The organism is Actinomadura hibisca NBRC 15177, assembly GCF_001552635.1.
GTDB lineage: Bacteria > Actinomycetota > Actinomycetes > Streptosporangiales > Streptosporangiaceae > Spirillospora > Spirillospora hibisca.
The window spans coordinates 1-54,234 of record NZ_BCRO01000011.1 but is presented as its reverse complement, the minus strand read 5'-3'; the positions used below and the strand labels follow the sequence as shown (position 1 = coordinate 54,234).

Sequence of the window (54,234 nt, the reverse complement as noted above, 5' to 3'; positions counted from 1 at the left end):
GGGTTCCTCCTGCTGGCCGGTGCGCTCCTGCTGGCGGTGGTCTGGGTGTTCCTGCTGCGCTACGTGCCCGAGGGATACCAGCTGCTCATCCCGGGCGGCCCCAGCAACAAGAATTCCGCGTTCCCGCCCAACCGCTCCGCCCTCCTGCGCGCCTTCGCTCCGGCCGCGGCCGCGACACTGGCCTTCCTCCTGGTGTTCGGCCTGGCGGGAGGTTGGATTCTCGCCGGTCGGATGCTCGCCCCGCTGACCCGCATCACCCACGCCACCCGCCTGGCTTCGGCCGGAGCGCTCTCCCAGCGCATCCGGCTGCCCGGCCGCACCGACGAGTTCCGCGAACTCGCCGACGCCTTCGACATGATGCTCGCGCGGCTCGAAGCACACGTCGCCGAGCAGCAGAGGTTCGCGGCCAACGCCTCGCACGAGTTGCGCACCCCGCTGGCGACCTCCAAGGCGCTGCTCGACGTGGCCCGCACCGATCCGGGCCACGACACCGGCGAGCTGATCGACCGCCTCCGCGCCGTCAACACCCGGGCGATCGGTCTCACCGAGGCGTTGCTCCTGCTCAGCCGCGCCAACCGGCGATCCTTCCCCCGGGAGGACGTCGACCTGTCCCTCATCGCGGAAGAAGCCACCGAGACGCTCCTCCCCCTGGCGGAAAAGCATGGCGTCACCATCGAGACCTCCGGCGACGTCGCCCCCACGGTCGGATCTCACGCGCTCCTGCTCCAGCTCACCACGAACCTCGTGCACAACGCGATCGTCCACAACCTGCCCGAGGACGGGACCGTTCACGTCAGCACCGGCGTCCACTCCACGGCCGTGGTGCTCACGGTCGAGAACACCGGCGAGAAGCTCACCCCGGAGCTGGCCTCGACACTGACCGAGCCGTTCCAGCGCGGCACCGAACGTGTGCACGCCGACCATGCGGGCGTCGGCCTCGGGCTGGCGATCGTCAAGACCATCGCCCACGCGCACGACGGAACGCTCACCCTCACCCCGCGCTCCACCGGCGGGTTGCGCATCACCGTGGAACTACCTGGGGCAGCCCCGCACACCGGCAGGTAACGAACGAGGGAACTGAGGCTTCCCGGCCGAGACTCCCGACTGCGCGGACGGCCCTCAGGAAGGGGTCCCGCCGCGATGCCCCGGTCGACCGGCGAGATCACAAGCCTGCTCGTGCCCGGCGGCGACCGCCGAGCCGCGTTCCCTGGTCCTTCTCGGTGGCGACGGCGGAGGCGGACAGGAGCGTCGCGGCGGCGAGGCCGCCCCAGAGGGCGACCGGGCCGCGCGCGGCGAGAGTGGTGATGACCACCGGGGAGACCGCCAGGCCGAAGCCCGTGGAGAGCTGGAAGCGGGCGAGGGCGCGTCCCAGGACATGGACCGGCGCGAGGGCGGTGACGAGCGCGGTGGCGCTGCCGGCGTAGATGATCTCGCCGATGGTGCAGACCACGGACACCGCGGCGACGGCCGGAGGACCCCAGCCGGACCCCAGCGAGGTGGCCGCGAGAAAGCCCAGGTAGGACGCGGCCAGCACCACGCCGGAGAGGGCCAGCACGGCCCGCCGGGAGAAGCGGGACAGCAGGACGGTGACCGGCACCTGCAAGGTGACCACCAGCACCGTGTTGGCCACGAAGACGGCCGCGGGCCACATCGGCGACGCGTGGAACTGCGTCACCAGGATCAGCGGGATCGCGATCTCGGGGACGTTGAGGCAGAAGACGTAGACCACGTTGGCGGTGAGCAGCGCGAGCATCCGGGGCGCGGGCTCGTCGTCCTGGTCCTTCTCCGAGGCGGCCTCCGCTGGCCGTGCCTGCACGTGGACCGACCACGCCAAGGCGGCTGCGGCAAGGTAGGAGAGCGCGGTGACGGCCGCCAGCGCCCGCAGCGCGGTGGGGCCGCCCGCCAGGCAGACGGTGGCGAGCAGTGCTCCGACGCCCAGACCGGCGTTGCGCAGGGCGCGGCCTCCCGCGAGCGCGGCGTCGCGTTCGCGGCCGTGGGCGACCGTGGCCACGAGCGCGGCGTGGGCGGCAGGCCATGCCTGGTTGCCGATGCCGAGGAAGAGCGCCGACGCCGCGAAAAGCCAGACGTGCCCCGCCGGGGCCGCCAGCAGCAGTACCACGCCCAGCACCCGCACCAGCATCGACGCCGCCACGACCGTGCTGCGCGCGCCCCGGTCCAGCCATCGGCCCACGGCGGGCATGCACACCAGTCCCACCACGATGCCGACCGTCATGGCGATGCCGGTGACCGGCGCGGACAACTTCAGCACCGTCACCCCGTAGAGCAGCAGGAAGGGCCGCAGCAGGCCGGTGCCGAGCGCGTCCACGAGCAGGGCGACGGCGTAGCGGGGGCCTCCGGAGGCGCGGACGAGGGCGCGGGGCCGGATTCCGGTGATGGTTGCCATGGCGTCAGACGGTGCGTCCGGCCGCCGGGGCACCGCACGTCGGTTGACGGATTCCGTCAACCGACGCCGTCACCAGGGCGTTCGGGCAGTGATGATGGGGGGATGACGTTGAGGATCGACATCAGCGGTCCGCCGTCCGAGCGGGTGCGGTTCGCCGCCTCCCCGCTGGCCGAGCTGACCGCGATGCTGCACGTGCTGGCCGAGCCCGGCCACCACCCGCGGTTCGCGGGCTGGGCCGCGGACGTCTGGGCCGGGCTGCGGCCGGAGCTGGCCGAGCGGCTCCGGGAGGCGGAGTTCCTCTGGCGTTCCTCGCAGGCCGACTTCCTGATCCCCGCGCGGCCCCGGCCCACCCTCGCCGAGGAACTGGACGACGTGGACCGGATCGACGACGAGACGTACGTGACCGCCGCGCTCGTCACCACGTGCGGCAGCAACCGGGTCCATTTCCCCGGGACGTCGCCGCTCACCGACCCGACCGCGCGCGAACGGGCCCTGGACGTGGCCCAGGCCCGCGGCGCGCTCCAGGAGGCCTTCGCGGAACGGCTGCTCGCGGACCCGGCCGCCGTGCGGGCGCGGGTGCGCGGCACCCTCGAAGAATGCGCCGGAGCCTTCTTCGACGCGGCCTGGGCGGACGTCGCGGCGCAGCTCGCCGCCGATCTGCGCCTGAAGAACGACCTGCTCAGGCGCCAGGGCGTCGGGGCGGCGCTCGCCTCGGTCTCCGGCGCGGTCAGCCTGGCGCCGGACGGCGACCGCATCATCGTGGACAAGGTGCAGGACAAGGCGACCACCGCCCATGACGCCGGGGTCACCTTCATCCCCAGCGTCTTCGGCCGCCCGCACCTGGTGGCGGTCCACGCGCCCGGGTGGCGTCCGGTGGTGCAGTACCCCGTCGCCGAGCCGGGTCCGGCGGAACCGGTCTCGCTGGAGACGGTCACCCTCCGGCTGGAGGCGCTCGCGCATCCGGTACGGCTGCGGCTGCTGCGCACCCTGGCCCGCGGCCCGCACACCACCGGCGAGCTGGCCCACTTCTGGGAACTCTCGCCCCCGGAGGTGTCCCGCCACCTCGCCGTCCTGCGCCGCGCGGGCCTGCTCACGGCCCGGCGGCACGGTCGTTACGTCCGGTACACCCTCAACCTGCCCGATCTGACGGCGTTGGGCAGCGACCTGCTGGCGGCCGTCCTGCGCTGAGCGGCGTCCAGCCGGGTGCGGAACCCGGCGCAGCTGGCCGCTACTGGCCGTTGCGCCCCTCCTCGCGGGCGAGCCGACCGTTTCCGGCCCATGGCCGACCCGCCATCGAAACGATCGGACGGATCCGATGAGTTCGTGGCCCGCGGCAGGTCCAAGCCTGTGACAGCCGAGGAAAGGACACCGCCATGTCAGAGCTTCTCGTCGACTTCATCACCTCCCTCGACGGCAACGCGTCGGGAGAGGGCTGGCCCGGGTTCTGGGGCCTGGAGGGCCCGGAGTACCTCGCCTGGCTCGGTGAGCAGCCCGAGGTCACCTACCTCATGGGAGCCAACACCTACCGCCTGATGTCGGGCTTCGCCGCCGGCGAGGTCCCGGGCGGCCAGGACGAGTTCAGGGCCGAAGAACAGGAGTCGGTCGACGAGCTCACCCAAGCGTCCAAGGTGGTGTTCTCCTCCTCGCTCAAGGAACCGCTGACCTGGGCCAACTCCACGCTCGTCCGCGACGACGCCGTCGAGACGGTCCGCGCCATGAAGGAGAACGGCTCGGGGCTCCTCAGCACGATCGGCAGCCTCAGCCTGTGCCGGTCCCTGCTCCGGGCCGGGCTCGTCGACCGCTTCCGGGTCGGGATCTTCCCGGTGATCACCGGGGCCACGGGCGCGGAGCGCGTCTACGACGGCTACCCCGACGTCGCCCTCGACATGATCGAGCACCGGACCTTCGACGGCCGCATCCAGCTGGTCGAGTACAAGCCGCGCGTGCTCGAACACCCGCCGCTCGGCGCCCCTGCGTGACCTCGCCTGCCGCGCCAGGGGCCTTGCTGGCCGGATCGAGCCGGACGCCGGGGCTCGAAGTTACTGCGGCCCGGCCCGTCGGGGGCGAGGATGGTCTCATGAGACGGTGGCGCAGCGGAGATCCGGCGACCGACGCCGAGATCAAGTCCGCTTTCGAGCAAGCCGACCGGCTGCGCGGGCAACTGGCCGACGCGCGGGCGGTCGACGACGCGGAGACGATCCTGTCCGACGCCAGGGAGCTGGCGTTGCAGGTGCTGATGGCCGCTGCCTCCCAGGAGCGCCAGGACGCCCAGGCCGGGCTCGGCCCGGCTCTGGAGCAGGAGGACGAGGACACGCTCCGCCGGGCGCGGGACCGGCTGACCAGCGCGCTGGAGACCGAGATCATGGCGGCCGACGATCTGGCCGACCACCTGGAGGCGGTGCGGGTCGTCGCCCGGGAGCGGGTGGACGCGGCGGTGGAGCTGCTGGCCAGGCTGCACCGCGCCGACCGTCGCGCCATCGGCCTGGTCCATGCCGCCCAGGAGGCCCGCCCCATCGGCAGCGACGATGACGAGGGCCGATCGCGGTAGCGGCGGAGGCGTGCACCGGGAACCGCGAAGAGAACGGGTCGCCTTTTCCTGGGGCGAGCGAGTCGCGGAGCCTCTGCACGGATGTGATGACCTGCTGAGAGCCGTCATTGGCCTCTCTTCCGCTCGCGCGGGCGATGGCGTCCGGCTTCCCGGAAGGGGCCCGGTCATCGCGGCGAAGCGGCAAAAAGAAAGGCAAGGAGACCGTCTGCTCCCTGCCACTTCCAACATATAGCGCACCGGGGGCCTTGCCACAAGGCCCCGGTCATGCCGCACAATCACCCCTCGACGCCGGAAGGCACGGAAAGCGGGGGCAGCGGAATGCGCGTTGTACTGGTGACTTATGGATCACGCGGGGACGTCGAGCCGATGACGGGGCTGGCACTCCGGCTCCAGGCTCTCGGCGCCGAAGTACGGCTGTGCGCGCCGCCGGACTTCGCGGAGCTGCTGGACGGTATCGGGGTGCCGCTGACTCCCCTCGCCTGGCCGATCCGCGCGCTGGCGACGGGCGCGGTCCCCGGCAGGACGAGCCTGTCCGACATCGCCGCCGACCTCACCGCGATGGCCTTCGAGACGGTCACCTCGCTGGCCGAGGGCTGCGCCATGGTCGTGGCCACCGGCTCGTTCCCCGCCGTGGCCGGGGCGCGGGCGGCGGCCGAGAAGCTGGACGTGCCCTACATGTTCACGTGCCTCTCCCCCAGCTACCTGCCGTCGCCGCACCACCCGCCCCGCCCCTGGCCGGGCCAGGTGGTCCCCGCGGGGGTGACCGGAAACCGGGAGTTGTGGGACCTCAACGCCGAGCACATGAACGCGCTGTTCGGCGAGACGATCAACGCCCATCGGACCTCGGTCGGCCTGCCGCCGGTGGACCGCGTCCGCGCCCACGCCTTCACCGACCACCCGTTCCTGGCGACCGACCCCGTCCTGGGCCCGTGGCGGGAGACACCGGAACTCCACGTGATGCAGACCGGCGCGTGGATCCGGCCCGACGAGCGCCCGCTCCCGGCCGATCTGGAGGCGTTCCTGACGGCCGGCGCAGCGCCGGTCTACGTGGGTTTCGGCAGCATGCCGATGCGGGGCGCGACCGCGCCCGACCTCTCCCGGGCCGTCGTCGAGGCGGTCCGGTCGCAGGGACGCCGCGCCGTGCTCGGGAGCGGCTGGGCCGACCTGACCCGGATCGACGATCAGGGCGACTGCTTCGTCGTCGGCGAGGTCAACCAGCAGGCGTTGTTCCGCCGGGTGGCCGCCGTCGTGCACCACGGCGGCGCGGGCACCACGATGACGGCGGCCCGCGCCGGGGCGCCGCAGGTGCTGGTGCCCCAGGTCGCGGACCAGCCGTACTGGGCGGGCCGGGTGACCGAGCTGGGCATCGGCACGGGACACGACGGCCCGACGCCGACCGCCGGGTCCCTGTCGGCCGCGCTGGAGACCGTCCTGACCCCCGAGACGGCCGCCCGCGCGGCCGTCGTGGCCGGGGAGGTCCGCACCGACGGGGCGGAACTGGCCGCGAAGGTGCTGCTCGACATGATCGACCGGCGCGAATCCGCGGACTGATCCGGAGCGCTTCAGGACGTCCTGGCGAGGCTCTCGGGCCAGCCGTGTTCGAGCAGGTCGGTGATGACGTCCAGCGCTTGGCGGGCGTCGGTGGTGGCGCGGGACAGATCGGGGATCTGCAACATGGAGTGGCTGAGCAGGCGGGCGGTGATGTCGTCGGCGGGGAGGCCCGCTTCTTCGGTGATGGCCTGCGTGAGCGCCGGTTGGGCGACGGTCCAGGCGCGCAGGGCGTAGTCGCTGAGCTCGGGCGTGGTGCGGATGAGGTCCAGGACGCGCTGCTCGGCGGCGGTGGTGCGGGGCCTGAACGGGCCACGGCCCGCCATGTAGTCGTGGAGGGCCCGGGGAATGCTCTGCTCCGGGGCGCGGTGGCGGACGGCGGCGACGAGGGCCTCGGCGTTGTCGGTCTGGTCGCCGGGGAAGACCAGGCTGGCCTTGCCGTCAGGGAAGTAGGTGAACAGGGTCCCGGGTGAGACACCGGCGGTGTCGGCGATCTCGCGGACGCCGACGTCGTCGTAGCCGCGCTGCGTGAACAACTCCTGCGCGGCCCGGGTGATCGACTCACGGGTCTGGGCCTTCTTGCGTTCCCGCAGGCCCGGCGGACGGGCGGGGGCTGGCGGTTCCTCGGCGGGCGGGCCGCTCGGAGGCCGGTGGAGTTCGGGGGCGGGCCAACCTCGGCTGAGCAGGGCGAAGGCCGCGTCGAGTTCAGCACGCGGGTCCCCGTGGGAAAGCTCGGCGCGGTCCAAAGCGAACCGGGACACCGCCCGAGCGGCGATGGCGGCACCGGGGGCGTCGGGCCCCGCCTGGCGGATCGCTTCGGCCAGATCCTCTTCGTACCGCTGCCACATGCGGCGGGAGTAGTCGCCCAGCGCAGGGGTGGCGGCGATGAGGCCGACGAACGCCTCGATGCGCGGGTCGCCGGCCCGGTTGCGCGCGCGGTTCAGCAGCCATTCGTGCAACGCCTCCAGGACGGGCGTGCCCTCGGGGCGGTCGCGGACGGCCGAGACCAGGCCGTCGCGCACGTCGTCGTCCTCGTCGAAGACCAGCGACTCCTTGGTCGGGAAGTGCTTGAACAGGCCGCTCATCGACACGTCGGCCGCTTCGGCGACGTCCTTGACGGTCACCTGCTCGAACCCGCGCTCCAGGAACAACTCCAGCGCCGCGTCGGCGATCGCCTGCCTGGTGCGGGCCTTCTTGCGCTCCCGGCGCCCCACGGTGACCTCGGTCATGTCCCCAGTCTACCGAGCTGAGGCGGAACAACTACTTCAGTGGAGCTGTTATGGTTTTTGAACAGCTACACAAGTGGCTCTGTATCTGCTCTGTGAGGAGGTGGTCGCCATGGCCGCCGAAGGTCGGACCGCCCCGGCCGTCCCCGCCGCCGCGCCGCAGGCGACGCCGCGCTCGGTCCGGGTGATCCTGCTGGGCGTCATGCTGGCGATGTTGCTGGCGATGCTCGACAACGCGATCGTCGGGACCGCGATGCCGACGATCGTCGGCGACCTCGGCGGGCTGGAGCACATGGCGTGGGTGGTGACCGCCTACACGCTGCTGACGGCGATCTCCACGCCGGTGTGGGGCAAGCTCGGCGACCTGTTCAGCCGCAAGGGCGTGTTCCTGACCGCGATCGGGGTGTTCCTGACCGGGTCGCTGCTGTCGGGGGCGGCCTGGTCGATGCCCGCCCTGATCGCCTTCCGGGCCCTGCAAGGTCTGGGCGCGGGCGGCCTGATGGTGGGCGCGTTCTCGATCATCGGCGCGCTGGTGCCGCCGCGCGAGCGGGGCCGCTACCAGGGGATGACCGCGATGGTCATGGCCGTCGGCACCATCGGCGGCCCGCTGCTCGGCGGGTTCATCGCCGACTCGCTGAGCTGGCGGTGGGCGTTCTACGTCAACCTGCCGCTCGGCCTGGTGGCCCTCGTCTGGTGCGCGGCGCTGCTGCACCTGCCCGCCACCCGCCGGAAGGTCACGATCGACTACGCGGGGATCGTGTCCCTGGCCGTCGCCATCGGCGCTCTGGTGCTCGCGGCGACGTGGGGCGGCGTCCAGTACGCGTGGGCCTCGGCTCCCATCGTGGGGCTGGCCGCGCTCGCGGCCGTCGCGCTGGCGGTGTTCGTCGCGGCGGAGCGGCGGGCCGCCGACCCGGTCATCCCGCTGCACATGTTCCGCGACGGCAACTTCACGCTCGCCTCGGTGTTGTCGCTGGTCACCGGCGTGGTGATGTTCGCCGGGGTGCTGTATCTACCGCTGTTCCAGCAGACGGTCCAGGACGCCTCGGCGTCGTCGTCGGGCCTGCTCCTGCTGCCGATGATGCTCCCGATCCTGCTGCTGGCGCAGGTCGTCGGCAAGGTCATGAGCGGCACCGGCCGCTACAAGGTCTTCCCCGTGCTCGGCGGCGTCGCGCTGACGGCGGGCGCGGCGTGGCTGGCGACCGTGGACGCCTCGACCGGACGGCTCGCCACCGGCGCAGCGATGGCGCTGCTGGGCGCCGGGCTGGGCCTGACGATGCAGCTCACCGCGACCATCGCCCAGAACAGCGTGGAGATGAAGGACATCGGCGCCGCGTCCGGCACCGTCACCCTGTTCCGCACCATCGGCGGCTCGCTGGGGGTCGCGCTGTTCGGTGCCCTGTTCACCCGCGCCCTGGACGGCGGCACGCCCGCGGACGGCCCCGCCTACCTGGACGCGGTCGCCCGCGGCACCGGCCAGATCTTCCTGGCGGTCGCCGCCGTCACCGCCGCCTGGTTCGCGCTGTCCTGGCTGATCAAGGAGATCCCGCTCCGCGGCGGCCCGCCCAAGCCGGAACCGGCACACTCTCAGTGAGGAGAAGCTCGTCATGAACACCACCGCGCACCACTCCATCGCGATCATCGGCGCCGGGCTCGGCGGCCTGATCCTGGCACGGGTCCTGCACGCCCGCGGCGTCCCGGCGACCGTGTTCGACCTGGAGGCCGGACGGCACGTCCGCACCCAGGGCGGCATGCTCGACATCCACGACGACTCCGGCCAGGTCGCGCTGCGCGTCGCCGACCTGTACGGCGACTTCGAGAAGATCATCCACGAGGGTGGGCAGGCCATGCGCCTGCTGCGCCGCGACGCGACCGCCGTCCTTGAGGAAGAGGACGACGGCACCGGCGGCCGACCCGAGGTCGACCGGGGCGAGCTGCGGGACCTCCTGCTGGACTCCCTGCCCGACGGCACGATCCGCTGGGACGCCAAGGCCACCGCCGTCCGCCCGCTGGAGGACGGCCGCCACGAGGTGGCCTTCGCCGACGGCACCACCATCACCACCGACCTGCTCATCGGTGCCGACGGTGCCTGGTCGAAGATCCGGCCGCTCGTCTCTTCCGCGCGACCGGCCTACACCGGCGTCTCCTTCGTCGAACTCGACCTGCTCGACGCCGACGCCCGCCACCCCGCCTCGGCCCAACTGATCGGCGGCGGTTTCTTCCTCGCCCTGGACGGCGAGCACGGCTTCCTCGCCCACCGCGAGACCGACGGCAGCCTGCACGTCTACACCGCGCTGCGCGCCGCCGAGGGCTGGCTGGACGGCATCGACTTCACCGACGACGCCACCGCCAGGACCGCGCTCCTGTCCGAGTTCGCCGACTGGGACGCCGCCTTCCAACGCCTGATCACCGACGCCGACGGGCCGCTGGTACCGCGCCGCATCAACGCCCTGCCGGTCGGCCACTCCTGGGACCGCACCCCCGGCGTGACCCTGCTCGGCGACGCCGCCCACCTGATGTCGCCGTTCGCCGGGGAGGGCGCGAACCTCGCGATGCTGGACGGCGCCGAACTCGGCCAGGCCATCGCCGACCACCCCGGCGACACCGACGCCGCCCTCGCGGCCTACGAGAAGGCCCTGTTCCCCCGCAGCGCGACTTCCGCCGGAGAGTCGGCCGCCTCGCTGGAGCTGATGTTCGGGCCCAGCGCCGTCGACCGTCTGGCCGCCATGTTCACCGGCCACGAGCAGCCCTGATCCCCTCGCCCCCACGCACATGATCAAGATCGCTGTCGTGCTCGCGAGCACCCGCCCCGGACGACGCGGCGCGGCCGTCGCCGACGTTTCCGCCCCAGTCGCCCTCGGCCGTGCTCCCCAGCGCCGCGATCTCGGCGGCGGAGGCGTTGCCGCCGGTGCAGACGACGGCCAGGCGTTGGCCGGCGAAGCGGTCGGGCCGGGCGAGGACCGCGGCGAGCCCCGCAGCACCGGCGCTTTCGGCGAGGGTATGGGCATGCGTGGCCAGCAGCCGCTGCGCCTGCGCGATCTGGGCGTCGGAGACCAGCAGGAAGTCGGCCAGGCCGGAGCGCATGATCTGCTGCGGGAGGGCGAACCCGCGCCCGGTGGCCAGCCCCTCGGCGGCCGTGCGGTTGGAGCGCTCGACGCAGGAGCCCAGCCGCCACGAGTCGTGCGCCGCCGGTGCGGCCTGCGACTGGACGGCGATCACCTGGCAGCGCGGGGCGAGTTCGGCGGCGACCAGGACGGCCGCGGCCGCGCCGGTGCCGCTGCCGACCGGCACCAGCAACGCGTCGAGATCGGGCCGGGCCTCGAAGAGTTCGAGATAGGCGGTGCCGACCCCGGCGATCAGGGCCGGGGTGTCGCCCGGACTGACCAGCAGCCCGCCGGTCCGCCCGGCCAGCTGCTCGGCGTGCCGCTGCGCCGCCGCCATGTCGGGCCCGTGCGGGACGACCTCGCCGCCCAGGGCGCGCACGGCCCGCACCTTCTCCGCGCTGACCGCGCTCGGCATCACCACCGTGCACGTCGCGTCGAAGGCGGCGCAGGCGTAGGCGATCGACTGGGCGTGGTTGCCGGTCGAATAGGTCACCAGCCCACGCGCCCGCTGATCCGGCGACAACCCGGCCAGCAGGGCCAGGCCGCCGCGCACCTTGAAGGCCCCGACCGGCTGGACGTTCTCGTGCTTGATGTGGACGGTGGCTCCCAGCTCGGCGTCCAGGGCGGGATAGGACCACATCGGGGTCGGCGGCAGGTGCCGGGCCAGGACGTCCCGGGCAACCAGCACGTCGGAGAAGCGGGGTGCGATCACGTCGGCGAGCAGCGCTTGTTCCATGCCCTCAGCATCGCGACCGGACGTCTCATCGGTCCAATGCCAGTCATCTCGGTAATTCATCGATGGTATTGATGAGTGCATGCTCGACGTCACGCGCCTGCGCGTGCTGGCCGCCGTCGCCCGGCACGGTTCGGTGACGGCGGCGGCGCGCGCCCTGAACTACGCCCAGCCGTCGGTCAGCCACCATCTGGCCAGGCTGGAGGCCGAAACCGGCAGCCTGCTGGTCCAGCGGGTCGGCCGCGGCATCCGCCTGACCGACGCCGGCAGGATGCTGGCCGAACGGGCGGAAGAGATCCTGGGCCGCCTGGACGCGGTGGAGGCCGAACTCGCCGCCCACGTCGGCCTGCGCACCGGCCGGGTCCGGCTGGCCGCGTTCCCGTCCGCCCTGGGGACCTTCGTCCCGCGCGCGGCGGCTGCCTTCACGGCCGACCATCCCGGCGTCGAGCTGCGTTTCACCGAGGCCGAACCTCCCGAGGCGATCCGGCTGCTGAGGGCAGGCGAGGTCGACGTCGCGGTCCTGTTCGGCTACCCGTCGCCCGACCGCGCGGCACCGCCGCCCGACGACGGCCTGCGCCGGACCCGTCTCCGCACCGAGCAGATCTCCCTGGTCACCCCGGCCGAACTGCCCGGCGACACCCTCGCCGACCATGCCGACCGGCGATGGATCACCGGTTGCGAACGCTGCCGCGAACACCTCGTCCGCGCCTGCGCCGCCGCCGGATTCACCCCCGACATCGCCTTCACGACCGACGACTACGTGGCCGTCCAGGCGCTGGTGGCCGCCGGACTCGGCGTCACCACCCTCCCTGACCTGGCCCTACAAGCGCAGCGCAACCCCGCCGTCAGGGCGGTGCCCCTCCCCGGCCACACACGCGAACTCAGCACGGCGGTCATCGGGGACCCGCCCGACCCTCCCGCGACCGCCGCGCTTCTACACCATCTCGCCCAGGCGGCCACCGCGACCGGTTCCTCCTGACCTTCGCGCCGCCGACCTGGCGCGATGCCTTCCCGTCGCGGCTTCGTTCGGACGAGGTTGTGGCCAGGGGCGCAGTCCGGCCGCGTTTGTTGTCGCGGACGGAGTGGCGCGGCCGATTTCCAAAAAGATAGCTTTGTTTTTATGAGCGGCGTCCTTCCGGCCCGCCCCCGCCCGGCTCGACCTCGACGCGTCCGGCTACGGCCGACGGAAGCACCACGGAGTTCATGGAGACCAAGGAGCCAGCCTTGAGGAGACACCAGATCCGGCGCAGGCTCGCCGCCGCCGCTTCGGCGGTATGCGCCGCGACCGCCCTGACCACCGCCGTCCCGGCCCCCGCCGCAGCGGAGACCACCTATCCCGTAGGCGACCTGAGCACCTCGATCAGGAACTTCTTCCTCAGCCCGGACGCGGTCCCCGGCGCCAACATCTGGTCCTGCGAACCGTCCGCCGAGCACCCCCGCCCCGTGGTGATCGTGCACGGCACGACGTCCAACTTCGGCGCGGCCGGAGCCATGATCGCCCCCACCCTGGCCAACGCCGGGTACTGCGTCTACGGCTTCAACTACGGCGAGACGTACTCCAGCCTCGGCCACATCTACGGGCTCGGCGACATCGCGCGGTCGGCCCGCACCATGCGCGCGTTCGTGGACAGGGTGCTGGCCGCCACCGGAGCCGCCGAGGTCGACGTGATCGGCGGCTCCCAGGGCGGGATGATGCCGAACTACTACATCAAGCGGCTCGGCGGCGCGGCCAAGGTGCGCACGCTGATCGCGCTCGGCCCGACCAACCACGGCACGACCCTGGGCGGGCTGGTCGACCTCGGCCGGTCGCTGGGCGTGCTGGGGCTGGTCAACGGCTTCTACCACCTCATCGGGTCGCCCGCGCACGTGCAGCAGCAGGAGGGGTCGGACTTCCAGAAGGCGCTGTTCGCCGACGGGGACACCGTTCCCGGCGTGCGCTACCTGACCATCGCGACCACGCACGACACCACGGTCACCCCGCTGACGAACTCGTTCCTCCACGGCGGCGACTCCACCAACATCCTGCTCCAGGACCTGTGCCCTAACGATCCCGTGAGCCACTCCGGCATGTCGTTCGACGGCCCGATCATGCAGATCATCAGCAACGAGCTCGGGCCCGACGAACCGGGGTTCAAGCCGGAGTGCACCGGCTACGGCCCAAACGTCTGATCCGGCCTCGCGTCGCGCAGCTTCAGAAGGTAGCTAGCGGTGAGCGCGATGGCACGGTCTGCATCATGCGACAGATCTTCGAGGGCACGTGCCGTCAGAGCCCCCGGAATGTCCGCGAGCGCCTGCGTCAGCCGTCGGCGTGCGGGCGTGCCGACGGCGTCGCCGGACAGGCGGTCGACGAGCCCGGCCGCGATCCGGTCCGCCAGCGCGGGATCGCTCGCCAGCGTGCCCAGCGCGTCGGCCGCGTCGACGTCGTTCCGCTCCTCGACGATCATGTCGATGAGCGTCGGGACCGCGTCCGCCACGCCGCGCCCCCCGAGCGCCAGAGCCGCGTACCCGCGGACCACGGCGTCGGGATTCGTGAGGGCCTTCCGCAACAGGGCGGTCGCCGCACCGCCCGGCATCTCGGCGATGGACTGGACGGCACGTTTCCGCACCTCGGCCACAGGTGAGCCGAGCCCCTCCGCCAGCAGCGCCAGCCCGTCCTCCCCCGTCCGCGCCAGCGCCCAGCGAAGGGCCCCGGCCACGTTCGGGTCCGGCTCGCTCAGCACGGCCTCGACCAGCGCCTCCACCGGCACGGGAACGTCCTCGACCGCGGCCAGGGCCGCGCGCTGCCGTGCCCCCGCGTTCTTCGACCCCAGCGCCTGGAGGAGCGCGACGACCTGGAGCACGTCCTCCCATCCGGCGGGTTCCGCGGCATCGATCCGCTGGAGCCGCGTGAGCAGCTCCGTCTCCGCCGCGATGCGGTCCCGCGTCTGGCGGATGAGGTCGTCGACGAGCTCGGCGGGCGCGAAGCCGGGGTCGTCGAGCGCGCGCCCGACGTCGCGCAGGGACAGGCCCAGCGACCGCAGGCTCTCGATGTGGAAGATCCGCCGGATGTTCTCGCTGGAGTACTCCCGGTAGCCGGAGCCGGTACGGCCCGTCGGCCGGACCAGCCCGAGCGACTCGTAGTGCCGGAGCATGCGGGCGCTGACGCCGGACCGTCGCGCGACATCACCGATCAACACTGCCTACCGTCCCTCCTGACCGCCCCCGCCGAGGGCCACGACGCGCTTCGCCTCCTCGATCGCGAGCTCGAACCTGGTATCCGGGTTGCGCCACAGCTGTTCCGTGGCGATCGCGTGCGCGCGCACGCGAGGGTCGGGATTCGTCGTCGCGGCGCTCAGTGTCGGCAACATCGCCTCCCCGAGCGCGATCAGTGCCCGGCTGAGGCTCAACTGCGTCTCGCATTCGCCGCGCCCGAGCTGCGTCGCCAACACTAGGACCAACTCGCGTTCCTCACCTTCAGGCACGAGCACGACCGCCGCGCGCCAGGCGGTCCGGGCCACCTCGTCGTCGGCGTCGGACAGCAGCGCCGGTGTGATCACCGGCCACGCCCGCCGATCCCCGATCTTGGACAGCGTGTGCAGCGCCTGGCTCCGCGCCTGCGCACGCTCCGAGCGGACCTCGCCGATGAGCGGCGGGACCGTCGCCGACGCCGGGTGGCGGGTGAGCGCCCACGTCAGCATCTCGCGCACGTAGAACTCGGGCTCGATCGCGCAGCGCTCGATGAGCCTGCCGACGAAGTCCGGATCCGGGGCCGTGCCGACCGCCATCGCCGCCTGCATCCGGACCGACGGGTCGTTGCTCTCCAGCGCCCGGAGGGCACGCGTCATATTCGTGGTCATGAGGAACAGTAAAGACGTTGTCACCGTGTCAAGGTCAAACGGAGCTGCTCGGCTTAGCCCACCGGAAGTCGTGCTGGAGCGCTGCCGTGGCTCCAGATGAGGCAGTCATGCCAGACGTCCTGCTCGGCATCGTGGCAGTGCCGTGGAACGCGCTGCTCGAACCGGTAACCGACACGTTCCGCCAGCCGTAATGAAGGCTCGTTGTCCGGGTAGATCTCCAGCCAGACCCGAGGGACGGCGAGTTCGTCGTGAGCCCACAACGTCGCGGCGAGCACGGCGCGGGAGGCGATGCCCTTGCCCCGCTCCTCCGGCCGCAGCCAGTACGCCAACTCGATGCTCCCCGGACGCTCCGGTATCAACCCGACCGCGCCGAGCAACCTCCCGTCCCGTATGACGCCCAGGCTGAACTGGCCTCCCGCAGCGGGATTCCAATCAGCCAGTGCCGCTTCCGCATCGCGCAACGAGTAGGGCCCGAGTGGTGGAGAGCCCCACAGTGCCCGTCCCGGTTCCGCGCTCGTGGCCTCGACCAGCAGCGCGGCGTCGGCGGCGTCCAGGGTACGGAGCCGCAGGTCACCGTCGTCCAGCGTGAAATCCGTGTAGCGCATCGCAGCCTCCTCCGGCACGTCAGGCGCCCTCACAGGCTCTTGATCAGCCAGGTGAGCCCGAGTTCACGGGCGGTTTGCGCGGCGAGCCTGGTCAACTGCCCGGCCTCAGTGCCCGGAGGCAGTGCGGCGGCATAGGTGGCCGCCGCGGCCGCCGTCTGCGGGCGGGCGCCGAGGGCGGCGCGGAGCTGGTACGACCTGCGCAGATCGTCGAGTCCCGACGCGTCGCCGTTCTCCAGGGCCAGCGCGCCCAGGTGCCGGATCGCGTAGGACTCCAGCAGGAGGTCCTCGTCCTGCACGGCTGAATCGAGGGCCTGGGCGTAGTGCTCCTTCGCCGCCTCCGGGGCGTCATCGAACTTCTCGGTGATGATGCCCGTCCAGAAGGTCGCCCAGCTCGCGACCCGTGGGTCCCCGGTCGCGGCGGAGAAGCCGGCGCGGACCCGTGCGGTGTCGTCGGGACGCGGGTCGAGGCCGAAGAGCAGGCGGGTGTAGGCGAGCTGAGCGTCATAGAACCCGCCGAGCGTCGGCTCCTCCTGGGACAGCGCGGCGACGGCGGCTTCGGCGTCGGCCGGGTCGTCAAGCCGCCAGAAGAACCTGTCGGTCAAAAGCTCCGCTCGCAGCGCCGTCGCCCCGCCTTCCGGCAGCTCCAGCGCGAGGTCCCAGAGCCCGGCGCGCTTCAACGACGCTGCGGCGGTCCCCGCGGTTCTGGCAATGTAGTTGGTGTTCATGCTCATGCCGCCTACTATGCGGACAGGGAGGTAGGTGGTCAAGTGCGTCATGTCGCCTACATAGGCAATCTGACCAGGCTGGCCGTCGAGCTGGTCAACGGTGACGGCCCCAGTGACCTGCGGCGGGAGTTCTTCGTCCAGCACCGCGTCACCGAACCGGACGCCGACTCGCTCGCGAAACTCCTCCCTCCCCTGCACGACGCGGTCGCGGCCGTGGCGGACGGAGGCCCGATCACGCCCGTCAACCAGCTCCTGGAGCAGTTCCCGCCCGTGCTGTACGTGAGCACGCACGACGAGAGCGGCGGAGCGCACCTGCACTTCGCCCACGACGGAGAAAGCCCCATCGCCTGGCTCGGCCGCAGCTGCGCCGCCGCGCTCGCCCACGTGATCTGCGGGGATCCCGACGTCACCGTGGGCCGATGCCAGGCGGACGGCTGCGCCCGCTTCCACGTCGACGACTCCCGCAACCGCAGCCGCCGCTTCTGCTCCAACACCTGCGCCAGCCGGACCACCGTCGCCGCCTACCGCGCCCGCCGCAAAACCACGCCCAACGACTGAACCGGACACCACCGGGAGGAACACCATCGATCAACAGGACGCCGCCCGACCGAGGGACATGGGCTGGGAGCTGGTGTGGTTCGGTCCCGACGATGAACTCGCCGGAACCTTCCTGGTGTCCCACCGCCAACTGCTACAGATCCGCGATCTGTTCGACTACGGCGACGATGAGTGGCTCACCTTCGAATATCCGATTCGGGAACGGCACTGGCCCACGCTGTTCCGGGTCCTGTCGTGCCCGCCTCCCGTACCGGGCAACGCCTACTTCCTGCACGGCTACGCGACGCCCCCATCCGGGCCGTGAACTTCCTGTCGTTTTCTCGCCAGCGCCCGCCGCCTGGCGGCCGGGATCGTTGGTCCCATGACATCGAAGACGCATTCCGCCGCAACCGACGCCTGGTCGGTCATGGAGAGGTTCTACGCGGCCGAGGCCGCCTACGTGGCCGCGGGCGGGTACGGCAAGGCCGACTACCAAGAGGTCGCCGTCCACCTCGACCCGGACGTGGTGCTGCACCAGGCACCCGGCCTGCCGTTCACCGGCACCGGGACCTGGCGCGGCCACGACGGCATGGAACGCTTCCTGGCCGCTTTCGCCGAGACCTGGGAGTCGATGGAGTTCCTCGACCAGCAGCACTGGGGCGACGGCGACACCGTCGTGGTCGGCAACCGCGTCCGGTTCCGGTCCCGGGCCACCGGACGCGACGTCGAGACCCACATCGTCCAGCTCATCAAGGTGCGCGACGGGCGGATGCTCGAATGCCGCCCGTTCTACTGGGACCCCGCAGCCATCACCGACGCCTGCACCTGAGCCCGCCGCCGAGCGGGGTCCCCTCGTCCTGCCGGTCGCCGCTCGTCACCGCGAACCCGCGGCCACCAGCTTCGCGGTGATGGGTTCGAGCTCGGCGGCCAGTTCGTTGAGCTCGGCGGGTGACGGGGCCTCGTACGGCGGGGCGGCCAGCTCGTCGGTCAGGGTCTCGATGCGTTGCTTGAGCTCGCGGCCGGCGTCGGTGAACCGGCCGTCGGCGTCGACGAGGCCGCGCTCGCGCAGGCCGTCCATGACGGCGGCCAGCCGCTCCTTCGGCAGGTGATGGACGCGCCCGAACGACTCCGGCGGGTGGATGCCCCTGACGGCGCTGGTCGCAGTGGTGAACCTGGCCTCGGTGAGGCTGGCCGGGCGGTTCGGCCCGCGGGTGCCGATCGTGGCAGGACTACTGCTCGGGACGGCCGGGCTGATGGCGTTGACCAGGATCGGCGCGCACACCGAGGTGTGGGCGGTGGCGGCGCTGATGGTGCCGGTCGGCCTCGGCGGGGCGCTCGCGGTGCCCGCGCTGACCGCACTGCTGCTCGACGCGGTGCCCGCCGACCGGGCGGGCATCGCGTCCGCCATGCTCAACACCGCCCGCCAGGTCGGCGGGGCGCTCGCGGTGGCGGTCTTCGGGGCGCTGCTGGCGGGGGCGAGCACGTTCCTGGCCGGAATGCGGTGGAGCATGCTGCTCGCGGCGACCGGGCTCGTGCTGGCCGCGGGCGCGGCGTTGACACTGCCGCGAGGCGGGCACCAGCACGAGCCGGCGTGCGGCTCGCCGGTGGTCGTCGGCTACGAGGGAGCGGAGTGCTGATCCGCCGAGCGACCAGCCGTATGCGGGGCGAATTCGACGACGGTCTGCACGAACTTCCGGAACCCGACGGTGTCGCCCGCGCCGCACCACATCAACGCATAGTCAACGAGCGGCGCGCCATCGAACGGGACATAGACGACATCGGGTCGACCGTGATAGCGACCCGCGCAGACGGTAGCCACCGTGGCCCCCTGGCCCGCCCCGACCAGTGAGAGTATCTCCTGCCATCCGGCAGCGGTCGCCTCATGCCTGATCGGGTGGCCCTGAGGCGTGCGGCGCGGGAAATGGGCTTCGCGCCAGGCACGGGGAATCCCGGCAGCCGTGATCAGCGGCAGGACCGCAAGATCCTCCAACGACACCGTCTCCCGTGCCGCCAGGGGGTGGTGGGCGGGCACGGCAAGGGCCCGGGTGTCGGAGAACACCAGGGGGCCCACGGTGATCGTCGGATCGTCGATGGGAAGCGCGGCGACCACCAGATCGACGTCCTCACCCTGCAACGTCGCGATGGCCGCGTTATAGGTCACCGCGTGCAGTTCGACGGTGCATCGGGGATGACGCGAGTTGAACGCCTTGGCCGCCTGCATGATGAGGGCACCCGACCATGGGGTGGTGAATCCCACGCGCAGTGCCCCGCTGATCCCCGCGAAGGCCGCCGCCGCGTTGTCGATCGCACGCTGCATCTGCTGACGCGCAGGCTGCAGTTCCGCGTACCACTGCCGGCCGACCGGGGTGAGGGCCACGTGGTGACTGCTGCGCTCGAACAGCGCGCCGCCGAGACGACGCTCCAGCTTCTTGATCATCTGGCTGACCCGGCCCGGCGAGACGAGCAGGCGTTCAGCGGTGCGCGTGAAGTTGAGTTCCTTGGCCAAGGTCAAGAACGTTTCGATCTCATACCGCTCCACCGGACCCCACACCCCCAGCCTCTCCCTCTCCGACCGTACCGCTGGAACCCCGGCGGCAGGGCACCGTCCCTGCTGAACCGCTTGCGGATCCTTTCACCAGGATCTTGTCGATGACGCCGACCGAGACCTTGGCTCCGGCCACGATGGCGCGGACGCTGGGCTGCTATTCGGCCGACGCCCTGGAGGACGGCACGGTGGCGGTCAGGTGAGCGTGGGCGGCCAGCAGCGCACGGGCGGTTTGCAGCGCACCCTCTGCGCTGTAGACCTCGGGCAGCCGCTTGGCGACGATCCGCCCGTCCCCCTCCAGCAGGACGCCGACGGAACCGTCGATCGCCACGCCGGGCGTGCCGTCCAGGTCGGTGATCTCCGGCAGCCGCAGGGCGGCGCGCAGCCCGTCCAGCGCGGCGGCACCGGAGGCGGACTGCTGGTCCGCGCGGGCCTCGGCCCGGTCAGCTCGTTGTTCGGCCCGGTCGGCGCGCGCGGTCAGCTCGGCGCGCAACTCCTCGATCGACGCGGCCTGCTGGTCGGCGCGGGCCTCGGCCCGTTCAGCGCGTGCGGTCAGCTCCGTACGCACCTGATCCAGCTGGGCGCGGTGACGCTGCTCGGTCTCGGCGACTGCGACGGCCGCGCGCTCGCGTTCTTCGTGCTGCGCCCGCTCGGCGGCCTGGGCCTGCCGCTCGGCGCGCTCGGCGCGGTCGGTGGCGGCGCGCAGCTCGCCGCGCTGGGTGGCGATCTCGGTATGGGCGGCGGCCAGCGCCGCCGCCGTTTCCGCCTGCTGACCGCGCAACTGCTCAAGATCCTGTTCGGCCTGACGCAGCCGTCCCACCATCTCCAGCAACTGGTCCTCAGCGGCTCGGCGCGCGCCCTCGGCGGCACCACGAGCGTGTTCGTGCTCGGCGATCTGCTTGGCCGCGATGGTCACCGCCTGGTCGGCGCGTTGGCGCTCGGCTTCGGCGTCGGCCTCGGCCGCGCGCTGCGCTTCCAGGGCCTTGGCGGTGCGACGGTCGGCGCGCGCGGCGGCCTGCTCGGCGTCGGCGGCCTGCCGCTTGGCGTCGGCCTCGCGCTGCTCGGCGGCGAGCCGGTCGGCCTGGGCGGTACGGGCGCGCTCGACGGTGGTGTCCATCGCCTGGCTCATCAGCGCCTTGGCCCCGGCCACCAGCTCGCCGAGCTGTTCGGCGGCGGGGACGAACCGGTCGACGCTGTCGCGGAAGTCGGCCAGCGGGACGTGATCGGCGGCTGCGGCGGCGCGGGTCCTGGCGCGATGGGCCTGGACCCGGTGGTAGTCGCTGCAGAACTTGGTGTCGGCGCGGCGGTGCTCGGAGATGGGGCCGCCGCCGAAGTCGCAGGGACGCCTGCCCTCCGCACGGGTCTGCTGGGCGCGGGCGGCGACGGCCGCCGCCGACAGGTCGGCGTCGGGCGACACGCACAGCGGTTCGGCGGGAGAACGTTCGGTCATCGCGGCATCCTCGGTGACGGCAGGGCGGCGCGGGGCCGTGCCCCGGCGGGGTCGGTCGATGGCGGCGGACGGCACGCCGCTGGTGCACCGGCCGCGGCTCTGGTCGCAGCAGGCGGTGCGGCAGCCCCTCAGTATCGCAGCACCGCCGTTCCAGCACGTCGATCTTCCGGCGCGCGGAGGTCTCGCCGATCGGGATATGCCCGTGCGGGAGCGGTCAGGTCCAGCACCTGCCGCACCCGCGCGAGCACCAAATCTTCGGCATCGACGACCAGCCGCGCTGCCCGTCGAGCCGGGGACGGGCAGGTTGGCGGAAGGAGGAGTCGAGAGGGGGCGCACCGCATGGATCCGGGCGACGGAGGCGCGACGCGCATGGCGGGCTCCCGCAGCAGTGCGGTCGCGCGGCTGCTGGCGTGGCTGGCGGTACTGGCGGCGATCGGCGTGGTGGTCGTGCTGGTGCTCGCGCTCCGGGCGGCCGGGCTGGTGATCATCGGCGCCGGGCTCGCCGGGCTCTGCGTCTGCGCCGTCGGCGTGTGGTGGTTCCTGGCCTACCGGGGCGTGGTGCGGCTGCTGGGGGCGCTCGTCGCGATCGCCGCGCCCGTCGCCGTCCTGGTGCTGTTCGCCTTCGACGGTCTGTGGCTCATGGCGCTGATCCTGGGCGTGTTCTGGTCCGCGACCGTGGCCTGCGCGCAGGCGGCGCTGCGCATGGCGCATCCGCACCGGCCGCATCGGCCGGTCCCCGCGTCCCCGCCGGAGCGACCGGTCCTGATCATGAATCCGAAGTCCGGCGGCGGGAAGGTCGGCCGCTTCGGGCTCGTCGAACGGGCCGAAGCGCTCGGCGCCCGGGTGATCCTGCTCGATCCCGCCGCCCCGGCCGACGTCGCCGAACTCGCCCGCGAGGCGGTCGCGCAGGGAGCGGACCTGCTCGGCGTTGCGGGCGGCGACGGCACCCAGGCGCTGGTCGCGGCCGTCGCCGCCGAACACGACCTGCCGTTCCTGGTGATCTCCGCGGGCACCCGCAACCACTTCGCCATGGACCTCGGCCTCGACCGCGACGACCCGGTCCGCTGCCTGGACGCGCTGACCGACGGCGAGGAACTGCGGATCGACCTCGGCGACGTCGCGGGCCGGGCCTTCGTCAACACCGTCTCGTTCGGGGTGTACGCGGACGTCGTGCAACGCCCCGAGTACCGCGAGGACAAGGCGGGCACGATGTTGAGCCTCATGCCGGACCTGCTGGTCGGCGGGCACGGGTTGCGGCTCGACGCGCGCGCCGACGGCACCGCGCTCACCTGCCAGCAGGCACTGCTGGTCAGCAACAACCCCTACGCCTCGCCCGACGATCTCGGCGGCGCGGGACGCCGTCCCCGACTCGACGGCGGCGAACTGGGCGTGCTCGCGATCCGGGTGGAGAGCGCGGCACAGGCCGCTGACCTGGCCGTACGCGGCTCGCAGTCGGCGGGGCTAACCGTCATGACCGCGCGGGAAGTGGAGGTGACCGCGGCGGCGGACGAGATCTCAGTGGCGGTGGACGGCGAGGCGCTGCGGATGCCCACACCGGTGGTGTGCACGATGCGGCCAGGCGCGTTGCGGGTGCTGGTGCCGCGCGACCGTCCCGGCGTCGCCGCCCTCGCTCCGCCCGTGCGTTGGCAACGGGTCATCGGTCTCGCCCTCGGCCGCGCCTGAGCGGACCGCCGTCGAACGGCGACAAACACGTTGATCGCCGCTCGCTTCGACGGCCACCATGCGCCTTCAGCCAGTCTCACACTCCATCAAGCGTTGCCATGTCCGAGCTGCGTGTTCGTGCTGGCGGACGTGTCGGCTCGGGTCTCGTCCTTCAAGGCTCGGACTGCTCAGCCGAAGCGCAGCCGGTAGTAGGCGGTGAGGGCGGCGTCGGCGCCAGAGCCGGTCATGATGCGCTGGCCTCGGGGCGAACGCAGGTCTCCGGCGGTGAGAACACGGGGGGGTGCTGCTGGTCGGGAGGGCAGTATCCGGTCGCGTCGCGGTTCAAGGCACCGGCTGGGGGCGCGGCGGTGTTGCCCAGGTTGAGGTAGAGGGTCTGCGCCGTCCACGCGTTGTCGACGGTGGTGGCGCGGACGAAGCCGTTGTCGGGCTCCCCCAGGACGTTGTTGACGGCCGGGATCGACCGCAACCGGTGGCACAGAGTGCGCAACCGACCTCCGCAAGCAGGCGGCACCACCGACGGCCCGCAGTCCAGCGCATGTGCCCTCGGATACCCAGACCCGAAAGCCCTCTCCGCCTGGAACGGCCAGTGGCGTCAATGCGAGCCCGATCGCTCGCCAACACCACTGACCGTTCGGCCGCTATTCGACCCCCGACTCACCAATCGACCCCAACAAAGAGCCTGGGCGAAGGTCCTTGACCGGCACGCCGTACTCGGCGCGGAGGCGTGCCGCCACAAGCGAGCGGTGGCACGCCTCCGGATCGCGCTCCACGCAGAGAAGCGCGATCGTCGAGTCGTCCGGAAGCTCCGCCACCAGCGCGCCGAGGTCGAACGAGTCAAGAACCTCGCGGGTGTAGCGCTCGACGTACGCGGGCGCGAGCGCGACGCGGTTGCGCTTGCCCACGCCCAGCCGGTCGTCCTCACGGTATTGGAGCTGGCGCAGCTCGGTCGTCGGCGCCAGCTCCTTCACGTGTCGGTACCCGACGTCCGCCTCGGCGAGCGCACGTTGGAGCCGCGCCGAGTTCGCCCAGGAGTAGTCGGGGCCCCGAACTCCGCGGCGCTGACGGAGGTCGAGCAGCAGCCCCACGTCCCCGTCGGCGAGCTTCTCCAGGAAGGCGTCGGCCGCGAAGCCGTAAACACCGATCGTCACCATCCTGAGCACCGGCGATCACTCCCTGCCTAGTGGCGGCGACGCCGCATCACGCGACGGCGGTCCCCTCAAGCTCGACCATCAGGTCGGGGATCGCCAGCCGCGTCACCCCGAGCATCGTGGTGGACGGCGCCACCCCGGCGGCCCCCAGCCGCGCCGCCAGCACGCCGTAGTGCTGGAACAGCAGATCGACGTCGGTGGTGTAGACGTTGAGCCGGACGAGGCTCGCGAGGGACATCCCGGCCTCGCCGAGCACGGCCTCCAGGTTGTCGAGGCTCAGCGCCAGCTGCGCGGCCATGTCACCGGCGTGCTGGGGCTTGCCCTCGTCGCTCATCGCGGTCTGCCCGGCGCAGTACAGCGTCCGGGTGTTCCCGGCGACGACCTCACCCTGGTTGTAGCCCATCTCCACCGACCAGGGCCACGGGTTGACCGCAGTACGCTCGATTGTCATATCGGTTCCATCCGGTTCGCTAGCCAGCACCTCTGGCGACGTGCGGCTAGCCTCTCGGCAAATCACGACATCGCCTGTCATGTATTCCGGTAGCTTTTTCGCATGCGCGCTGATCGGCTGGTCTCGCTGGTGTTGCTGCTGCGCCAGCACGGTCAGATGTCCGCGACCACGCTGGCCCGCGAGCTGGAGGTGTCCACCCGGACCGTGCTGCGCGACATCGAGGCGCTGTCCGCGGCCGGTGTCCCGGTCTACGCCGAACGCGGCCGGCACGGCGGGTTCGCGTTGCTGCCCGGGTTCCGGACCGAACTCACCGGACTGAGCCACGACGAGGCGCTCGCCCTGCTGGTCGCCGGTTCGCGGCGCGGCGCGCAGGCGTTCGGCCTCGGCTCGGCGCTCGCGTCGGCCATGCTCAAGGTGGTCGACGCGCTGCCCGCCGGCTACCGGGACACCGCGAGCGACGCGGCCCGGCGACTGCTCATCGACCCGGAGACCGACCTCCTCGCGCGCCGGCTGGCCGCCGAGGAAGTGCCCGACGCCATAGCGGCCGAGGTCCGGCGCGCGGTACTGGCCGGACACAAGCTGCGCATCCGCTACGCGGCCGTCGACCAGCCCCCGAAGTGGCGCACGGTGGACCCGATCGGCCTGGTCACCGTGCGCGAGCAGGGCTACTTGCTGGCCACGAGGTCGGGCGCGGACCGCACCTACCGGCTGTCCCGCATCCTGGCCGCCGAGGAACTCCCCGAACCCGCACAACGACCGGACCGGGTCGATCTGGACCGGGCCTGGCAGGAACGCAGCACGCGGTTCCGGACCGGCGGTGACCAGGTCACCGTGCTGGTACGGATGAACCCGGCACGGCGGGAGGAACTGGTGGGCACCGCGCTGGCCGTCCGCGCCGAAGAGACCGACGCGGACGGCTGGTCGCGGCTGGAGGCGGCCTTCCAAGACCGAAGACACGCCGAATGGGCGCTGTGGCAGCTCGCCACGGACGCGGAGGCCCTCGCCCCGCCGTGGTTGCGCGCCTCCCTGCGCGACCGCGCCGCCGCGCTCGTCACCCGCTACGAATCCTCATCCTGAGGACTGGCGCCGCTAGACGGCCGTGAGCACGATCTTGCCTTGGATGTGCCCGCGGGCGGCCCGTTCGTGTGCCGCCTGGGCGTCCGCGAGCGGGAACGTGCTGTCGATCGCAACGCGGAGCGTGCCCGCGTCGAGCAGGCGTCCCAGCTCGGCGAGCTGCGCGCCGCTCGAACGGACCTGGGTGCCCGAGAGCGTGACGCCCAGCCTGGCGATTTCCTCTTCGTCGTATTCGCCGAAGAACACCGGATACAACGCGCCGCCGCGCTTGAGCGTGCGCAGGAAGCGGCCACTGGCCTGACCACCGACGGTGTCGACCACGAGGTCGAGGTCGCGCACGAGTTCCTCGGGACGCTCCTTGGTGTAGTCGATGAACTGGTCGACGCCGAGCTCGCGCAGGAACGATTCGTGCGCGCCCGACGCCACCGCGATGACACGCGCGCCCTTCCACTTCGCCAACTGCACCGCGAAGTGGCCCACGCCACCCGCAGCGCCGTTGACGAGCACCGTCGTGTCGGCGCCGAGCTCCACGTGGCGATGCCGCGCCGCCTGGAAGGGGGACGGGTGGTCGTGGCCGAGTTCGACCAGGAACTGCCAAGCCGTCAGCCCGGCCATGGGCACCCCGGCGGCGTGCACGTGGTCGACGTGCGCCGGCTTGCGTGCGAGGTCCGAGGCGCGCGCGGCCACGTACTCGGCATAGGCGCTGCCCTCGAAGCTGGGGAAACGAAGAAGACCGAAGACCTCGTCACCGGCGGAGAAGCCGTCGACGTCCGCGGCGACGGCCTCGACGACGCCCGACACGTCCGTTCCCGGGATCACGGGAAAGCTGAACTTCGGCCTGGTCTCCGGAGGCAGGTTGGTCATCCCCTCGCGCAGGTACCAGTCGGGAGGATTGATCCCGGCCGCGTGCACGCGGATCAGCACCTCCCCCGGCCCCGGCTCGGGGACCGGCACCTCCTCGTACCGCAACACCTCGGGGCCGCCGTGCTCGTGCAACCGGACCGCCTGCATCGTGCGTGTCGGCATCATCTTCTCCGTCCTCACCGCGTCCTATACTCACCGGATCACTGATCCACATAAAAGGACCACTGAACCGGATAATACGGATCAGTGGTCCGGATAGTCAACGAGGGGGACCGGTGCGGGCCGACGCCAGGAAGAACCACGATCACCTGCTCGCCGTCGCGGACACCGTCATCGCCGAGGAAGGCGTCGACGCGTCGCTGCGCGACATCGCACGCAGAGCGGGCGTGGGGCTCACGACGTTGCTCCGCCACTTCCCGTCCCGCGAGGCGCTGCTGGACACCTTGCTCCGCGCGAGGTTCGACGAACTCGCGGACAGGGCGGTCGCCCTCGAAACGTCGGACTCTCCCACCGACGCCCTGCTGTCGTGGCTGCGCGAGTTCGTCGCGTGCGCGCACAACTACCGCGGCGTCACGGAGGCGATGATGACGGCCATCGAGGACGCGGAGTCCGCCCTGCACGCCTCGTGCGTCACGATGCGTGCGGCCGGCACACGCTTGTTGACCCGCGCGCAGGCCGAAGGCGTGGCGCGAACCGACATCGACGGCACTGACCTGTTCGCGCTGGGCGGGTCGCTCGCGTGGCTCAACGACCAGCCCGCGCTCGCACCACGCGCCGATCACCTCTTCGACGTCGTCACGAGCGCGATCCTGACGCCCCCAGCAACCACCGACCTGCCAACCCCCAAGAACCCCACCGACTAGCGCCGCCTACGGCGACGGAACGACCCCTGCGTCAGGCGTCGTTATTGTGCGCGCTGGGCGACGTCGGGGAGCGTGCAGGCTTCACGTGGAACTCGACAAACCCGGCGCTGGCCTGCTCGTCCAGGTTCTCACCGAACGCGAGGGGAAGAACAGCGTCGTCACCGCCTCCAGCGAGAGCTTTGGCGGCTGGACCAACGACCGGCCCCACCCCTGACGGGGGTGGGGCCGGTTCTCCATCGTTGAATCAGGCAGGTCGCTGCCTCGGCTTGTCGACGACGGCGACGCGCAGCTGGGCGCTCCAGCGCAGGACGGCGCCCGCCTTGACGCCGCCGGGCAGGTCGGTGACCGCGGTGAGCCGGTCACCGAGGTAGCGGTAGTTGCCGCGCGCCACGATGATCTGGAGGCGTTCGCCCTGCCCGGTGCGGGTGAAACCGATTCCGTGGCGTCCGGCGTTGTCGACGGCGTCGGCGTCCAGGCGCACGCCCGGGACGCGGGCGAGGACGTCGTACAGCGCGGCGCGCAGGGCACGCGGGAGGTGGCCCTGCATGAGGTCGGCGATGGTCTGGACGGCCGTCTGGTCTCGGTCGAAGTCCTTCAGGAAGGACTTCTGGTCGGCCTGGGCATAGATGCGTGCCCGCAGCAGGGCGGGGTCGGTGGGCAGAGAGCGGACGAAGTCCTCATTGCCGGCGTCCCAGCCGTCCCTGCCGGGGAGTTGCGCGACGGTCTCCTCACGCCCGTTCACCTGCCGGACGACGCGGGCGGGGTCGGCCCTGCACCAGCCGCGGTGATCGCCGACCGGCTTGCAGCTGCGGAACGTCCCGCCGGTGGCGGGGTGCCAACTGCGGATGTGGAAGGTGGTGCTGGGGCGCGGGGAGTCGGCGTCCTCGCCGGGCGCCCACATGACGCCCTGGCCGGGGACGCCCCGGACCGTGGACTCCATGTAGATCCACTGGCCGGGGCGGGCGGTGGTGTCGGCTTCAGCGCGCGTGGCGGCGGCGGCCCGGTGCAGCACGACGGCGGCCTCGGCGGGCGCGGCACCGTTTCCGTCGAGGACCGGAACGACCGCGACCGCGGCTGCGGCGGCGAGTCCCCCCGCCAGCACCATGCGGAGGCTGGGCCTGGGCAGCGCGGCCCGGCGGGCTCGGGGGCGGGCCGCGGGCCCGTCCGTGAGGATCTGGGCGAGGGCGGCGTCGAGCGCCTGCTTGCTCGGTGCGTCGACGTCGGGCTGCGCCGCGCGCAGCGTGTCCAGCTCGTTCACAGGGCGTTCTCCTCCGGGATCAGGGTGGGGTCGGCTCCGCCCAGCGCGTCGCGCAGGCGGCGGCGGGCGCGGTGCAACCGGGACCGCACCGTGCCGACCGGGATGTCCAGGGCCTCGGCGACCTCGTCGTAGCTGAGGTCGGCCCACGCGACCAGCAACAGGACGTTGCGGACGCGGACGGGCAGCCCGGCGAGCGCGCCCGCGAGCGGACCGTGCAGGCTTTGGGCGGTGACCCGGTCGGCGACTCGCTCCCCCACCTCGTCGCCGGAGCGCGCTACGGGACCGGCACCGGGCGCGGCACGTTCCAGCAGCCGGTACTGGCGGACCTCGGCCGCCCGCTGCCGGGCGATGAGGTTGGTGGCGATGCCGTAGAGCCAGGGCCGGGCATCGGCGCGGCCGGGGTCGTAGCGGTGCCGGCTCCGGAACGCCACCAGGAACGTCTCGGCCATCAGGTCCTCGGCGGCGTCCGGCCCCAGCCGCTGGGCGATGTAGCGGTGGATGCGGGGCGCATGCCGGTGGAACAGCGGCGCGAACTGCTCGGGCTGCTCCAGGGAACGCGCGATGAGAACGGCGTCCCCGGGTTCCGCGTCCGGCTCGGCACCGACGGCGCCGGGCCCGTCGCCGTCCGCCAGGGCGGCGGCACGCCGGTTCCGCCCGTCGATAAGGGTCACGTCCTTCTCCGCCGGGTCATCATCATGTGCACTCTGGCCTCCTGTGCCGGGGATGTGTCATGGATGATTCCTCGTTGGCCCGAAACGGGTTCCCCTGCGGCACACCGGCCGACGATCATGCGGCCGGCGGCCCGGGCGGCAAGGTCACGTGGGGCTCGCCTGCCCGCACATCGAGGTCGACCGCGGCCTCTACACCGGCCAGAACCCCGGCTCGTCCAAGCGGCTCGCCGAACGCCTGGTGACCGATCTGACCTGAGCCAGCGCCCCTAATGTTGACAGCGCATACATTCTGGCTAATATATGCAGTGTAAACATCCATGGTCCACAGGGGGGGCGGCATGAAGGCGATCACGATCAGGGAGCCGGGTGGGCCGGAGGTCCTGGAATGGACCGAGGTCGAGGCCCCCTCACCCAAGCCCGGTGAGGTGATCGTCGATGTGGCGGCGAGCGCGCTGAACGGCGCCGATGTCGCGCAGCGGCTCGGCCTCTACCCGGTGCCCGAGGGGGCGTCGCCGTATCCCGGTCTGGAGGCGTCGGGACGGATCAGCGCCGTCGGCGACGGGGTGACCGGTTGGCAGGTCGGCGACGAGGTGTGCGCGCTGCTGACCGGCGGCGGATACGCGCAGAGAGTCGCCGTCCCCGCAGGTCAGCTGCTCACCGTTCCGAACGGCGTCGGCCTGGTGGAGGCGGCGGCGCTGCCCGAGGCGGCGGCCACGGTCTGGTCGAACGTCGTCATGACCGGACGCCTCACCGAAGGCGAGACGTTCCTGATGCACGGCGGCGCCGGGGGCGTGGGCACGATGGCGATCCAGATCGCCAAGGCGCTGGACGCCCGGGTCGTCACCACGGTCAGCGGCACGGAGGCGACCGCCCGCGTCCGGGAGCTCGGCGCTGACATGACCATCGACTACAAGACCGAGGACTTCGCCGACCACGGCCCCTACGACGTGATCCTCGACGTCATCGGCGGCGACTACCTCGAACGCAACGTCCGGTCCCTCGCGCTCGACGGACGCCTGGCCATCATCGGCATGCAGGGCGGTTTCGAGGGCAAGCTGAACCTCGTCGAGCTGGTGTTCCAGCGCAAGTCGGTGTTCGGCACCACCCTGCGCTCCCGGCCCGACGACCAGAAGGCCGCCATCGTCGCCGCCGTCCAGCGCCACGTCTGGCCCATGGCCGAGTCCGGCGCCGTCCGCCCGGTGATCGAGCAGACGGTGCCCCTGTCCCAGGCTGCCGAGGCCCACCGGCGTCTGGCCTCCGGTGGGCACATCGGAAAGATCCTGCTGGTCAACGACTGATCCGTGCCCTCACCTCGCGTGCAAGGAGCGTTCCCATGACGTCCACCGCCTCCCAGGAAACGGTCGAGGTCGAGATGGCCGGTCGTACGGTCACCGTCCCCAAGGGCGGCCTCTACGACCGATTCCGGATGGACACCGCCCTGGACGAGGTCGCCCTCGCGGGGGCGTTGACGGGGATCAGGCGCTACCGCACGGCACTTATCATCATGTGTACACCGCCCACTTCGTCCGGTTCCGGCGCGGGCAGGATGCGGAGGGGGACATGACACCACCGGGTTCGACCTACCACCACGGCGACCTGCGGGCCGCGTGCCTCAGCGCGGCGCTGGAACTGCTGGAGGAGGACGGCAGCACCGGTCTGTCGCTGCGAGCGGTGGCGCGGCGGGCCGGCGTCTCGGCCATGGCCCCCTACCGCCACTACCCCAACCGCGACGCGCTCCTCTCCGCCGTGGCCGCCGAGGGGTACCTGGAACTCGCCCAGAACCTCGCCGCCGCGCATCCGGCACCCGCCACCCCCGACGACCTCGCCGAGATCGCCATCGCCTACATCCGGTTCGCCCTCGAACGTCCGGCGCTGTTCCGCGTGATGTTCGCCGAACCCTGCGACCCGGCCAACGGCGAACGCGTCACGGCGGTCGCCGCCATCACCGACTACGTCCAGGGCATCGTGCGGAACGTGTTCCCCGGCTCGGAACCGGAACCGCTCGCGAACGCCGTGTGGGCCTTCGTCCACGGCCTGGCTTTCCTCCACCTCGACGGCAAGTTCGACGCCTCCGATCCCGGCCAGGTCGCCGACCGCGTCCGCGCCGCCGTCCACGCGATCCTCGCCGCCTCCGCTGCCTAGCCGACTCCGAACGGATCCCGTGCCACGGCATGCATGGACAGTGAGTGCTCGGCCGTCACACAGCTCCTCGCGCAGCCGCGCTCGTCGGCGACCGCTACGTCCAGCACAACCCGCAGATCAGTGACGGGCCGGATCAGGCCAGCAACCGGTCGACCAACCCGTCGAGGTAGTCCGGGGTGAGCGGACCCGCGCCGAACAGGACGCGCATGTAGATCGGCACCAGGATGTGGTGCAGGGCGTCGGGGCCGCGGCGCTGAGCCCCGCCTCGCTGGCGCTGCTCGTCGCCGCGCATCCCGCTCCGGCGGAGCGGGTCAGGGCGATCGGGTCGTGGGCCGGGCTCAGCGGCATCGGCCTGGCCGCCGGGCCGCTGGTGGGCGGGATCCTGGTGGACGCCTTCGGCTGGCCCGCCATCTTCCTGGTCAACGTGCCCATCGGGGCGGTCCTGCTGCTGGCCGGGCTGCGCGTGCTGGGAGAGTCCCGCAACCCGGGCGCACCGCCGATCGACGTCCCCGGCACGGTCCTGTCCGCCGCGGTCGTGGGCGCTGCGACCTACGGCCTGATCGAGGGCGGTTCCCGGGGCTGGACCTCGCCGGTGATCCTGGGCGCCTTCGCCGCCGGACTGGTGCTCCTGACCGCGTTCGTCGTGGTCGAGGGCCGGGTGCCGACGCCGATGTTGCCGCTCCGGCTGTTCCGCCAGCGGCTGTTCACGGTGTCCAAGACGGCGATGGTCGTGGTCGGGTTCGCGCTGGTGGGGTCGTCGTTCTTCTTCTCCCAGTTCTTCGTCAACGTCCAGGGCACCTCGGTCCTGGTCGCCGGGCTGCGGACCCTGCCCATCTCGCTGGCCATGGTGATCGTCAGCCCGTACGCGGGCCGGCTCGCGGCCAGGTACGGCTTCCGCGTCGTCGTCGGCACCGGCCTGGCGCTGGCCGGGCTGGGGCTGCTGGCGCTGGGCTTCGTCCACGCCGGGACCGGCTACGGGAACGTGTGGTGGCGGCTGGTGGTCACCGGCGTCGGGTTCGCTCTCACCCTGTCGCCGCTGACCGGGGCCGCCATCCAGGCGGTCAGCCCGCAGGAGGGCGGCCTCGCCTCGGGCGTCAGCAGCACCACCCGGCAGATCGGCGCGGTGCTCGGCGTCGCGGTGCTCGGGGCGATCGTCCACACGCGGGAGTCCGGCGGCGCCTCCTTCGAGTCCGGCCTCAACAGCGCCTTCCTCACGGCGGGTGCCGTGACGCTGGCCTGTGCCCTGTTCACCGCGGCCCGGACGCCGGGGAGCGTCCGGACCGAACGGCCAGGAGACCGAGCCGCCGCTGACGGCTCCTCCCAGCCGGCCCGCGCCTTGAACCGCCCGGCGTAGGGCTGCCTGGTCGTCGCCGGAGTCTCCTTGCTATTGCTCATGGCCGAGCGCCACTCTGATCGCGGCGGTGTCGCCGCGATCAGAGTGGTTGTGCATCGCTTCGAGAAGGGGTCTCCTGACCGGCGGCTAGCTCAGATGCCGCGTGAAGAACCGGGCCGCGGCCTCCCCCGCGAACTGCGGGACGCCGGTGTGCCCGCCCATGTTGGCGTTCAGCGTCTTCTCCTTGGAGCCGAAGGCGTCGAACAGGTCCAGGGCCGCCTGCCGGTCGTTGCCTTCGTCGTCCCACTGGAGCAGGACGTGCAGCGGGATGGTGACCCGGCGGGCCTCCTCGAACATGGCGCGGGGCACGAAGCTCCCGGCGAACAGGACGGCGGCCGCGACGCGCGGCTCGACCACCGCCAGCCGCACTCCGATGGAGATCACTCCCCCGGAGTACCCGACCGGGCCGCCGATCTCGGACAGCGCCAGGAGGGCGTCCAGGGTGGCCCGCCATTCCGGGACCGCCTGCTCGACCAGCGGCAGGACGAGCCGGTCGACGATCTCGTCGGTGACCGGCTCGCCGGCCTTCAGCGCCCGCTGCAGGTCGGCGCGGGCCTGCTCGGCGGTGGCCGAGCGGGGCCGGTCACCGCTCCCGGGGAGTTCGATGGTGGCCGCGGCGAAGCCGTCCGCCGCGCAGTGCCGGGCCCGGTCCACCAGCCGGGGGCGCATCCTGTGCAACCCGCCGGGGTGGCCGATCAGGACCAGCGGCGCCGGCGCGGACGCGGTGGCGGAGGCGGGCGTCCACAGGATGCCGGGGATGTCGCCGAGGGTGAACTCGCGTTCGAGGACGCCGTCGTCGAGGCGTTGCTCGGAGGTGAAGTGCATGGTCGTGCCTTTCGGGAGTGCTCGTGAACGGCGCTCCCGGACGACCTACCGCCCGACCGTGACCCCAGAGGGGAGCACCCATGTCGTTACTGTGTCCACGGGTACCACCTCCTCGGTCTCTTGCACGGCTTCCGGAAAAGTAGCAGTGGCCGTCGTGGTCCGCCAACAGGTTTTGCGGAGACTCCGACGGCCGTCGCCGCCAGCAGGACCAGCGCGCCCCGCAGCGACTTGCCCTTCGCCGGTTCCTCGGCGGGCCGCCCATCGTGGTCCAGCCATCCCATCTCTCCTCTGAGGCGGGTCGGACCTAACCGTTCGCGGGACGCTGGGCCCAGCTGGACACCTGGGCCAGGCAGACGTCCAGGAAGGTGGGAGAGTCGAGCAACCCGTCGAGTTCGGCGGCGTCCTCGGGGGTGAGCAGGGCGTGCTGGAGCATGGCGTCGCGCGCCTGGCTGAAGGTGGACCGCCACAGGAGGTCGTCGGGGCCGCCGTCGCCCACCGTGCCCACGTTGACGCGGAGGCCGGGGGCGGTGAGCCCGGCCTGCACCAGGGGCCGGGGCATGGTGCGCGGCCAGCGCAGGTCGGTGCCGAGGGTGGCCTCCAGCAGGCGCGCGCCGCCGAGGACGACCTTCTGGAAGACGGGGTGGGGCGAGGAGTCGACGGGGAAGATCGCGGGGTCCTCCACCAGCAGCCGTCCGCCGGGCTTGAGCCAGCGGGTGGCCCTGCGCAGGACGTCCTGCCGTTGCGGCAGGTGGACCAGCAGCGCTCGGGCGTGGATCAGGTCGAAGCCGTCGTCGGGGAAGTTCTCGGCGGTCACGTCGTGGCGCAGGACGCGGAGGTTGGCCGGGGCGGCGCCGGACAGGTAGCCGGTGTCCAGGTCGGTGGCGGTGACCTGGCCGCGCGGGCAGCGCCCGGCGAGCCAGCGGGCGATCGAGCCGGCGCCCGCGCCCAGCTCCAGGCAGGCCCAGTCGGGCTGCGGGGCGAGGCGCTCGATGAGCGCGATCGTCGTCGGGTCCCAGGCGCGCTCCAGCGTCCGGAGCCGGTCGAGCTCGGTGCGCACCGTGTGGCTCAGCGCGCCGTCCTGGTAGGCGTCGGGCGGTTGCACCGGCATCGTTCACCTTTCTGTGGTGACGAGGAGGCTGACCGGGCCCCGGCTGATGAGGCCGGTCTCGGCGGGGGTGAAGCCGTCCGCCCAGCGCAGGCCGGGGACGGCGGCGAGCAGGGTCGGGACGGTCTGCCCGAGCAGCCGGGCCAGGTGGGCGCCCAGGCAGAAGTGGCGGCCGGCGCCGAAGGCCAGGTGCTCGGCGGACGCGGCGAACTCCCGGCTCCCCTCCCGGGCGTTTCCTCCGGTGGCTCCGGCGCGGTGGAGGTCGTAGCGGTCGGGGTCGGGGAACCGGGCGGGGTCGCGGTTGGCGGCGGCGAGCACGCAGGCGACGGTCGCGTCCGCCGGCAGCCGTCCGGAGGGCAGGTCGACGGCCCTGGTCGTGCGGCGGACGACGATCTGGGTGGGCGGGTCGCGGCGCAACGACTCGGCCCAGGCGAGGTCGACCAGGGCCGGGTCGGCGCGCAGCTCCGCGAGGGCGTCGGGGTTGTCGAGCAGGTTGGCCAGGAAGAACGACAGCGCCCGGTCGGTGGTGTCGGCGCCGGCGGCCAGCAGTACGGCGCAGCTTCCCTTGACCTGGTCGTCGGTCAGCGGCTCGCCGTCCACCCGCTCGGTGCACAGGGCGGACAGCAGGTCGCCGGTGGGGCGGGCGCGCCGGGTGGCCACCTGCGGCGCGAGGTAGGCGTAGAGGTCGTCGCGCGCGGCGAGCCCGCGCTGGAGGGTGGCGGGATCCTGGCGGTGGTCGCTCATGTAGGCGAACCCGGCCTTGTACCAGGGCCGCAGGATGTCGATGTCGTGCTCGGGGAGGCCCAGGACCGCCGTCATGACCCGGATGGGCAGGTCGCGGCAGAACGAGGTGATCAGGTCGGTGTGACCGCGGGATCGGATCTGCCGGGCGGCCGAGCGTGCCAGCTCGGCGGCGGTGGTGAAGGCGGTCTCGCGCAGAGCGGCGATCGCGCGGCCGCGGAACGCCGGTGACATCAGCGCCCGGTGGGCGGTGTGCTCCCCGCCGTCCATCTCCAGCAGCGTCCGGCCGACCAGGGCGCCGGTCTGCCAGGCGTAGCTGTCGGAGGACAGCGCGGGGTCGCGCAGCGCGGCGCGGACGTCGTCGTACCGGCTGACCACCCACATGTCGAGGGGTTCGTCGCGCATGAGCGGGAACTCGCGGCGGAGCCGGTCGTAGAGCGGGTAGGGGTCGCGTTCGAACCGGGCCCACACCAGGCTCGGGGGCGTGCGCGCGGCGTCGAGCTCCCCGGCGGACCCGGACGGACGTTGCCAGTGGTAGCGGCCGGCCGACCGGTACCACGACACCGCCGCGGCCATGGTGGCCTGCAACCGGTCGGCCATGGCGATGGCGGGGGCGAGTTCCGACGTGCCGCGCCGGTGCCGGTGGAGGACGTCGAGCTCGCGCCGGGCGGCGAGGAAGTCCTCGGCCCTGCCGCAGATCATGGCGTGCACGGTGTCGACGGCCTGCTGCCAGCCGCCCCCGTGCTCGCGATGCACGATCTTGACCAGGTTGGCGCTCTCCCCCAGCAGCAGGTCCTTCTCCAGCGAGTACAGGTCGTTGGTCCAGATCACGACGTCGGCGGCGCAGCTCCGCAACCGCCGCACGGCCTGGACGAACCGCTCGGAAGAGGGGCTCTCGACACCGTGGACCGCCTGGATCAGGTCGAAGAGCACATCGATGCCGAACAGGTCGGCGCGCAGCTCCGGGTAGGCGGCCAGGGTCGGTTCCCGCCCGGCCGCGCGCAGGGCGATGATCTGCCGCTGCCCGTGCAGGTGCCGGACCAGGTGGTCGGCGATGCCGACCTGCCAGACGGCGTCGCCCAGCCGCCGGGTGCGCGGCCACAGATCGTCGGCCAGCGTCCGCAACATCGGGTCCTCGTGCGCGCGCGGCGTGCCTCGCCCGAGGATGCCCCGGGCCGCCTCGACGAAGTCGTCGAGGGTGCCGGCGCGAGCCCACTGCCCGTCGTCGACCAGGTCGTCCAGGACCAGGACCCACACGAACCACTCCATCAGGACGCGGGCCCGCTCGAACGGCGCGTCTCCGGTCAGCGCGATCCCGACGTCCAGCAACTCGGACCCGGACATCCGGGCGTGGCCGCGGAGCCCGATCAGGCCGTGGTCGAGCGCCCAGTCGCAGGTGTGCTGCCGCAACCGCTCCCCGTCGTGCCGAGGTGGCGGAGGCCCGAAGGGCAGGTTCACGTCGGGAAGCCGGAAGACGGCGGACGGTTCGGCGGTATCCCGGCGGTCCGTCCCTGACCGCTTCGGGGCATCGCGGCCGCAGGCCGCCGTGGCGACCAGGGCGGCGGGAGTCTTCTCGGTGGAGCTTCCGTTCATCCGCTCTCCCAACGAACGTCTCACTACCATGAGTAATTGATCGAACACGCATTGACACTGGCGCGAGAGGCACAAGCACCGTCCCTCCCGGCCAGGAGAACGTGGCCGTGCCCATCCGCCACACCGCCACTACCTGCCCCACCGGTCACCTTCGCTTCACCGGCGGCCAGCACCTCCTGTCCGGAGGAACGCTTCCCGGAGCGCCGCGGCCGTGACTACATGGGGACCCTGACCGACGCGGGCACTGGGCGATGGAGCTGGCATGGGGCGATGGGACCCGGATGAGCGGTGAGGGCGGGCGGCCGCGCGGCAGGGACGACCACGCGGTCGTGATCGGGGCGGGCTTCGCCGGACTGCTCACCGCCCGTGTCCTGGCCGACCACTACCGGGCCGTGACCGTGGTGGAGAAGGACGTCGTCCGCGACGGCACGGTGCGGCGGCCCGGACTACCGCAGGCCCATCATGTCCACATCCTGCTCGACCGCGGCGTCCGGGCGCTGGAGGCGTTGTTCCCGGGGATGACCGCGGAGCTCTCCCGGCAGGGAGCGGTTCCCTTCGACGTCTGCGAGATGTCGGCGATGTTGCCGCGGGGCTGGGCACCCGCCAGGCCGCTGGACCTGCCCCTGACCTCCCCCGACCGCGGCGTCCTCGACCGGCTCCTGCGGCGGCGGGTGCTCGCCCTGCCCGGGGTGTCGTTGCGCGACGGCTTCCGCGTCGACGCGCTGTGCCTGACGCCCGGACCACGCGGCGCCCTCTGCCACGGTGTGAGCGGCCGGAACGCGGCAGGCCGGAACGAGCGGCTGGAGGCGGACCTGGTGATGGACGCCTCCGGGCGGCACTCACGCCTGCCCGGCTGGCTCGCCGCCTCGGGCATGGCCACTCCCACCGAACGTGCCCTGCCCCTGCGGGCGAGCTACACCTCCCGCCTGTACGAGGAGCCCGCGGAAGGCCGCTGGAAGCCCGCGGCCGAGATCACCCAGGCTCCGGCCGTCGCTCGCGGGGCGGCGGCCGTCCCGCTCGCCCCAGGCCGCTGGCTGGTCAGCCTGACCGGAATGGGGCAGCGACCGCCCGCCGACGAATCCGGCTTTCTCGACTACGCCCGCTCGTTGCGCAATCCGCATTTCAGTCGATTCGTCATCGATGGAAGGCCGCTATCCGATGTGCACACCTATTCGGTGAATCCGAACAGATGGCGGCTGTATCACCGGATCAGGTCCACGCCGTCCGGTCTTTTGGTCGTCGGTGACGCATTGTGCTGCTTCAATCCGGTCTACGGGCAGGGCATGACCATCATCGCCCTCCAGGCCCTGCTGCTGAGGCGGCTGCTGGCCCGCCGGCAGGCCCCGAGCGCCTTCACCGCCAGCGTGCCCCGGGTCCTGATCGCTCCGTGGCTGATGGCCATGGCCGCCGACATCCGATGGTGCCCCCAGCAGGGGAACCTCTCCGCCATGGTGACGGCGCACGCGCTCGGCCGGCTCCTCGACCAGGCCCCCGCGGATCCCGATCTCTACGGTCGGCTGTTCTCGGTCATCCACCTGGCCCGATCGCCCGCCAGCCTCCTGCACCCGTCCGTCCTGGCCCGGCTGGCCCACCCTCGCCCCGCCCGGTAATGGGCGAGCGATGAAAATGCCGAGCGCGACCATCTCACGGCCCACATTGCCAGCCCGAAGGTAAGGCGTCCCTCGCGTTCGGGTCAACGCGTCGCAGGGAAACAAATAGGCGACTCGATCGATCACCCGCGAAAAGGAGAAACCAATGGCCGCCGACATCCTGGACAGCAAGTTCCAGAAGCTGTTCTCGTTCGTGGACGCGAACGGGAACGGCGTCATCGGCAGGGGCGACTTCCTCGAACTGGCCGGCCGCCTCAACGAGCGCTTCGGCGCGTCCCCCGGCTCGGCACGGGCCAACTCCGTCACCGCGTCCTTCGAACGCTGCTGGGAGGGCATCGAGGCCGCCGTCGGCGCGGGCGACGCGTCGAAGGTCACCGCCAAGCAGTACTCCGACGGCCTGCGCCAGGTCTTCGCCGGCGGCGACGACGGGGCGTTCGACCGTCTCATGGCGCCCATGAGCGACGCGGTGTTCGACCTGTGCGACACCAACGGGGACGGGGTCATCAGCTTCAGCGAGTTCCACGCCGTCCAGTCCGCGGTCGGCAACATCTCCGAAGCGGAATGCGCCGAGGTCTTCCGGGCCCTGGACCTGGACCAGAGCAACGGCATCTCACGGGACGAGGCCCGCGCCGGCGTTCGCGACTACTTCACCAACGAAGATCCCGCCAGCCCCGGGAACCGGTACTTCGGTAGCCTGCTGGGCTGACCGCGGCGGCGCGACCAGCCGGTTCAGCGGTCAGGTCCGTCCCGCATCCGGTGTCCCGTGCCTTGCCGGACCGGTGAGGCCACGGGGCATCAGATCGATCGCACCATGCCGCTTTCCAGCGGGACGGAGCGGCCGCGAAGCCCTCGGTCACGACGCGACGAGTCCGCCGCCCGCGCCGGTGAGCACGCCGTTCCCGGCGCTCAAGCCGTTCCGTCCTGCGACGGCTCCCGCTTCGCGGCGGCGCTGGACGGCAGGCTTTCGATCACCTCGCGAGCCGCGCGTTCCCCCGCTTCGATGGCTCCCTCGATGTATCCCGCGTGCTCGCTCGCGGTCTCGGTCCCGGCCCAGTGGATGTCGCCGACCGGCCCTGACGGAACGGGCAGGCGACCGTTGCCGCTTCCCGGCAGCGGCAGCGCCGCGTACCCGCCGCCGACGTGCTCGTCGAGGTGCCAAGACTTCTCGTGCCAGCTCACCGGCTGGAGAACTCCAGTCCCCAGGTGGGGCACGAGCGGGCCGAGCAGGGCCTGACGACGGTCGGCGGGCTCCCGTCCGTCGAGCGCCCTGGCTTCGGCGCCCGCCACGAGGAAGCACAAGTGCCCCGGCCCGTCCGGCGGCGTGGTGTCGAAGACCGCGACGCCCGGATCGTCGAGGAGCATGAACTCGGCGTGCTCCCTCTGGTCCCGCCAGAAGGGGCGCTCGTAGACCGCGATCGCCTTGTACACCGAGCCCATATAAGTGCCCTGCTCAAGCGCGGTCCGGTCCGCCGGGAGCGGAGGGTCGTGGCTGATGCGGGCCGACATCGGCGGGGGCACCGACACGATCACCTTGGCGGTCCGGACCGCGCCGGCGGCCGTCCGGAGCGTCACGCCGTCCTCACCGCGCTGGATCGAGGTGACCCGCCGACCGGTCAGCACCCGGGGACCGAGTTCGGCGGCCAGCCGCTCGGGCAATGTCCCCGCGCCCTCGGCGATGAGGCCCTCCTGCGCGCCGCCCTTCGTCGACATCATCGCGGTCAGGCCGCCCTGGAAGCGGACCATCCCGGCGAAGTCCCGCATCGAGTAGCGGTCCAGGTCCGCCGTCGTCGAGACCTCGACGAGCACTTCGAGGAGCCTGCGGGCCTGACGGCCCGGCACCTTGCCCAGCCGGGCTTCGACCGTCTGCGCGTCCCATCGTCCGGGCGCTCCGAGCCTCGACCGGAGCTCCCACATCAGGAGCACCGCGCCGGTCGTCAACATCGTCGGGCCCAGCACCGGGACGCGCCGGGATCCCTGGACGATGTCCGGCAGCTTCGGCGTGCGCATCGCGAACAGCGTGGTGCCGAGTTCGTCCGCCAGGGCCGTGAACCGGTGGTGGCCGTGGCCCACCCACTGCCCGCCCAGGTCGACCCGCGAACCCAGCGGCGACGTCTCGGCCATCATCCGTCCGCCGGGACGGTCCGCCGATTCCAGGACGAGCACGTCGATCCCCCGGCGGTGCAGGGACCGGGCCGCGATCAACCCGGACATGCCTGCGCCGACGACCGCCACGGTGGTGGACACGGATCGTTCGTCCGCGGCGCTCGTGCCCTCGCGTGCCTGGTTCAAAGGTCGTCTCCCTCGGATGCCAGCCGGTCGCCCTGCGGGAGCGGGGTGGCCGACGTCCTCACCATGGGCCCGCCGGAGCGTCCCGGCGTTCTGGCAGACCCACGGTCGTCACGCAAACTATAAGTCGGACGTCCGTCCGACTACAGTAAGCGCCCCCGACACCCGGGGCAAGAGGCGGCGGTCAGCCGGAACGGCCGGACGCACGGCGCGGCACGGGTCGCGGATCGGCGAACAGGACGAGCATGTCCAGGGCGTGGTCGAGGTCGCGGCGGGCACGGTCGGGATCGGGGTCGGCGACGTACTGCAGGATCAGGCCGTCCACCTGCGCGAGCGCGATGCGCCCGAGGGTGTCGAACCCGACGGCGCAGCGCTCCCCCGCGGCCCGCGCCGCCTGCTCGCAGAACTCGGTGACGACCGAGCTGTAGCGCTCGTACTGCAACCGGGCCAGCCCCCCGCCGGGCTCGCTCCGCAGCGAGTAGGAGGCCAGTTCGTACTGCATGAGCTGCAGTCCGATGCCGCCCTCGACCAGCTTGTCCCAGAAGCTGGTGACGCCCTGGCGCAGGGCGTGCGCCATGCCCCGGTCGAGTTCCGATCCGGCCACCAGCGCTTCCGAGATGTCGCCGATGACGGTGGCGAGCACGGCGCGCAGCAGCTTGTCCTTGCTCGGGAAGACGTAGTGCAGCGTGCCCAGCGGGACGCCCGCCTCGGCGGCGACGGCGCGCAGCGTGGTGTTCGGGACGCCCGTCTCGCCGAGCACCCGGATGGCCGCCGCGACGATCTGCTCCTCGCGCTCCGCCGCCCTGACGTACGCCACTGTCACTCCGCCCCTCGTTCGACGATGTCCACCGGCACCACTCTTGCACCCCATCGTGCCGCGCCCTACATTCAAGTCGGACAACCGACCGACTTTGGAGGCGTCACATGACGCGATCAGATGTTGTCGTCATCGGCGCCGGGCTCGCGGGCCTGACCGCCGCCCGGACGCTCCGCGCCGCGGGCCGGACCGTCACGGTGCTGGAAGCGCGGGACCGTGTCGGGGGCCGCAACCTCGGGAGCCACCTGGCCGGCGGGGTGCCCGTCGAGATGGGCGGCCAGTGGATCGGCCCCGGCCAGACCGAGGTGCTCGCGCTGGTCGCCGAACTCGGCCTGGAGACGTTCCCGACCTACGACGACGGCGCGGCGGTGACGTTCTACAACGGAACGCTCACCACCTACTCCGACGAGACCTTCGGCCTGTCCCTGGAGGCGGCGATCGAGGCCGGGCGGTTGCAGGGCGAGCTCGAAACGATCGCCGAGACGGTCTCGCTGTCGGCGCCCTGGCTGTCGCCCCGGGCCGCCGAGCTGGACCGGCGGACCCTGGACGAGTGGCTGCGCGCCAACACCGGGAACGCCGAGGTCCTGGCGTTCTGGGGCGCGGTCGTCACGGCGCTGTTCTCCGCCGAACCGGCCGAGATGTCCCTGCTGCACTTCCTCTTCTACATCAAGTCGGGCGGCATGCTCGACAGCCTCGTCGCGACCACCGGCGGAGCGCAGGAGCTGCGCGTCGTCGGCGGAACCCACCAGATCTCCGAGCGCCTGGCCGACGCGCTCGGGGACGCCGTCCGGCTCGGCTCCCCCGTCCGGAAGATCTCCCACGGCCCGGACGGCGTCGAGGTGCACTTCGACGGCGGCCAGGTCACCGCGCGGCGCGCCGTCGTCGCGATCCCGCCCACGCTCGCCGGTCGCCTCACCTACGAGCCCGCGCTCCCCGCCTCCCGCGACGGCCTCACCCAGCAGATCCCGATGGGCTCGGTGATCAAGGTGCAGGTCGCCTACCCGACCCCGTTCTGGCGCGAGGCGGGGCTCAACGGCTTCGCCTTCGACCTGGACGGCGAGCTGAGCGTCACCCTGGACAACTCGCCGCCGGACGCGTCGCGCGGCGTCATCGTCGGCTTCTTCGAGGGCGCCCACGCCCGCAGCGCCGGTCGCCTGTCGCCCGAGGAGCGCCGCGCGTCGGTGGTGGCCACCCTGGTGAAGCTGTTCGGGCCCGACGCGCAGAACCCGATCGACTACGCCGAGCAGAACTGGATGGAGGAGGAGTACACGCGGGGCTGCTACGGCGGCCGCCTGGGCGCCGGGGTGTGGACGCAGTACGGCGCGGCCCTCGCCGAACCGGTCGGACGCCTCCACTGGGCCGGTGCGGAGACCTCCGACATCTGGAACGGCTACATGGACGGCGCAGTGCGCTCCGGCCACCGCGCCGCAGCCGAGGTGCTGGCCGCGCTGGAGGCGTAGCGCCGACACGGACGGCCCTCAGCTCCTCCGAACGGCTGGTGAACGTGGTGGGCGACCCTGACCGCGTTCCCGCCGTCCGGAGGTAAAACCGGTTGCCGGTGTCGGCCCGGCGGAGGCCGCGCCGCCCCGGCGCGGGGCCTCGGAGCTGGTACGCATGGCGCGTGGGCAAACGGGTGTTGGCGGTTCTGGAGCTCAGCCTGATCGCATTCGCCGTGCTCTGGTCATGGCGGCTGGGCAGCCCGCTCGGCTCCGAGCTGCTGGTGACGTGGAACGTGCTCGCGCTGGCCTACATCGCGCTCACCTGGACGCTGATGCACCGGGCGATCCCGGCCAGGGAGGAGGAGGCCGAGCTGCGCCACCTCGCGGGGCCGAGCTGGTACACCACGCTCCTGGTGCTGGCGGTCAGCGGATCGGGGCTGGCCGGTGGGCTGGTGCTGCTGCTGGCCGAGCAGCAGGGCACGCGTGGTGACATGCCACCGGAGTGGGCCGCGGCGGCGGCCGTGCTGACCTCCTGGTTCCTGCTGCACATGGCCTACGCCCAGCTCTACGTCCGGGCGCACTTCGCCGGGGGCGGGCTGGCCTTCCCCGAGTGCCGGTGGCCGACGCTGACGGAGTTCGTCTACTTCTCCTTCACGCTCGGGACCTCGTTCGCGGTCTCCGACGTGACCGTCACCAGCACGTCGATGCGCCGCCGGGTGATCGTGCACAGCGTGTTCAGCTTCTTCTTCAACGCCGTCGTGGTGGCGCTCGCGATCCGCTGGCTCACGGGCTGACCGGCCTCGCCGGATCGGCGAAGGTCCGCCGGTAAGCGCCGGGTGTGGTGCCGAAGTGGGTCCGGAAGCGGCGGCGCAGGTTGACGGCTGAGGCGAGGCCGACCCGGGTGGCGATGGCCTCCACCGGAAGGTCGGTCTGTTCCAGCAGTATCCGTGCCGCGTCGAGGCGTCGGCCGAGCAGCCACTGCCCCGGGCTGGTGCCGAGCTGCTCGGTGAACCGCCGGGCGAGGGTCCGGCTGGACAGGCCGGCGCGTTCGGCGAGGTGGTCGAGGGTCAGCCGGGCGTCGAGGCGGGAGGCGGCCCACTCCAGCAGCGGCGCCAGCGACTCGTCCGTCCTGGCCGGGGCGGGCTGCGCGGCGTACTGGAGCTGGCTGCCCTCCCGGTGCGGCGGCAGGACCATGCGCCGGGCGACCTGGGAGGCGTACGCCGCCCCGTGGTCGGAACGCACCAGGTGAAGGCACAGGTCGATGCCCGCGCCGGTCCCGGCGCTGGTCGCCACGTCGCCGTGGTCGACGAAGAGCACGTCCGGATCCACGTGCACCTCGGGGAAGGCGGCGGCGAGCCGGTCGGCGCTGCGCCAGTGGGTGGTGGCGCGGCGGCCGTCGAGCAGTCCGGCCTGCGCGAGGACGAACGCGCCCGTGCAGATCGCGACGATCCTCGCCCCGCGCCGGTGAGCGTCTCGCAGCGCCTCGACGACGTCCGGCGACACGGGCGCGTCCGGAGGTTGCCGACCGGGGACGACCACGGTGTCCGCCTCCCGCAGAGCGGACAGTCCTGCCTCGACGAGCATCGTGTAGCCAGCGCCGGTCGGCAGGAGCCCGGGACGCTCCGCGCAGACCCGGAAACCGTAGCGGGGCGGCGCGTCCGGCGGGGCGACGCCGAAGACCTCGAAGGCACTGGCCAGCTCGAAGGGCGACTGCGGCGGGGTGAGGAGGGCCACCACACGATGAAGCGACATGGCAAGAATGTATCTAAAGGTGTCATTCCAGACTCTCGGCCAGGGAGAACGGCCTCGGCCACGGTGGTCCCATGAGCGAAATCATCGAATCGACGGTGCTGCGGACCGAGGTCCTGGTCGACGGCGAACCGGCCAGCTACCTGACCGTGGAGCAGGACGGCCCGGCCGTGCTCCTGCTGCACGGAACCTACTGGAGCCGGGTCTGGCTCCCGGTGATGGACCGCCTAGGCGCGGCGGGCCTGCGCCCCATCGCGGTCGACCTCCCCGGACTCGGGCGCTCGGGAGGCGAACTCACCCTGGAAACGGGCGCGGTCCCGGCCCTCGCGGACTGGGTGGCGCGCTTCGCCGCCGCGCTGGGGCTCTCCGGGCCGGTCGCCGTGGCGGGCCACGACATCGGCGGCGCCGTCGCCCAGCACCTCCTCGTCCATGACCGGCTGGAGGTGTCCCGGCTGGCACTGGTCAACTCCGTCACCTACGACTCCTGGCCGGTGTCCAGCGTGGCCCGGTTCCGGGACCCGGCGGCCGTCGCCGCGATCACCGCCGACGAGCTTCTCTCCGCCCGGCGGCGGGCCGTGACGGAGGCGCTGGCCGGTGCCGCCTCGGAGCAACTGATCACCGACTACCTGGACCCGTGGACCGACGCGCGGGTCCGCCGCTCCTGGATGGCCATGGTGGGCGCGGCCGACAACCGTTACACCCGGGAGGCCGTCCCCGCCCTGCGGCGGGACACGACGCCCAAGCTGCTGGTCTGGGGCGAGGACGACGGTTTCCAGAAGGTGGCGTACGCCGAGCGGTTCGCCGCCGAGATCCCGCACACCACCCTCGTGCGCATCCCGGACGCAGGGCACATCCCGACGGAGAACGCGCCCGTCCGGATCGCCCGCGCACTCGCCGACTTCTTCACGGCATAGAGGCTGCGCGGACGGTAGGTGAACCACCACCGCCGTGACACCGCACCGTCTCAGCCGCGATCAAAACAGGAGCAGGCGACTAGGGTCACCGATCCGCACGGAGGCAGTGTCGGCCTGGGCGTTCGGCGGCCCCGGACCGTGCGATATCGGTCCGGGGCCGCCGTGCTGGTCGTTCCTCGCCCTGCCCGCCTCAGCGCTTGGTCACGAAGACGTGCGCGGCGGTCTGCGCGGGCAGTTCGACGGCCTCCGCGCCGCTGCCGACCAGCACGCCGCCGGGCGACGATGCCACGCTCACGACCGCGCCGGGGCGCACCCCGGCCCGCCGCAGGACGGACATCATCCGGGCGTCGGTCTGGACCGGCTCACCGATGCGCCGCACCACCACGCTCGCACCGCCCGGCCCGGCCTTCAGGTCGCTGAGGCCGACCATGTCCTCGTCGAGGAACGGAGCCACGGCGTCCTTCTCCCCCAGCTCCTCCAGACCCGGGATCGGGTTGCCGTAGGGCGACTCCTTCGGGTGCCGCAACAACTCCAGGACCAGGCGTTCGACGGCGTCGCTCATCACGTGCTGCCAGCGGGAGGCCTCGGCGTGGACCTGGTCCCACTCCAGCCCGATCACGTCGACGAGCAGGCACTCCGCGAGCCGGTGCTTGCGCATCACGCGCATCGCGATCCGCCGACCGTCCTCCTCCAACTCCAGATGCCGGTCCCCGGCGACGCGCAGCAGGCCGTCGCGCTCCATGCGGGCGACCGTCTGGCTGACGGTCGGACCGCTCTGGTTCAGGCGCTCGGCGATGCGGGCGCGCCTGGGGACCACGCCTTCTTCCTCAAGCTCCAGGATGGTGCGGAGATACATCTCCGTCGTGTCGATGAGCGCGGACATGTCGCTGGTCAGGCGGGGGTTTCGGCGGTGGCGACCAGGACCGCGCGGCCGAGGATGTGGCCCGCCATCGTGAAGCCCAGGACGGCCGGGGTGGCGTCGGCCGAGACGCCGATGGACTCGACGTCCAGCGCGTGCACCACGACGAAGTAGCGGTGCGGGCCGTGCCCGGCGGGCGGGGCGGCGCCGATGTAGCGGGGTGCGCGGGCGTCGTTGGGCAGCTGGAAGGCCCCCTCGGGCAGGCCCGAGCCGGTGTCGTCGCCCGCGCCCTCGGGCAGCTCGGTGACGGTGGCGGAGATGTCGGCGACCGCCCAGTGCCAGAACCCCGAGCCGGTGGGGGCGTCGGGGTCGTAGACGGTGACGGCGTAGCTCCTGGTGCCGTCGGGAGCGCCGCTCCAGGACAGCTGCGGGGAGACGTCCTTGCCACCGGGGACGCCGGAGGAGAGCTGCTCGGACGACCAGGCGGCGCCGTCGGCGACGGTGGTGCTGGTGACCATGAAGGAGGCCGCCTCGGGGAGGCGGGCGAAGGGGTCGTTGGCGCTCATCGCGTCGTTCCTTTCCAGGGGTGCTGCGGTGGTGCGGCCGGTGGACGCCGTAGGGAGGCGCCGCCGACCGTCACCGTTGAATCGACAGTAACACGGAAAATCGATTATTTGCCAAATCGTCTATGATGGGACCATGTCCCAGACAGCCGACGCCCCGCCGTCGGGCAAGCAGATGCTCTCCGAGCAGGTCCACGCCCACCTGCGAGACGCGATCATGCGCGGGGACCACGCGCCCGGCGCCCCCCTCAAGCCGCAGGACCTCGCCAAGCAGCAGGGCGTGAGCCTGGCCGTCGTGCGCGAGGCGCTCGTGCGGCTGGTCGGCGAGGGCCTGGCCGACCGGCTGCCCAACCGCGGCTTCGCCGTCCCGGCCTTCTCCGACCACCGCTGGCAGGAGATCGCCGAGGCCCGCCGCACCATCGAGCCGGTCGTGTTGCGCATGTCCATCGAGCGCGGCGACGTCGAATGGGAGTCCCGCGTGCGCGCCGCCCACCACCGGCTGGCGCGCACCCCGCCGTACCTGCCGGAGGACGGCCAGCACTACAGCGAGGCGTGGGCCGAGGCGCATCGCGTGTTCCACCGCACCCTGCTGGAGGGGTGCGGCAACCCCGTCCTGCTGGAGACCTTCGACCGGATGTGGATCGCGAGCGAGCTGGCCCGCCGCTGGTCGGCGCACCGCGCCCCCGATCGGGACGGCGTCACCGAGCACCGCCTGCTGGAGGAGACGGCACTGGCCCGCGACGCCGACGCCGCGGCCGAGGTGCTGGTCCGGCACCTCACCCTGACCGCGACCGCACTGATCAGCCCCGCCCACTGCGGGCCCGCCGAGAACGCCTGATGCGGCGGGCCGCGGGTATGGCCGCCGCGTTCGCGGCGGCCATACCCCTGTTGCGGCGGTGTGCTCCGTCGCGGCTACATCCCGGTTAGTCCCCCGCCATCACGGTGAAGGTGAACCCGGTGCTCGTCGAACGGCGCAGCGGAACGTCGCACTTGATCCGGCGCAGCACCTCGTTCCTGCTGAGGCCGAGCCCCTGCGCGATGAGCCGCTCTGGCCGCACCGGCACCGGATCGTCGAAGACGACCCGCACCCGGACCGGCCAGCCCTCGTCGAGCCATGCCGCCGGGATGTCCAGCCGCCAGGCCCCGGTCCAGTCCAGGGTGAAGCGGTTGCGCCGGGCGAGCAGCGGATCCAGCAGCCTGGCCGTCACCAGCTCCGGATCGTTGGCGCGGTAGCCGTCGAGCTCGGCCGGGTCGAGGGACCTGACCGGCGTTCGTTCGTGCACGGTGAGCTTGCCCGTCCGGCCGCAGGACACGCAGCGGACGAGCAGCCACACGTCCAGCAGCTTGCCGTTGGCGTTGACGCGGAACCTGCCCTCGCCGGTGGTGGCCGTCTCCGACCGGCAGTCCACGCACCGCAGTGACAGCAGCGGCAGCCTGGTCCGGCGGACGACCCAGGGCAGCACGATATGAGGTTGTGAAGACATGGACTCTCTAGACCTGACACGAGGCCGATTGCGCGCGGCCTCGAACGCTGTACGACCGGGCGCGCGAGGGCAGCCCGGCGGAACCGACGTCGAACGTCGGCTACAGGTGAGCGGAAGAAGGTGTCAGGTCTAAAGGGCAGGCGGGGTCACGCGGTCTTGTCCTCTGTCCTCACGGCGATGGGCAGCAGGCAAGCTACCGGAACGCGGAGGGGGCCTCAAAAGGTTTTCGGGCTCCTCGGCGGCGGAGGAGCCGCCCGGTGTCAGCCCCGGCCGAGGACGCAGAACTCGTTGCCCTCCGGGTCGGCGAGGACGACCCACGGGACGTCGCCCTGGCCCACGTCGGCGGGCGTCGCACCGAGGTCCTTCAGCCGGGCCACCTCCGTCGCCTGGTCGTCACCGGCGTACGGCAGCACGTCGAGGTGGACGCGGGTCCACACGGTCTCCGCGTTGGGCGTGCGGCGGAACTCCAGATACGGGCCGACGTCCTTGGCGGAGCGCAGCACTGCACGATCGTCGTCCACCTCGTGCACGGTCCAGTCCACGGCCTCGCCCCAGAACCGGGCCATGGCCCGCGGGTCCGCGCAGGCGACCGCCACCACGGCGATCGGTCCGGTGTCCCGGTAGATCTCTCGGGGCTCCAGGACGCAGAACATGTTGCCTTCAGGGTCGGCCATGACCGCCCACGGGACGTCGCCCTGGCCCACGTCGGCGGGCGTCGCGCCGAGTTCCTTCAGGCGCGCGACCAGTTCCTCCTGGTGGGCGGCCGAGGTGGTGGCGAGTTCGAGGTGCGCGCGGTACCTCACCGTTTCGGGGTCCGGGACGGTGACGACATCGACGCAGACGGCAGTGGGGTCCGGCCAGGTGAAGTTCAGGGGCTCGACGTTGGTCACACCGGGGCCCTCGCTGGAAACGCCCCAGCCGAGCGCGTCCGCCCAGAACTGGCCGAGGGCCGCGTCATCCCGGGCCTTGAAGTTCACCTGAACAAGTTGCAGTGCCATGCCGATCACCCTATGGCCAGGGAGATGGGCGTTCTTTCGCGAACCGGACCGGAAACCCTCTTGCGCAATGGTCAAGAATCGTTGACCATTGAGCGCGTGCCCAACGATGATCTTCCTGAGACCTTCCACGTCACCAATGACGAGCAGCTGCGCGCCGTCTCCAACCTCACGCGTCACCGGATCATGGCCGTGCTCCGCTTCGAGCCCGCGACGATCACGCAGATCGCCCAGCGGGTGGGGCTGGCGAAGGGGAGCTCCAGCTACCACGTGCGGCTGCTGGAGCGGGCCGGCCTGGTGAAGGTGGTGCGGACGCGGAAGGTGCGAGGCGTCACCGAGCGGTACTACGCGATGGCCGCACGATCGATCGTGCTGCCCGATCCGGGGCCGGGGCAGCCGGACGTGCTGCTGCGGAACGCGGTGGCGGACCTGGAGGCGTCGCCGGCGGACGGAGAGCGGCACGTGCGGATGGCGCATCTGCGGCTCACCGATGAGCAGTTCTCGGAGCTGGGGGCGCGGCTGGACGCGCTGGCGGACGAGTACCGGGAGTTGTCCGACCCCTCGCTTCCGGACGCCTCGCTGACCTTCGCGCTGTTCCGGCCGGCTCCGCCCCGGCAGGTCGAGGGGGACGCCAAATGACCGATGTGGTGAAGTTGCCGACCGGCTTCGGGCGGTTGTGGACCGCGCAGACGGTGTCCTCGCTCGGTGACGGGGTGACCCATGCCGCGCTGCCGCTGCTGGCGTTGACGCTGACGCGGGATCCGATGGCGCTCGCCGTCGTCACGGCCGCCGGGACGCTGCCCTGGCTGCTGTTCGGGGTGCTCGGCGGCGCGCTGGTGGACCGCTGGGACCGCCGGCGCACGATGTGGGTCGCGGACGCGGCGCGTGCGGCGCTGATCGCGATAGCGGCGGCCGCGGCCGCGCTCGACGTGCTGAGCATCGCGCTGCTGTCGGCCCTCGCCTTCCTGCTCGCCCTCGGGGGACTCTTCTTCGACACGGCCGCCACGGCTTACCTGCCGGATCTGCTCGGCCGCGACCCGGCACTCCTGGAGCGCGCCAACTCGCGCCTGCGCGGTGCCCAGACCGCCGCGTCCGGCTTCGCCGGGCCGCCTGCGGGCAGCGCGCTGTTCGCGCTCGGGCGGGCGGTTCCGCTGCTCGCCGACGCGGTGTCGTTCGCACTCTCCGCACTGCTCATACGGTCGCTGCCCGCCGTGCCGCGCCCCACCGAAACCACCCACGCGTCGCTGCTCGGGCAGGCACGGGCCGGGGCCGCCTACGTCTTCGGTGATCGGCTGCTGCTCGGGCTCGCGCTCCGCCCGGCAGTGGGGAACATCGCCTTCCTCGCCGTGGAGACCGTCCTGGCCCTCTTCGCGCACGACCGCCTCGGCATCGGCGCCCTCGGCTTCGGCCTGCTCCTCACGGCCGAGGCCACCGGCGGCCTGCTCGGCGCGGGCATCGCCCCCTTCCTCGGCCGGCGGCTCGGCACCGGCACCGCGCTGACCTGCACGGCCGCCGTCGAGGGACTGGCCATGCTGGGGCTCGCCGCCGCCCCGAACCCGTACGCGGCCGGGCTCGCCCTCGCCGTCTGCGGCGCGGGCATGGGCGCCACCATGGTGCTCGCGCCCTCGTTGCGGCAGGCGATCGTTCCGGCCCACCTGATGGGCCGGGTCGCCTCCACCTCCCGCATGCTCGCCATGTGCGCCGCCCCGCTCGGCGCCGTGCTGGGCGGCTGGCTGGCCACCGCCTACGACGTGCGCACCCCGATCTACGCCGCCGCCGGTCTCCTCCTCACCATGACCGCCGTGACCGCGACCATGACCAGCAACCGCCGCGTCGAGGCGGCGCTGCGTGGCGCGGCTCCGGTCGGCCCGGAACCCGAGGACCTCGCTCGTGAGGGCGCACCCGAACTGGTGTGACGCTTCCACGGCCATGGCATCTCGCGCCGCACGGCCCGTGACGTAACTGCCCGCCAGCAGGGTCGGCCCGCGAGGAAGCTGGAGACCGCCTCGATCGACGACGCCCTGGACCTGCTGATCGCCTCGAACCCGCTGGCCAAGGCGCGGCCCGCGTCAGCGTTCTGCGGGCGGGCGGGGCGGGTCGGTGGCGAGTTGGTCGTTCATGGCGCCGCGCAGGTCGGTGAGGAAGGACTGGAACTGTTCGAGCAGGCCGGGCGGGTAGGCGGACATGACGGTGTCGACGCGGTCGGCGAGCGGGCCGAAGAACTCGTCGGCGAGGTGCTGGACGCGTTGGCTGCTGTGCAGGGTGACGATCCGCCGGTCGGTGTGCTCCCGGGTGCGGACGACGTGTCCGGCCTGTTCCAGGCGGTTCAGCAGGGCGGTGGTGGCGCCCGAGGACAGGGAGATGCGCTCGCTGAGCCGGGCCGGGGACAGCGGTCGCCCGCGTTCCTCGGCGCCGAGGATCTCGATCAGGGCCTCGGCGTCGGTGGAGTGCAGGCCCAGCCAGGCCGCGAACCTGCGGCTGAACTCCCGGTAGTTGGCGCCGTAACCGCGCAGGCTCTCCAGTAGCCGCTCGTACTGCGGCTGAAGCGGCTCGCTCATGCGGTCTCCGTTCCTCCCGTCGTCGTCGTTTGACAACCTATCGCCAGCAAACTAACTTCACCATGAAGTTATTACATCGTGGAGGTAGTTATGGGCGAGGCGTCGAACGTCCGCCGCTGGCTCGGCCTGATCGCCATCGCCCTCGGCGTGGCGCTGATCGTGGTGGACACCACGATCGTGAACGTGATCATCCCCTCGATCATCGAGGATCTGGACGCCGGCGCCACGCAGGCGCAGTGGATCCAGGAGTCCTACGCCATCGTCTTCGCGGCGCTGCTGCTGGTCGTCGGGCGGGTCGCCGACATCGTCGGGGCCCGCCGCGTCTTCGTCGCCGGCGTCGTGGTCTTCGGCGCGACCAGCGTCCTGGCCGGGCTGGCCCCGGGCGGCGGCCCGCTCATCGTGGCCCGCTTCCTGCAGGGCGCGGGCGCGGCGATGTTGCTGCCGACGTCGTTGTCGCTGCTGAACGCCAACTTCACCGGCAAGGCGCGCGGGCAGGCGTTCGCGGTCTGGGGATCGACCATCGGCGCCGCCGCGGCCCTCGGGCCGCTGCTGGGCGGCTGGCTCGCCGAACACGCCTCCTGGCGGTGGGCGTTCGGCATCAACGTGCCGCTCGCGGTCGTCATCGTCTTCGGCGTCCTGGCCTGGATCGCGCCCTCGCCCCGCCCCGGCGGACGCCTCGACGCCACCGGCGCGGCCCTGTCGGTGCTCGGCCTCGGGCTGCTGGCCTTCGGGCTGGTCGAGGGACGCGCCTACGGCTGGATCCAGACCGTCCGTCCGCTGGAGATCGGCGGGTTCACCTGGGACGGCGGGCTCTCCCCCGTCCTGGCCGCCCTGATCGGCTCGGCCGTCGCGCTGGGCGCGTTCGTGTGGCGGCAGGCGGCCCTGCGCCGCGGCGCCGACCCCGGCAAGGCGCTCATGGACCTCGGACTGTTCTCCAGGGCGTCCTTCCGCAACGGCAACATCGCCACCCTCATCATCGGGCTCGGCGAGTTCGGGATCGTGGCCGTCCTGCCGCTGTGGCTGCAGTTCACCCTCGGCTACAGCGCCCTGCAGTCGGGCCTGGCGCTGCTCCCGGTCGCCATCGGCAGCTTCATCGCCAGCGGCGCCAGCTTCGGCATGGCCGGCAGGGTCTCGGCGCTGGCGATGCTCCGCCTCGGCCTCGCCCTGGAGGTCGCCGGACTGGGCGCGCTCGCCCTGTTCGCCTCCACCGGCAGCTCGTGGTGGTCGATCTCGCTGATCCTGTGCGTGTACGGCGCGGGCGTCGGGTTCGCGACCGCCCAGGTCACCAACGTGGTCCTCGACGCCATCCCCGAGAGCAGCGCCGGGCAGGCCTCCGGCATCCAGAGCACCTTCCGCCAGCTCGGCTCCGCCCTGGGCATCGCGATCCTGACCACGGTGTTCTTCACCACCCTGAGCTCCCAGGTGCACGACGAGCTCAAGGACACCGGCGTGGCCACGGCCCAGGCCGACCAGTACAGCCGCGCCATCACCGACAGCGCGGGCGCCGCCATCGAAGGACTCGCCGCCCAACCCCGAACCCGGGCGATCGCCGACGCCGGCCGCACCGCCATGACCGACGGCGTCACCCTGGGCGGCTACCTCGCCGCGGGCTTCGTCCTGCTCGGCCTGATCGCCACCGTCCTCATCCCCAAGGCCGAACCAGACGACCAGGCCACACCCAAGGCCCAAACCGCCCACGTGTGACCCGAGCCCAACCGGCCCGCACCTGTTTCCCGGCCCATGACGCGGCTACCCGCCGGCAGAGACCCGGTCGATCTCGCTGGGACTCGTTCGCCGGCACTTTCGAGCCCCTTGGCTAGGACCTGTCTCAAAGGCCTCAGCCGTCGCGCGAGTGACTGACTGTCCCGGCGGGGCGATGCCGAAGGCGAGT

At 72.2% G+C, this 54,234-nt stretch carries 57 protein-coding genes (1 of these 57 only partly in view); 30 read left to right on the top strand and 27 right to left on the bottom strand.

What is annotated here, in order from left to right; genetic code table 11:
• Nucleotides 1-1,065: the 3' portion of a sensor histidine kinase gene (locus AH6_RS04590; protein ID WP_067474019.1), read on the top strand. It extends 54 nt beyond the left edge of the window; 1,065 of the gene's 1,119 nt are visible here — the last part of the coding sequence; its start codon lies beyond the left edge, outside the window; the stop codon is at nt 1,063-1,065.
• Nucleotides 1,066-1,162: 97 nt separating this feature from the next.
• Here the strand turns inward: AH6_RS04590 and AH6_RS04585 are convergent, their stop codons facing one another.
• Nucleotides 1,163-2,404, bottom strand: a complete 1,242-nt coding sequence (locus tag AH6_RS04585; protein ID WP_067474016.1) for an MFS transporter — start codon at nt 2,402-2,404, stop codon at nt 1,163-1,165.
• Between the two features lie 102 nt (nt 2,405-2,506).
• Here AH6_RS04585 and AH6_RS04580 point away from each other — a divergent pair, with 102 nt between their 5' ends.
• From AH6_RS04580 to AH6_RS04565, 4 genes are all read left to right on the top strand, one after another.
• Nucleotides 2,507-3,592: a DUF5937 family protein gene (locus AH6_RS04580; protein ID WP_067474012.1), complete on the top strand. Its 1,086-nt coding sequence runs from the start codon at nt 2,507-2,509 to the stop codon at nt 3,590-3,592.
• 185 nt (nt 3,593-3,777) lie between these two features.
• Nucleotides 3,778-4,383: a dihydrofolate reductase family protein gene (locus AH6_RS04575; RefSeq protein ID WP_067474009.1), complete on the top strand. Its 606-nt coding sequence runs from the start codon at nt 3,778-3,780 to the stop codon at nt 4,381-4,383.
• 98 nt (nt 4,384-4,481) lie between these two features.
• Entirely contained in the window at nt 4,482-4,952 is a 471-nt protein-coding gene (locus AH6_RS04570; protein ID WP_067474006.1) for a hypothetical protein, read from the top strand.
• A 264-nt stretch (nt 4,953-5,216) separates the two neighbouring features.
• Nucleotides 5,217-6,503: a glycosyltransferase gene (locus AH6_RS04565; protein WP_307190382.1), complete on the top strand. Its 1,287-nt coding sequence runs from the start codon at nt 5,217-5,219 to the stop codon at nt 6,501-6,503.
• Nucleotides 6,504-6,514: 11 nt separating this feature from the next.
• On the opposite strand, the gene AH6_RS45210 is transcribed toward AH6_RS04565, so the two are convergent.
• Nucleotides 6,515-7,729: a TetR/AcrR family transcriptional regulator gene (locus AH6_RS45210; RefSeq protein WP_218005713.1), complete on the bottom strand. Its 1,215-nt coding sequence runs from the start codon at nt 7,727-7,729 to the stop codon at nt 6,515-6,517.
• Nucleotides 7,730-7,838: 109 nt separating this feature from the next.
• Here AH6_RS45210 and AH6_RS04555 point away from each other — a divergent pair, with 109 nt between their 5' ends.
• Nucleotides 7,839-9,317: an MDR family MFS transporter gene (locus AH6_RS04555; protein ID WP_067473999.1), complete on the top strand. Its 1,479-nt coding sequence runs from the start codon at nt 7,839-7,841 to the stop codon at nt 9,315-9,317.
• Between the two features lie 13 nt (nt 9,318-9,330).
• Nucleotides 9,331-10,476: an FAD-dependent oxidoreductase gene (locus AH6_RS04550; RefSeq protein ID WP_067473996.1), complete on the top strand. Its 1,146-nt coding sequence runs from the start codon at nt 9,331-9,333 to the stop codon at nt 10,474-10,476.
• On the opposite strand, the gene AH6_RS04545 is transcribed toward AH6_RS04550, so the two are convergent.
• Complete coding sequence (locus AH6_RS04545; RefSeq protein WP_083982215.1) at nt 10,454-11,563, bottom strand: threonine ammonia-lyase; 1,110 nt, start codon at nt 11,561-11,563, stop codon at nt 10,454-10,456. The genes AH6_RS04550 and AH6_RS04545 overlap by 23 nt on opposite strands.
• 79 nt (nt 11,564-11,642) lie before the next feature.
• Between AH6_RS04545 and AH6_RS04540 the strand changes: the two genes are divergently transcribed.
• Entirely contained in the window at nt 11,643-12,539 is an 897-nt protein-coding gene (locus tag AH6_RS04540) for a LysR family transcriptional regulator (RefSeq protein ID WP_067473993.1), read from the top strand.
• Nucleotides 12,540-12,784: 245 nt separating this feature from the next.
• The gene (locus AH6_RS04535; protein ID WP_067474900.1) at nt 12,785-13,729 is read left to right on the top strand and encodes an esterase/lipase family protein; all 945 of its coding nucleotides are present in this window, start codon (nt 12,785-12,787) and stop codon (nt 13,727-13,729) included.
• Here the strand turns inward: AH6_RS04535 and AH6_RS04530 are convergent.
• Genes AH6_RS04530 through AH6_RS04515 form a run of 4 tightly spaced genes read right to left on the bottom strand, consistent with a single transcriptional unit; the run spans nt 13,711 to nt 16,732 of the window.
• Nucleotides 13,711-14,736 (bottom strand): MerR family transcriptional regulator, encoded by a 1,026-nt coding sequence (locus AH6_RS04530; protein WP_067473991.1) that lies wholly within the window; start codon nt 14,734-14,736, stop codon nt 13,711-13,713. The genes AH6_RS04535 and AH6_RS04530 overlap by 19 nt on opposite strands.
• Before the next feature lie 3 nt (nt 14,737-14,739).
• A complete protein-coding gene (locus AH6_RS04525; RefSeq protein WP_067473987.1) occupies nt 14,740-15,396 on the bottom strand; it encodes a HEAT repeat domain-containing protein in 657 nt (218 codons plus the stop codon).
• A 53-nt stretch (nt 15,397-15,449) separates the two neighbouring features.
• Nucleotides 15,450-16,001, bottom strand: a complete 552-nt coding sequence (locus tag AH6_RS04520) for a GNAT family N-acetyltransferase (protein WP_067473984.1) — start codon at nt 15,999-16,001, stop codon at nt 15,450-15,452.
• Nucleotides 16,002-16,030: 29 nt separating this feature from the next.
• A complete protein-coding gene (locus AH6_RS04515) occupies nt 16,031-16,732 on the bottom strand; it encodes a hypothetical protein (protein WP_067474897.1) in 702 nt (233 codons plus the stop codon).
• 36 nt (nt 16,733-16,768) lie between these two features.
• On the opposite strand from AH6_RS04515, the gene AH6_RS04510 reads away from it, so the two are divergent.
• The 3 genes from AH6_RS04510 to AH6_RS04500 are packed head-to-tail and all read left to right on the top strand — an operon-like array spanning nt 16,769 to nt 18,092.
• A complete protein-coding gene (locus AH6_RS04510; protein ID WP_067473981.1) occupies nt 16,769-17,284 on the top strand; it encodes a CGNR zinc finger domain-containing protein in 516 nt (171 codons plus the stop codon).
• Nucleotides 17,285-17,342: 58 nt separating this feature from the next.
• Nucleotides 17,343-17,588, top strand: coding sequence for a hypothetical protein (locus AH6_RS04505; protein ID WP_067473978.1), 246 nt, complete (start codon nt 17,343-17,345; stop codon nt 17,586-17,588).
• A gap of 57 nt (nt 17,589-17,645) precedes the next feature.
• On the top strand, nt 17,646-18,092 hold the full coding sequence (locus AH6_RS04500; protein WP_067473975.1) for a nuclear transport factor 2 family protein: 447 nt from the start codon (nt 17,646-17,648) through the stop codon (nt 18,090-18,092).
• A gap of 45 nt (nt 18,093-18,137) precedes the next feature.
• Here AH6_RS04500 and AH6_RS45690 read toward each other — a convergent pair whose 3' ends face one another.
• On the bottom strand, nt 18,138-18,545 hold the full coding sequence (locus tag AH6_RS45690) for a helix-turn-helix domain-containing protein (protein ID WP_245679196.1): 408 nt from the start codon (nt 18,543-18,545) through the stop codon (nt 18,138-18,140).
• Between AH6_RS45690 and AH6_RS04490 the strand changes: the two genes are divergently transcribed.
• Nucleotides 18,427-18,900, top strand: a complete 474-nt coding sequence (locus AH6_RS04490; RefSeq protein WP_245679192.1) for an MFS transporter — start codon at nt 18,427-18,429, stop codon at nt 18,898-18,900. The genes AH6_RS45690 and AH6_RS04490 overlap by 119 nt on opposite strands.
• Here AH6_RS04490 and AH6_RS04485 read toward each other — a convergent pair.
• Both AH6_RS04485 and AH6_RS46500 read right to left on the bottom strand, forming a co-directional pair.
• On the bottom strand, nt 18,879-19,802 hold the full coding sequence (locus AH6_RS04485) for a LysR family transcriptional regulator (RefSeq protein WP_067473969.1): 924 nt from the start codon (nt 19,800-19,802) through the stop codon (nt 18,879-18,881). The two genes, AH6_RS04490 and AH6_RS04485, sit on opposite strands and share 22 nt — an antisense overlap.
• 163 nt (nt 19,803-19,965) lie before the next feature.
• Nucleotides 19,966-21,258 (bottom strand): coiled-coil domain-containing protein, encoded by a 1,293-nt coding sequence (locus AH6_RS46500; protein ID WP_067473966.1) that lies wholly within the window; start codon nt 21,256-21,258, stop codon nt 19,966-19,968.
• Between the two features lie 339 nt (nt 21,259-21,597).
• Here AH6_RS46500 and AH6_RS04475 point away from each other — a divergent pair, with 339 nt between their 5' ends.
• Nucleotides 21,598-22,941, top strand: a complete 1,344-nt coding sequence (locus AH6_RS04475; RefSeq protein ID WP_218005711.1) for a diacylglycerol/lipid kinase family protein — start codon at nt 21,598-21,600, stop codon at nt 22,939-22,941.
• Between the two features lie 223 nt (nt 22,942-23,164).
• On the opposite strand, the gene AH6_RS04470 is transcribed toward AH6_RS04475, so the two are convergent.
• From AH6_RS04470 to AH6_RS04460, 3 genes are all read right to left on the bottom strand, one after another.
• The gene (locus tag AH6_RS04470) at nt 23,165-23,428 is read right to left on the bottom strand and encodes a hypothetical protein (RefSeq protein ID WP_157431263.1); all 264 of its coding nucleotides are present in this window, start codon (nt 23,426-23,428) and stop codon (nt 23,165-23,167) included.
• 151 nt (nt 23,429-23,579) lie between these two features.
• Entirely contained in the window at nt 23,580-24,092 is a 513-nt protein-coding gene (locus AH6_RS04465; RefSeq protein ID WP_067474891.1) for a DUF488 domain-containing protein, read from the bottom strand.
• Between the two features lie 46 nt (nt 24,093-24,138).
• Nucleotides 24,139-24,534: a RidA family protein gene (locus AH6_RS04460; protein WP_218005724.1), complete on the bottom strand. Its 396-nt coding sequence runs from the start codon at nt 24,532-24,534 to the stop codon at nt 24,139-24,141.
• A 108-nt stretch (nt 24,535-24,642) separates the two neighbouring features.
• Here AH6_RS04460 and AH6_RS04455 point away from each other — a divergent pair, with 108 nt between their 5' ends.
• Nucleotides 24,643-25,617: a helix-turn-helix transcriptional regulator gene (locus tag AH6_RS04455; RefSeq protein WP_067473957.1), complete on the top strand. Its 975-nt coding sequence runs from the start codon at nt 24,643-24,645 to the stop codon at nt 25,615-25,617.
• A gap of 12 nt (nt 25,618-25,629) precedes the next feature.
• Here AH6_RS04455 and AH6_RS04450 read toward each other — a convergent pair whose 3' ends face one another.
• On the bottom strand, nt 25,630-26,643 hold the full coding sequence (locus tag AH6_RS04450) for an NADP-dependent oxidoreductase (protein WP_218005710.1): 1,014 nt from the start codon (nt 26,641-26,643) through the stop codon (nt 25,630-25,632).
• Nucleotides 26,644-26,753: 110 nt separating this feature from the next.
• Here AH6_RS04450 and AH6_RS04445 point away from each other — a divergent pair, with 110 nt between their 5' ends.
• Nucleotides 26,754-27,341 carry a TetR/AcrR family transcriptional regulator gene (locus AH6_RS04445; RefSeq protein ID WP_067473954.1) on the top strand — a complete coding sequence of 196 codons (588 nt, stop codon included), beginning with the start codon at nt 26,754-26,756 and terminating at the stop codon, nt 27,339-27,341.
• A gap of 85 nt (nt 27,342-27,426) precedes the next feature.
• On the top strand, nt 27,427-27,555 hold the full coding sequence (locus AH6_RS45680) for a hypothetical protein (RefSeq protein WP_281180190.1): 129 nt from the start codon (nt 27,427-27,429) through the stop codon (nt 27,553-27,555).
• Between the two features lie 30 nt (nt 27,556-27,585).
• Here the strand turns inward: AH6_RS45680 and AH6_RS04440 are convergent, their stop codons facing one another.
• Both AH6_RS04440 and AH6_RS04435 read right to left on the bottom strand, forming a co-directional pair.
• Nucleotides 27,586-28,599 carry a CU044_5270 family protein gene (locus tag AH6_RS04440; RefSeq protein WP_067473951.1) on the bottom strand — a complete coding sequence of 338 codons (1,014 nt, stop codon included), beginning with the start codon at nt 28,597-28,599 and terminating at the stop codon, nt 27,586-27,588.
• Nucleotides 28,596-29,270 carry an RNA polymerase sigma factor gene (locus tag AH6_RS04435; protein WP_245679178.1) on the bottom strand — a complete coding sequence of 225 codons (675 nt, stop codon included), beginning with the start codon at nt 29,268-29,270 and terminating at the stop codon, nt 28,596-28,598. Before AH6_RS04435 ends, AH6_RS04440 begins: the two co-directional genes overlap by 4 nt.
• Before the next feature lie 338 nt (nt 29,271-29,608).
• On the opposite strand from AH6_RS04435, the gene AH6_RS04430 reads away from it, so the two are divergent.
• The 4 genes from AH6_RS04430 (at nt 29,609) to AH6_RS04415 (ending at nt 32,766) form a co-directional block, all read left to right on the top strand.
• Complete coding sequence (locus AH6_RS04430; RefSeq protein WP_067473948.1) at nt 29,609-30,568, top strand: NAD(P)H-quinone oxidoreductase; 960 nt, start codon at nt 29,609-29,611, stop codon at nt 30,566-30,568.
• 35 nt (nt 30,569-30,603) lie between these two features.
• Entirely contained in the window at nt 30,604-30,834 is a 231-nt protein-coding gene (locus AH6_RS44970; protein WP_067473946.1) for a hypothetical protein, read from the top strand.
• Nucleotides 30,831-31,412 carry a TetR/AcrR family transcriptional regulator gene (locus AH6_RS04420; RefSeq protein ID WP_067473943.1) on the top strand — a complete coding sequence of 194 codons (582 nt, stop codon included), beginning with the start codon at nt 30,831-30,833 and terminating at the stop codon, nt 31,410-31,412. Before AH6_RS44970 ends, AH6_RS04420 begins: the two co-directional genes overlap by 4 nt.
• Before the next feature lie 229 nt (nt 31,413-31,641).
• Nucleotides 31,642-32,766, top strand: a complete 1,125-nt coding sequence (locus tag AH6_RS04415; protein WP_218005709.1) for an MFS transporter — start codon at nt 31,642-31,644, stop codon at nt 32,764-32,766.
• A 126-nt stretch (nt 32,767-32,892) separates the two neighbouring features.
• On the opposite strand, the gene AH6_RS04410 is transcribed toward AH6_RS04415, so the two are convergent.
• From AH6_RS04410 to AH6_RS42065, 3 genes are all read right to left on the bottom strand, one after another.
• On the bottom strand, nt 32,893-33,630 hold the full coding sequence (locus tag AH6_RS04410) for a dienelactone hydrolase family protein (protein WP_067473940.1): 738 nt from the start codon (nt 33,628-33,630) through the stop codon (nt 32,893-32,895).
• A 304-nt stretch (nt 33,631-33,934) separates the two neighbouring features.
• Nucleotides 33,935-34,738, bottom strand: coding sequence for a class I SAM-dependent methyltransferase (locus AH6_RS04405; RefSeq protein ID WP_067473937.1), 804 nt, complete (start codon nt 34,736-34,738; stop codon nt 33,935-33,937).
• A 3-nt stretch (nt 34,739-34,741) separates the two neighbouring features.
• Complete coding sequence (locus tag AH6_RS42065; protein WP_083982212.1) at nt 34,742-37,069, bottom strand: cytochrome P450; 2,328 nt, start codon at nt 37,067-37,069, stop codon at nt 34,742-34,744.
• 281 nt (nt 37,070-37,350) lie between these two features.
• On the opposite strand from AH6_RS42065, the gene AH6_RS04395 reads away from it, so the two are divergent.
• Both AH6_RS04395 and AH6_RS04390 read left to right on the top strand, forming a co-directional pair.
• On the top strand, nt 37,351-38,679 hold the full coding sequence (locus tag AH6_RS04395) for an NAD(P)/FAD-dependent oxidoreductase (protein ID WP_157431261.1): 1,329 nt from the start codon (nt 37,351-37,353) through the stop codon (nt 38,677-38,679).
• Nucleotides 38,680-38,824: 145 nt separating this feature from the next.
• Complete coding sequence (locus tag AH6_RS04390) at nt 38,825-39,385, top strand: EF-hand domain-containing protein (RefSeq protein ID WP_067473932.1); 561 nt, start codon at nt 38,825-38,827, stop codon at nt 39,383-39,385.
• A gap of 200 nt (nt 39,386-39,585) precedes the next feature.
• Here AH6_RS04390 and AH6_RS04385 read toward each other — a convergent pair whose 3' ends face one another.
• Both AH6_RS04385 and AH6_RS04380 read right to left on the bottom strand, forming a co-directional pair.
• The gene (locus AH6_RS04385) at nt 39,586-40,923 is read right to left on the bottom strand and encodes a flavin monoamine oxidase family protein (protein WP_067474879.1); all 1,338 of its coding nucleotides are present in this window, start codon (nt 40,921-40,923) and stop codon (nt 39,586-39,588) included.
• A gap of 226 nt (nt 40,924-41,149) precedes the next feature.
• Entirely contained in the window at nt 41,150-41,782 is a 633-nt protein-coding gene (locus tag AH6_RS04380) for a TetR/AcrR family transcriptional regulator (protein ID WP_067473929.1), read from the bottom strand.
• On the opposite strand from AH6_RS04380, the gene AH6_RS04375 reads away from it, so the two are divergent.
• Nucleotides 41,782-43,242 (top strand): flavin monoamine oxidase family protein, encoded by a 1,461-nt coding sequence (locus tag AH6_RS04375; protein ID WP_373861737.1) that lies wholly within the window; start codon nt 41,782-41,784, stop codon nt 43,240-43,242. The genes AH6_RS04380 and AH6_RS04375 overlap by 1 nt on opposite strands.
• A gap of 161 nt (nt 43,243-43,403) precedes the next feature.
• Entirely contained in the window at nt 43,404-44,015 is a 612-nt protein-coding gene (locus AH6_RS04370; RefSeq protein WP_067473912.1) for a DUF1345 domain-containing protein, read from the top strand.
• On the opposite strand, the gene AH6_RS04365 is transcribed toward AH6_RS04370, so the two are convergent.
• Nucleotides 44,005-44,973, bottom strand: coding sequence for a GlxA family transcriptional regulator (locus AH6_RS04365; protein WP_083982211.1), 969 nt, complete (start codon nt 44,971-44,973; stop codon nt 44,005-44,007). The genes AH6_RS04370 and AH6_RS04365 overlap by 11 nt on opposite strands.
• 71 nt (nt 44,974-45,044) lie before the next feature.
• On the opposite strand from AH6_RS04365, the gene AH6_RS04360 reads away from it, so the two are divergent.
• Nucleotides 45,045-45,884 (top strand): alpha/beta fold hydrolase, encoded by an 840-nt coding sequence (locus AH6_RS04360; protein ID WP_067473906.1) that lies wholly within the window; start codon nt 45,045-45,047, stop codon nt 45,882-45,884.
• A gap of 190 nt (nt 45,885-46,074) precedes the next feature.
• Here AH6_RS04360 and AH6_RS04355 read toward each other — a convergent pair whose 3' ends face one another.
• Together AH6_RS04355 and AH6_RS04350 are read right to left on the bottom strand one after the other, a co-directional pair.
• Nucleotides 46,075-46,767 (bottom strand): iron-dependent transcriptional repressor DtxR, encoded by a 693-nt coding sequence (locus AH6_RS04355; RefSeq protein WP_067473903.1) that lies wholly within the window; start codon nt 46,765-46,767, stop codon nt 46,075-46,077.
• Between the two features lie 8 nt (nt 46,768-46,775).
• Nucleotides 46,776-47,309, bottom strand: coding sequence for a YbhB/YbcL family Raf kinase inhibitor-like protein (locus AH6_RS04350; protein WP_067473890.1), 534 nt, complete (start codon nt 47,307-47,309; stop codon nt 46,776-46,778).
• A 133-nt stretch (nt 47,310-47,442) separates the two neighbouring features.
• Here AH6_RS04350 and AH6_RS04345 point away from each other — a divergent pair, with 133 nt between their 5' ends.
• A complete protein-coding gene (locus AH6_RS04345; protein WP_067473887.1) occupies nt 47,443-48,144 on the top strand; it encodes a GntR family transcriptional regulator in 702 nt (233 codons plus the stop codon).
• Nucleotides 48,145-48,229: 85 nt separating this feature from the next.
• On the opposite strand, the gene AH6_RS04340 is transcribed toward AH6_RS04345, so the two are convergent.
• Together AH6_RS04340 and AH6_RS04335 are read right to left on the bottom strand one after the other, a co-directional pair.
• A complete protein-coding gene (locus tag AH6_RS04340; RefSeq protein WP_245679177.1) occupies nt 48,230-48,769 on the bottom strand; it encodes a DUF1062 domain-containing protein in 540 nt (179 codons plus the stop codon).
• Nucleotides 48,770-49,050: 281 nt separating this feature from the next.
• A complete protein-coding gene (locus tag AH6_RS04335) occupies nt 49,051-49,788 on the bottom strand; it encodes a VOC family protein (protein ID WP_067473882.1) in 738 nt (245 codons plus the stop codon).
• A gap of 96 nt (nt 49,789-49,884) precedes the next feature.
• Between AH6_RS04335 and AH6_RS04330 the strand changes: the two genes are divergently transcribed.
• Nucleotides 49,885-50,424, top strand: a complete 540-nt coding sequence (locus AH6_RS04330; RefSeq protein ID WP_067473879.1) for an ArsR/SmtB family transcription factor — start codon at nt 49,885-49,887, stop codon at nt 50,422-50,424.
• Nucleotides 50,421-51,701 carry an MFS transporter gene (locus AH6_RS04325; RefSeq protein ID WP_083982210.1) on the top strand — a complete coding sequence of 427 codons (1,281 nt, stop codon included), beginning with the start codon at nt 50,421-50,423 and terminating at the stop codon, nt 51,699-51,701. Before AH6_RS04330 ends, AH6_RS04325 begins: the two co-directional genes overlap by 4 nt.
• Nucleotides 51,702-51,854: 153 nt before the next feature.
• On the opposite strand, the gene AH6_RS04320 is transcribed toward AH6_RS04325, so the two are convergent.
• Nucleotides 51,855-52,343, bottom strand: a complete 489-nt coding sequence (locus tag AH6_RS04320) for a MarR family winged helix-turn-helix transcriptional regulator (RefSeq protein WP_067473876.1) — start codon at nt 52,341-52,343, stop codon at nt 51,855-51,857.
• A 90-nt stretch (nt 52,344-52,433) separates the two neighbouring features.
• Between AH6_RS04320 and AH6_RS04315 the strand changes: the two genes are divergently transcribed.
• A complete protein-coding gene (locus tag AH6_RS04315) occupies nt 52,434-54,047 on the top strand; it encodes a DHA2 family efflux MFS transporter permease subunit (protein WP_067473873.1) in 1,614 nt (537 codons plus the stop codon).
• The last annotated feature ends 187 nt before the right edge of the window (nt 54,048-54,234 follow it).

What these genes read in the sequence shown, in the direction of transcription:
- AH6_RS04585 (WP_067474016.1), bottom strand. Translation starts at nt 2,404, where the DNA reads ATGGCAACCATCACCGGAATCCGGCCCCGCGCCCTCGTCCGCGCCTCC.
- AH6_RS04580 (WP_067474012.1), top strand. Translation starts at nt 2,507, where the DNA reads ATGACGTTGAGGATCGACATCAGCGGTCCGCCGTCCGAGCGGGTGCGG.
- AH6_RS04575 (WP_067474009.1), top strand. Translation starts at nt 3,778, where the DNA reads ATGTCAGAGCTTCTCGTCGACTTCATCACCTCCCTCGACGGCAACGCG.
- AH6_RS04570 (WP_067474006.1), top strand. Translation starts at nt 4,482, where the DNA reads ATGAGACGGTGGCGCAGCGGAGATCCGGCGACCGACGCCGAGATCAAG.
- AH6_RS04565 (WP_307190382.1), top strand. Translation starts at nt 5,217, where the DNA reads ATGCCGCACAATCACCCCTCGACGCCGGAAGGCACGGAAAGCGGGGGC.
- AH6_RS45210 (WP_218005713.1), bottom strand. Translation starts at nt 7,729, where the DNA reads ATGACCGAGGTCACCGTGGGGCGCCGGGAGCGCAAGAAGGCCCGCACC.
- AH6_RS04555 (WP_067473999.1), top strand. Translation starts at nt 7,839, where the DNA reads ATGGCCGCCGAAGGTCGGACCGCCCCGGCCGTCCCCGCCGCCGCGCCG.
- AH6_RS04550 (WP_067473996.1), top strand. Translation starts at nt 9,331, where the DNA reads ATGAACACCACCGCGCACCACTCCATCGCGATCATCGGCGCCGGGCTC.
- AH6_RS04545 (WP_083982215.1), bottom strand. Translation starts at nt 11,563, where the DNA reads ATGGAACAAGCGCTGCTCGCCGACGTGATCGCACCCCGCTTCTCCGAC.
- AH6_RS04540 (WP_067473993.1), top strand. Translation starts at nt 11,643, where the DNA reads ATGCTCGACGTCACGCGCCTGCGCGTGCTGGCCGCCGTCGCCCGGCAC.
- AH6_RS04525 (WP_067473987.1), bottom strand. Translation starts at nt 15,396, where the DNA reads ATGACCACGAATATGACGCGTGCCCTCCGGGCGCTGGAGAGCAACGAC.
- AH6_RS04520 (WP_067473984.1), bottom strand. Translation starts at nt 16,001, where the DNA reads ATGCGCTACACGGATTTCACGCTGGACGACGGTGACCTGCGGCTCCGT.
- AH6_RS04515 (WP_067474897.1), bottom strand. Translation starts at nt 16,732, where the DNA reads ATGAGCATGAACACCAACTACATTGCCAGAACCGCGGGGACCGCCGCA.
- AH6_RS04505 (WP_067473978.1), top strand. Translation starts at nt 17,343, where the DNA reads ATGGGCTGGGAGCTGGTGTGGTTCGGTCCCGACGATGAACTCGCCGGA.
- AH6_RS04500 (WP_067473975.1), top strand. Translation starts at nt 17,646, where the DNA reads ATGACATCGAAGACGCATTCCGCCGCAACCGACGCCTGGTCGGTCATG.
- AH6_RS46500 (WP_067473966.1), bottom strand. Translation starts at nt 21,258, where the DNA reads ATGACCGAACGTTCTCCCGCCGAACCGCTGTGCGTGTCGCCCGACGCC.
- AH6_RS04475 (WP_218005711.1), top strand. Translation starts at nt 21,598, where the DNA reads ATGGATCCGGGCGACGGAGGCGCGACGCGCATGGCGGGCTCCCGCAGC.
- AH6_RS04465 (WP_067474891.1), bottom strand. Translation starts at nt 24,092, where the DNA reads ATGGTGACGATCGGTGTTTACGGCTTCGCGGCCGACGCCTTCCTGGAG.
- AH6_RS04455 (WP_067473957.1), top strand. Translation starts at nt 24,643, where the DNA reads ATGCGCGCTGATCGGCTGGTCTCGCTGGTGTTGCTGCTGCGCCAGCAC.
- AH6_RS04450 (WP_218005710.1), bottom strand. Translation starts at nt 26,643, where the DNA reads ATGATGCCGACACGCACGATGCAGGCGGTCCGGTTGCACGAGCACGGC.
- AH6_RS04430 (WP_067473948.1), top strand. Translation starts at nt 29,609, where the DNA reads ATGAAGGCGATCACGATCAGGGAGCCGGGTGGGCCGGAGGTCCTGGAA.
- AH6_RS44970 (WP_067473946.1), top strand. Translation starts at nt 30,604, where the DNA reads ATGACGTCCACCGCCTCCCAGGAAACGGTCGAGGTCGAGATGGCCGGT.
- AH6_RS04420 (WP_067473943.1), top strand. Translation starts at nt 30,831, where the DNA reads ATGACACCACCGGGTTCGACCTACCACCACGGCGACCTGCGGGCCGCG.
- AH6_RS04410 (WP_067473940.1), bottom strand. Translation starts at nt 33,630, where the DNA reads ATGCACTTCACCTCCGAGCAACGCCTCGACGACGGCGTCCTCGAACGC.
- AH6_RS04405 (WP_067473937.1), bottom strand. Translation starts at nt 34,738, where the DNA reads ATGCCGGTGCAACCGCCCGACGCCTACCAGGACGGCGCGCTGAGCCAC.
- AH6_RS42065 (WP_083982212.1), bottom strand. Translation starts at nt 37,069, where the DNA reads ATGAACGGAAGCTCCACCGAGAAGACTCCCGCCGCCCTGGTCGCCACG.
- AH6_RS04395 (WP_157431261.1), top strand. Translation starts at nt 37,351, where the DNA reads ATGAGCGGTGAGGGCGGGCGGCCGCGCGGCAGGGACGACCACGCGGTC.
- AH6_RS04390 (WP_067473932.1), top strand. Translation starts at nt 38,825, where the DNA reads ATGGCCGCCGACATCCTGGACAGCAAGTTCCAGAAGCTGTTCTCGTTC.
- AH6_RS04365 (WP_083982211.1), bottom strand. Translation starts at nt 44,973, where the DNA reads ATGTCGCTTCATCGTGTGGTGGCCCTCCTCACCCCGCCGCAGTCGCCC.
- AH6_RS04360 (WP_067473906.1), top strand. Translation starts at nt 45,045, where the DNA reads ATGAGCGAAATCATCGAATCGACGGTGCTGCGGACCGAGGTCCTGGTC.
- AH6_RS04355 (WP_067473903.1), bottom strand. Translation starts at nt 46,767, where the DNA reads ATGTCCGCGCTCATCGACACGACGGAGATGTATCTCCGCACCATCCTG.
- AH6_RS04350 (WP_067473890.1), bottom strand. Translation starts at nt 47,309, where the DNA reads ATGAGCGCCAACGACCCCTTCGCCCGCCTCCCCGAGGCGGCCTCCTTC.
- AH6_RS04345 (WP_067473887.1), top strand. Translation starts at nt 47,443, where the DNA reads ATGTCCCAGACAGCCGACGCCCCGCCGTCGGGCAAGCAGATGCTCTCC.
- AH6_RS04335 (WP_067473882.1), bottom strand. Translation starts at nt 49,788, where the DNA reads ATGGCACTGCAACTTGTTCAGGTGAACTTCAAGGCCCGGGATGACGCG.
- AH6_RS04325 (WP_083982210.1), top strand. Translation starts at nt 50,421, where the DNA reads ATGACCGATGTGGTGAAGTTGCCGACCGGCTTCGGGCGGTTGTGGACC.
- AH6_RS04320 (WP_067473876.1), bottom strand. Translation starts at nt 52,343, where the DNA reads ATGAGCGAGCCGCTTCAGCCGCAGTACGAGCGGCTACTGGAGAGCCTG.
- AH6_RS04315 (WP_067473873.1), top strand. Translation starts at nt 52,434, where the DNA reads ATGGGCGAGGCGTCGAACGTCCGCCGCTGGCTCGGCCTGATCGCCATC.